Raw genomic sequence first — 56832 nt, forward strand, 5'->3', positions numbered from 1 at the left:
ATGGGCACGAATTTCGCAGAGGATGACCTCAATGCGGTCATCCGGCAACACTCGGAACTGCTTGCAAACCAGTTGCACGCACAGCGCGAGAACCTGTTCCCGCCTGACGCGCACAAGCAGATGCGCAAGTTCACCTCGGGCGAGGCTGCCGCGCTGCTGGGCGTGAATGACAGCTATTTGCGCAAATTGCATCTGGACGGCAAGGGCCCCTCGCCTGCCCTGACCAGCGGAAACCGGCGTCTCTATTCTGCGCAGGACATCCAGCAATTGCGCATTTTGCTAGAAAAAACTGCACGAAATCAAGGTGATTACCTGCCCGGCCGCCGCGATGGCGACCATATGCAGGTCATTGGCGTTATGAATTTCAAGGGCGGCTCGGCCAAGACCACCACAGCCGCCCATCTGGCGCAGCGCCTGGCCCTGAAAGGCTATCGCGTGCTGGCGATCGATCTGGACCCGCAGGCCTCGCTGACCGCACTGCACGGCGTGCAACCCGAATATGACCTGCCCGATGGCGGCACCATCTATGATGCGATTCGCTATCAGGACCCGGCACCGATTCGGGATGTGATCCGACCGACCTATCTGCCGAATCTGGATCTGATTCCCGGCAACCTCGAATTGATGGAATTCGAACATGAAACCCCGCGCGCCCTGGCACAGGGCAACGCAGGGCTTTTCTTTTTCCGCGTGCGCGAGGCATTGGCACAGGTCGATGATGATTACGATGTGGTCGTGATCGATTGCCCGCCGCAACTGGGCTTTCTGACCATGTCGGCCCTGTCGGCGGCAACCGGCGTTCTGGTGACCATCCACCCCGAGATGCTGGACGTCATGTCGATGAGCCAGTTCCTGCGGATGACGGCCGACCTGATGGATGTGATCGCCGAAAGCGGCGCGGATATGTCCCATGACTGGATGCGCTATCTGCTGACCCGCTATGAGCCGACCGATGCGCCGCAGAATCGCATCGTGGCCTTTCTGCGCACCATGTATGGCGACAAGGTCTTGAACGCGCCGATGCTGAAATCGACGGCAATATCGGATGCGGGCCTGACCAAACAGACGCTCTACGAGGTTGAACGCTCGGCCTTCACGCGATCCACCTATGATCGCGCCATTGAAAGCCTGAATGCCGTCAATGATGAAATCGCACAATTGATCCAGAAGACCTGGGGGCGCGAATGAGCGATAACCGCAAGAAACGATTGGCCGCACTGGACAGCCTGTCCCAGATCGGGACCGCGGCACCGCCGTCAATGATGGGCAGCAACCGGGCGCTGCGTTCGGCCCGCGATGCGGTCGACAGCCATCGGATCTGGGAGCTGGACCCGGAACAGATCCTGGACGACCGCAAGGCCGACCGGATGGATCACAGCGACATCGACGACCTGCGCCAATCCATCGAAACGGTAGGGCAAACCGTGCCGATTCTGGTTCGGCGCGACCCCAATGACAGCAACCGCTATCTTCTGGTCTATGGACGGCGCCGGCTGGAGGCCGTGCGCGCCTCGGATCAGGTCGGCAAGGTGCGGGCGATGATCGCCTCGATGGACGATCGCACCGCAATAAGCGCGCAAGCCTCTGAAAACACTGCAAGACGCGACCTGAGTTTCATCGAACGGGCCATGTTTGCCCAACAATTGCTGGAAAGCGGCTTCGGCACCCAGGCTGAGGTCGCCGAGGTGCTGAATGTCACGAAATCAGCGATCTCGATGTCACTTTCGGTGGCCCGCGCGGTCGGTGACGCATTGGCCCATGCCATCGGCCCCGCCCATGGCATCGGACGACCCCGTTGGGAGGCGCTGGTCAATGATCTGGCTGAAACGCAGGTCAATATTGACGAGTTGATCGATCTGGCCGTGCGGGTCCGCCAGGAAACATCGCCGGATGTTGCGGATCCTTCGGTTGCAGCGTTCGATGCAGTAACCCGACGTTTACGCAAAAAGCCGAAACCTGAAAGCGCGCCAAGGCTGCCCAGCCAGACCCTGCGTCTGGGCCAGACGGCGACAGGCAAGTTGAAACGCACCAGGGACGGCATGCGGCTGGACATCAAGACCGGTGACGAGGAATTCGCGGACTGGCTGGCACAGCAGATCGCCGCATCGGTCGAAGACCTTCACGCCCGCTGGAAGAAGCGCGGCTGAGGACGAGGCAGGCAACAACAAGGAGGCACAGGCAAGCCAAAGAAAAAGGCCCCGCAAGGCACATACCTCACGAGACCCTTTGATCGTAGCAAGTCCAAGGTAATCCTCTGAGTCGTCACCTGCAAGTCCCTTTGCGATTTGCAGGGCGGGATTTCTTTGTCTTCGTGACAAAAAATCATGACTTTTTACGCAATAACGCCTTTTGGGCGCATGGCTGACCCTGCGCAAGTGCAGGAGAGCCGTGCAGAGTTCCATGTTCCGATGCCGCGCGGCGTCGACAAATGGCAGCTGTTGCGCGAGCTTTCGGTCGCGCGCAAGGAATTTGGCCTGAGCGATCGCGACCTGACCGTGTTGCAGGCGCTGATCAGCTTCTATCCCGGAACATGTCTTGATTCACCCGAACGCATGGTGATCCATGCATCGAATGCGACCATCTGCGAGCGGCTTCACGGCATGCCCTGCTCGACCATGCGCCGCCATCTGGCGCGGCTGATCGACAGCGGACTGCTGATGCGGCGTGACAGCCCCAATGGCAAAAGATATGTCCGGCGCGGCGCCTCGGGCACACGGGCCTTCGGGATCGATCTGACCCCCCTGCCCTATCTGTTCGAGCGCATCACCCAGACGGCAGACCGGGTGCGCGCCGAGGCTGCAGAGCTGGCCATGCAGCGCGAAACCGTCAGCCTGATGCGCCGCGACCTGTTGAATGCCCTTCACAGCGAGCCCGATCTGCCCAGCAAGCTGACACGACGCCTGTGGGACATCGCCGAGATGAGTGGCAAGCTGTTGCGCCGCAAGCTGAACCTGGAACAAATCAATGAGCTGAAAGACCTGTTGACGCAAAGTCTCGACATGCTTGGGCTAAGCGAAAACCCTCTCGAAACAGTTAAATTGAGCAGCAGCGACAGCCAAAATGAGCAGCACATTCAGAATACAAAAAAAGATTACTCTGAATCTGAAAAGACGGTTGCGGCGGACAGTCCCCCTGCCCCGACACCAGCGCTCGATACAGTCCTGTCAGCATGCCATGAAGTTCAGGCAATGAGTGCAGACGAAATCCGAAACTGGAACGACCTGCACCAGGCAACAGAGCAATTATATCCCATGATGGGAATCGGGTCGCAGGTCTGGCACGAAGCCAAGCAGCGAATGGGTGCTACGGTTGCCTCAATCACGCTGGCCGCGATACTTCAACGGTTCACCAGCATTCGCTCTCCGGGGGCTTATTTGCGATCCTTGACGGCCAAGGCTGCAAATGGAAGATTCTCGGTCACGCCAATGATCCAGGCTCTTGCCAAAACAGCGCATAAGCCGAGTTCACAGCTGTGAACCTGTGTTGTGAACCGGCTTTTCGGCGGAAATCTGGGTGGAACCGGACAAATATCGCGTTATTGAAGGATCTAGCGCGCCAGAATACCCGAAAATGGATCCTTTCGTCGCGACAGGAACGCGCCCTGCCCCGATACGGCTTCCCATCACAAGACCGCTGCCATGCGTAATATGTGGCTCAACCAGATCCCGCGATTGCCGCACTCGCTATGAACGAGTGCGAAATACCTGAGGCCCTCGATAGAATGACCCGGTTACTGTGCTATTCGCTATGATCACTTCATGCTCATCCCGAAAAAGATGATGGTAGTGCGCTTCGGTCAGGGCATCCGCAGTTTCAACGCCCTCCACCTCCAGTAGCTGTCTTGCCGCGAATATCACCTCGGTTTCGTCCGATCTTTAATCTGACAAGGATGCGATGCTGCGGAGATACGATCAGATCCTCAGCGGCAAGACTTTGTCCCAGAGCCGATGCCCCGATCCGGATCGGGCAAGGTTTCGGCAGACACGTCAATATGATGGCGTCCAGAACATGCCGCCCGATTCAACGAATGGATCGCCGCGAGGTCCTGAGTGACAATCAGATCCCCCTTGTTCAGAGTTTCGATCGGCACCCGAGCCACAGAGGTCAGGATCATGCCGACATTAAATGACACGGAACGCCTCCCGTATCATTGGCCCGAATGCTCAATGTGCCGACACGGTCCCCAGTTCTATGGAAGACTCTGTATGCGAGGCTCATGTATGGCGGTGCCGCGAGGTTGATATCTTCCTGGATTTCATCCAGGCCCAGCTCCCATCAGGTCGGGATATTTTCACATGTCATCCCAATTTCTTCGTTGAAAAATCACAAATCTACCGTGATGGTGCCGCCAAAGACGGCGGCGATATTCACGGTCACAGTGTCGTTCAGGCCGACATTACTATAATACGATCCAAATGCTGTTGCTTCGCTTGCAAAGTCAGGCATATCCCTTCGAACAAGTATCGGGCGCGCATGTCCAAATGCTGTCGCCTTCGAATGATATGGAATGCATCTCCGGGTGGCGATATTTCTTGCCGCTTGCGCACTATCGCAATCGGCTGAAATTCGGGCGGATTTGCGGAAGTCCTCGCAGATTTGAGAGATTTGAGTTCGGCGTGGGGCAGGGCGCGGCGCATATATGAAATCCCCGCTTCATCCCGTGTGCTGGGAATATGCGTTGCCCCAAGCGGGTGCAGGTCTGTCTTTGCGTCCTGCGGTGCTACGTCTCAAAATATACATTTCATGCGCAGTCTTTCCATCCATCGTATAGGAAGGCGTGATGCGGATATTTTATGCCGCCGTAAGTCGGGCGAGGGCGCCTTAACGCAAAGATCGAAGATCACTCAGGCTTGCATTCAGCCCAAACATGCATGAGCTTAAGCCCGCTTCGGAAGCGCTGCGTTCCAGCAAGGCTATCATGCCGCGTCGCTGCGAATGGTGCACCCCTCTGTTCATGCGGGTCAGGATCAAGCCCCCGATGTGAGCGGTGATCCGTCGGTCCGACTTCTAAATTGGAGTGCCGTTTGCAAAGGGCAGGAATGAGCTGCGCCGAACTGACCGAGAGGAGCTTGGAAATCATGTGGTGGCGTAAGAACTGCCAAGAGTTTTGGGATGGAGCCGGGGACCTCAATCCCCTTGCTGGAGGTGCAACAGGTGGGGTTCGGCCGCTGTCCCCGGCTATTCGCTCTGTCGTAGGCGCCAATGCTGGCAGGGACGAGGGGCGCATGCGCGGGGCAGGGGAGTTGGGTGCCCTCTCCGCAGGCCAAGTGCCGCTCTCCGCAAATGACATTTCGCGCGATCCGCCATCCGACCAAAAAAGTGGTCGCGTCAGGACACATGCTGAAACGACCGTTTGTAAACGAATGCAAGCGCAGGAAACGCACCTACAATCGCGCTAATCTCCAGTTTCCATGCATCGCGCGCGATCCGAGAGGGTAGGGGGCCTCATATAAGTCCCATCAAGAATTCAATGCAGGAGCATTTGTTCTGCTATCAAATTTTAGACCGCATTAAATGATTTAAGTGCGGTTAAGACGCGTAATAAATTAAAAATACTCGCTTAGACAGCGTTGTCACATTAACTCGACCCTGTTGGAAGCGTTGGAAATTTTGCGTAGTTGCTGCGCATGAGCATGATCATCAGCTACAAGCACCACCGTTTTCCACCAGAGATTATCGCGCACGCGGTTTGGCTGTACGTCCGTTTCAATCTCTCCCTGCGCGAAGTCGAGGAAATTTTCTTGAAGTGCGGCATTGACGTTTCCTACGAAACGATCCGGCGTTGGTTGGCGAAGTTCGCCCCGCAGATCGCCCGAAACCTGCGCCGGCGGCAGGTGCCTCCGGGGGATGTCTGGCATCTCGACGACGTTGTGGTGATGATCTCGGGGCGGAAATCCTGGCTCTGGCGCGCGGTTGACCAAGAGGGGCTCGTTCTGGAGGAAATCCTGCAATCCAAGCGCGACAAGCGTGCCGCAAAGCGTCTGTTGAAAGCGCTGATCAAGCGGTTCGGCCTGCCCGAACGGGTTGTCACGGACAAGCTGCGTTCCTTCGCTGCGGCCAGACGCGAGATCGCGCCCGGACTTGAACATCGCTCCTACAAAGGCCTGAACAATCGGGCCGAGAACAGCCATTTGCCGTTTCGCTAACGCAACACGCTATCACAGAATGGAAGCCTTCGACGCCTGGACGGAGGCCGCGAACATCTGACACTCCAAGATCGGCCATCTTTTCGCGGCCGGCGAGTTAAGTTGACAGAACCCGTGAAACCGTACCACAGCGCGGGCAGGCCGCCGCAGATTTGGTCGACCGCGAGTGGAACCGGATCGTGGCCCCGGCAATCTCGACCTGAACGACCTTCAAACCGGCCGGCAAAAAATCCCGTCGTGAAAACAGTGACGCCATGGACAACCTCCTTCAGAGATTGCCCAGTTATCGTGTGAGGCTCGTCATCGCTGCACCAAATCTGAGCCAGACCCAAAATCAAACGCTGAAATGGGGTCAGTTTCGAACGCTCATTGACAATTTTCAGCCATCGCTCGATAGCTCGGGCGCATATCGACAACGGTCCAATATGCGCCCGGCTGCCAAGATCAGGCACTTGACAGTGAGACCTAATCTGCCAGTTCATTGCATGCGGGTTGCAGGGGAAGGTCCATGGCATCCTGTGCTACGATGACAGTGCCACCGTAGATTTCGGAAATTTCAGCGAGCATCTTCTCGGTGACGCCCGGCCTGTCGAAATTCGGCTGCAAGTGTGTAAGGACCAGAGTACCTACGCCTGCGCGTTTGGCCGTTTCCGCGTTATCAAGATGTGATCCGCTCATGATGCGATAGTCTTGATCGGCCTCTGTGCCCGACAGAAAATGATTCATGTGGATCAGGATATCCGCGCCCTTGGCAAACTCTATGAAGGGTTCATAAATTCCACCGTTGTCACCGGAATAGACTATCGTCACCTCCGGCGTTTCGATCCTATAGGCAATACAATCCAGAACGGGTTGAACATGACGGGCCGGGCCGACAATGACCCGCCAGCCGTCGCCTTCGATGACATCGCCCACGGTAACCTGTCTTGGTGTCAGCGACGGGCCAGGTCGTGGCAGGATTCCGCCGCGCACACGATAGACAGCCTGCGATGCGGGACTGTCGATCCTGGCATTGATGTCCCATGCGAATGCACCGTTTTCGCCAAAAAACCTGTCCAGCAACTGTGTTAGCGGGTCTGGTCCGAATATCTTCAACGGGTTCGCTCCGGGTTGCCCGTGATCCCAGCGGGTGAGGACAAGCCGGGGGAGGTCCATGATATGGTCATAGTGATAATGCGTCAGAAAGCAGTGTGTGACATCGGCTGCCTTTAGCCCCGCCTCGAGAAAGCGTTGGTGCGCTCCCGCGCCATGATCGAATACCAGCAGGTCATTTCCGACCTCAAGGGCATAACCCGACGACATGCGACGAAGCGATGGCGCGGGAGTCCCCGAGCCGAGAATGGTGAATTTCATCGTTATTGTCCTGTCAGTTTGTTTAGGATTGTGTTTGGGATGATGCGAGATCCTGCAGGATGATCGCCGTCAGCAGACACGCGCCGGCCAGCTTGGCCAAGGGCGGAGGCAGAGCCAGACCGATAGCCGCAACGATCAACAGGGCACGTTGCAGGCCGGAAACCCTCTTGCGAAACAATGCGCCGCAAAAGCCCGCATTGAAGGCGACAAGGCAGGCCATCATCCATGCAATGACTGTTAGCGTGCCGACCAGCGAACTGCCCTGTAGCAACAACTGCGGGTAGAAGACGAAATAGAACGGCATGATGAATGCCGGCAGCGCCAGCCTTGCCGAGAGGATTGCAGTACGCATGTAACCGGCATCGGCGAGCTTGGCCGCCACCAATGAGGCCAAAGCAACAGGCGGAGTAACTGCAGACAGGTTGGCCAGGAAAAAGACGAAGAGATGCGCGGCAAGGATATCGACGCCGAACTGCACCAAAGCGGGCGCGCCAAGAACCGCCACAAGTGAATAGGCGGCTGGCGTTGGCATGCCCAAGCCAAACACCAGGCAGGCGGCGGCTGCCAGCAGCAAAAGGGGAAACAGCTGGTTCGTAAGGCTCCGGCGTCGGCCGTCTGATCTCGGGATCGATCCGATGGTAAGTCCGGCCTTATGTCCGACTTTAATAACCGCCCTCAAATCGAAATTCTTTCAGCTGCCGATGGTGATCGCCGCCGGTATTGGTCAGATGATGATAAACTTCGCATTGTGGAGGAGAGCCTTATCGGCCACCGACAAGCGGCAGCCACAGCGCGGCGGCATGGCATTTGCCGGTCGCTCCCGACCACCTGGCGGCGGCAGTATCGAAACGGCGAGCTTGGGTCTTCTCGCCCTGTGTCGTTCGCGCCGGTGACCGTGGCAAAGGGAGCTCCCGCGTCGCAAGCAAATCCGGTTGATCCGTGTCCGCCTTCGGACTGTCAGGTTGAGATAGCCCTGCCGAATGGGCGCCGGCTCATCGTGCCGGTAGGTGTGGAGCCCGAAGCGCTTGCCCGGATTCTGGCAGTGGTGGATCGGCAATGATCGCGTTTCCGGCAGGCGTGAAGGTGTGGATTGCGGGCGGCGTCACCGACATGAGGCGGGGCATGAACACGCTGGCGCTGCAGGTGCAAGAAGGGCTCGGCCGCGATCCCCATGCGGGCGAGCTCTTTTGCTTCCGAGGCCGCAAGGGCGATCTGGTCAAGATCCTGTGGCATGATGGTGTGGGCATGTCGCTGTATCTGAAGCGCCTGGAGGCGGGCAAGTTCATCTGGCCGGTGAGCCGGTCCGGCGAGGCGGTGCAGATCTCTGCGGCACAGCTGGGCTATCTTCTGGAGGGGATCGACTGGCGCAATCCGCGCTGGACGCAACGTCCTGCAAAAGCTGGATAAATTGTTCCATCGGGCCTGTTTTTATTGGTGTTCCGCGGCCCCGGCTGGTAGATATTGGTCATGTCTGATGTCGTCTCCGAACTCGCCAAATTGCGCGCCGCCCTGGCCGCCGCAGAGGCCCGTGCGCAGGTTGCGGAAAGCGAGCTGGCACAGACCCGTGCAGTCATTTCCTGCGCGGAAGCGATGATCCAGGAGCTCAAGCTCGAGATCGCCAGGCTGCGCCGCGACAAATACGGCATCTCGTCAGAACGACGCGCCCGGCTGATCGATCAGTTGGAGTTGCAGCTTGAGGAATTGGAAGCGGCGGCCACCGAGGATGCCCTGGCCGCAGAACAAGCCGTTGAGAAAGCCAGCACGGTCCGGACCTTTACGCGTCGTCACCCCGCGCGCAAACCATTCCCTGATCACCTGCCGCGCGAGCGGGTTGTTGTCGAGGCACCCGCCGCGTGCGCCTGCTGTGGCTCGGACCGGATCGTCAAGATGGGTGAAGATGTCACCGAGACGCTGGAGGTGATCCCGCGTCAGTGGAAGGTGATCCAGACCGTGCGCGAGAAGTTCACTTGCCGGGCCTGCGAGAGTGAGGGCGAGTCCGCCACCGGTTCGAGGGCCGCCCGAACCAGCCAACCGCGAGAGTGTCCGATCTTCTGTGTATGAGTAAATTGGCCCATGCTTCCAAACTGAAGGAGCATGACGATAATGACGATTTCCAAGGAAGTTTTAGACGAGCTGCTTAGTGGCGTTGAGAACGCGGACGATTTGCTGGGCGATCAGGGCCTGATGAAGGAACTGAAGGTCAAGTTGATGGAGCGGATGCTGGGTGCGGAACTGACCGAGCATCTGGGCTATGTGGACCTGTCCCGCTTTTGTGCCGCTCCAAGTGCTCGTTTAAGCCACCTTCCGTTCGAAGGCGACCGGGCTTTTCCACCCCAATGCTGAATGACGGCGCCGCGGATTGTAGAAGCCATTGATGTATTCGAAGATGGCCATTTCAACCTGCCTGCGCGTTTCCCATGTCCGCCGCCAGATCAGCTCAGCTTTAATGGTTTTGAAGAACGTCTCAACGACGGCGTTGTCGTAGCAGTTGCCCTTCCCAGACATCGACACATTGAACCCATGCTGTCGCAGGATCTTCTGATAGTCATGCGAACAATATTGGGCGGATTCAACGCTCGGATCGCCAGGTCCCGGTTCATTCTATTGCTGACCGCCCAACCAATGATGCGGCGTGAGTGCAGGTCCAAGATCACAGCCAGATACAGCCAACCCTCGCGGGTCCAGACGTAGCTGATATCGCCTGCCCATTTCTGATTTGGCGCATCTGCGGTGAAGTCCCGATCCAGTAGGTTGGCCGCGAAGTTGAACTTATGGTCGCTGTCCGTGGTCACCTTGTGTTTTCGGGTTCTTACGACTGATATGCCGTTTTGACGCATCAGCCTGCCTACGCGGCGGTGCCCCACATTTAGACCGATCTCCTTCAGCTCTTCGGTCATTCGTGGCTTGCCATAACTGCCCAGACTGAGACGCGACTGTTCTTTGATGTGCGCAAGCGTGACCAGATCAGACCGCTGTCTGCGACTGGCAGGGCGGTTGCGGTATGCTCGCAAACCGCGCGGACTGACAGCCATGACCCGACACATCAGCTCAATGGAAAACGCAGCCCGGTGTTCTTCGATGAACTGAAATCTCATTGCTTTTGACCCGCGAAGAAGATTGCCGCCTTCCTGAGAAACACTTGCTGTCCCGGGGATGGACGCCAATGCAAATCCGAGGGTCCTGGCGCGCCGTTGAAGGTTTGACAGTAGGCGTTGCCGGTGTCGCTCGTCGTAACCTGTCGCCCCCTGATCCTGGCAGGTCATGCCATGGCGGATGGCGTTGTAGAACTGCACGGCTATTTTGCGCGCTGTCGCCGCGACGGCCTTCTGCTTGCCAATCCGTGCCGAGAGACGTCGATAGAACGCGCCCAATGCCGTGTCGCTTCGGCCAATCGTGACTGCTGCCAGACGCAGGAGTGCAGCGGCGCGGCTGGAGGACCGGCGTGTCCGCGAGGATAGCAACTTGCCGCCGGAGATCTTGTTGCCCGGAGCCAGACAAAGCCAGGACGTGAAGTGCTTGGCGCTCTGCCAGGCGCGCAGGTCCGTGCCGCATTCGGCAACCAGCTTCAGAGCCAGCGATGGGCCAAGACCGTGGCTTTGCGTCAGGTCTGTGCCCAACACCCCGTAAAGTGCGGCCCTAACATCGAAGGACGGTGCGTTGTGCTGCTTGCCTTTGATCCGAGCCTTGGGCAGCGGAGCCAGATCACCTTCAGCCCGAACAGTAAGCGCGGCTTGCCGCCTCCAGCCTCCGGTCGCAGGCCTCGATCTGCGCTTTGTAAAAGTCATAAAGTTCCAGTGACTGCGTCAGGGCAAATATGGGTTCTTCACGGTCATTGCCGACCAGCGCGGCCTTGATTGTGTCCATAGAGGATTTGCAGCGGATGTCGCGGAAGGCGGCGAGAACCTCAGGGTCACGCTCACCGTCGACAATCGCGCGGATGATCCGCATGCCTGTTGCGCCAGTTATGTCGGAGACGACATGATGCAATTGCAGGTTCATCTCCATCAACGCCTTCTGCATGTGCTGGATATGGGCAGCCCCATACTCGGTGAGCCGTTCCCGTTGGCGCATGTAGGCGCGCACCGGTATGGTGTCCGTATCGGGGCTCACAGCGGCCATGTGCATGGTCGAGCCGATGTCGATCGCCGCCGCATTGGGATTGACCATCTTCAAATCCGGGTGGTCGCCGGTCTTGCGCTTCGTCAAGGCATATCCTCCGTTCAAGGCGAAGGGCCTGGGCCACGCAAGTTCGTCATCTTCCTGATCAGGATCGCCGTTAAGACAGCGTCACCACTCTCAAGTGCGCATCAGCCCATGTGCCACGTTTTTTGACGGGGTCGAGCCCACCAATAAGCCAGCGGCAACTGCCCTTCGCCGCGAGCGCAACACAGGCTGTTGCTACCGCGCACAGGCGGGCTGCGGCCCGGAACGGTTTTTTGACACCTCCCTTTCCTCCTTGAAAATGCGGTTCTCGCGGCGAAGCCGGTCATTCTCTTGGGCGAGGCCTATATCCTCCTTCGACACCACATTTGTGTCTCTGTGCGCCGTAATCCATTTGTTCAGCGTCGACATGCCAACACCCAGATCGTCAGCCACCTGCTTACGCGTCAACCCGCTGGTTAATGCGATACGCACCGCATCTTGGCGGAATTCGTCCGTCCGTTTCAGTCCCATAGTCAGTCTCCTTTGGTGCAGTAAATGCTATCAAAGGAGCGGCATCAAACCGCGACAGGTCCAATCTTGCCGCCAAGCGGCAGGCCACTTGGGGAATTTCGGTTGAAACAGGTTCGATGAAATAGCCACCAACCAGGATCGCCATGGATGCGGGCCGATGGGATGTCTCCATTGGCCTGTTCTCCTCTGTCGGCCCCCACGATCCCGTCGAATTCAAAGAAGATAAGAAATTTTCAATAACGCCAAATAATTCTTGTTTAGAAAAATAATGTCAAATACTGTTCTCTGAACAAGAATGGTTGCGCTGCTGCCTGCTGCTGCAGCCCACCGGGGAGTAAGAACATGACATTACCGCTTATTTTCGCTGCCACCTGCGATATTTCCGGGAAGGTGCGCGGCAAGGCCTTTCCCGCCGATCAGCTGGAAAAACGCATGCGGCGTGGGGTGGGTTGGACGCCGACCAATGTGCAGATCACCTGTTTCGATGTGATGGGCGAAAGCCCGTTCGGGGCATTGGGCGACCTGTTGCTGGTCCCCGATCCCAAGGCCGAGGCGCGGATGACCTTTGGCGATGTGACCGAGCATTTCGTGTTGGGCGATATCGTGACGCTGGAAGGTGAGCCCTGGGATTTCTGCACCCGTTCCCTGCTGAAATCCGCGCTGGCGCGGCTGGAGCGGGTGGCCGATGTGTCGCTGCTGGCGGCATTCGAACACGAGTTCCAGTTGAGGGGGGTGCCCGCGCTGGACAATCAAGGCTTTGGCCGTGAGGGGTTCGAGCTGCAGCGCCCGATGCTGGAAGAGCTGATGGCCGGGCTGGCCGCGGCGGGGATCAAGCCGGACAGCATCATGAAGGAATATGGTGCCAATCAATACGAGGTGGTGATTGGTCCCGATCAGGGACTGCGCGCGGCTGATGCCGCCGTGATCCTGCGCGAGATGACCCGCTCGACCGCGCGGCATTTCGGCGAGGCGGCCACCTTTACCCCGATCCGCGATCCCGCCGGAGTCGGCAACGGTGTGCATGTTCACATGAGTTTTCTCGACAAGCAGGGCGCGCCGGTCACCTATGATCCCGATGGCCCCTGTGGCATGTCGCGTCTGACGTCGGCCTTTTCTGCCGGGGTGCTGAAATATCTTGACCAGATCATCGCGCTGACCGCGCCCTCGGTGATTTCCTATGAGCGGCTGACCCCGCATCGCTGGTCTGCCGCCTATAACAATCTGGGTTTCCGTGACCGTGAGGCATCCCTGCGGGTATGTCCGGTAACCGGAAAGGATCCTGCCTCGATCGCGCGCCAATTCAATATCGAATATCGCGCCAGCGATGCTGCGGCCTGTCCGCATCTGGCCTTGGCGGCCATTGTCCATGCCGGAGTGCAGGGGATCGAAGAGGACCTGCCCGCACCCGCGCCGACCGAGGAAGACCTGTCCTTGCTGTCAACCGAGGCTTTGGCCGCGCGGGGCTATATCCGCCTGCCCGAAAGCCTTGAAGCGGCTCTGGAACGGATGGAAAGCTCGGATGTCGTGCGCAGTTGGTTCCCGGCAGATTTCCTGCCGGTCTACAGGACACACAAGGCGGCTGAACTGGCCCATCTGGCCGATATGAATACTGCCGCGCGCTGCGCTGCCTATGAAAGCACCTACTGAAGCGGCACGGCCCTTGCGAGATGGCCTTCGTCAGAGGTGACAATTCCGAACATTCAGCCGCGCGCCTGAGATCGGCGCGCGTTTTTCTTTGATTGGGCAGGGTCAGCCCTGTCGCAAGGTTAGAGATCGCTCAGCGCGTTATCCAGCGCCTCGATCAGGATATCGGCCTCGGCGATGCCGAATACCATCGGCGGCTTGATCTTCAAGACGTTTTCCAGCGGCCCGTCCGTCGAGATCAGCACCGCCTGTCCGCGCAGATGGTTCACGATTTCCTCGGCCTCTTGCGTGGCAGGTTCAAGAGTTTCCCTGTCGCGGACCAGTTCGATCCCGCAGAACAGGCCCTGGCCGCGCACATCGCCGATGATCTCGTGGCGGCTGGCCAGTTCCCGCAGACCCTGCAGCAGATGTTCCCCGGTTGTCAGGGCACGAGCTTGCAGATTCTCTTGTTCGATCACATCCATGACCGCCATGCCCACGGCCATGGACACCGGATTGCCGCCGAACGAGTTGAAATACTCCATGCCGGTGCAGAATTTCTGCGCCAGCTCGCGCGTTGTTGCCACCGCGGCCAGCGGATGGCCATTGCCGATGGGTTTGCCCATGACCACGATATCGGGCACGACATTCTGAAGCTCGAAGGCCCAAAAATGCTTGCCTACCCGGCCAAATCCGCATTGCACCTCATCCGCGATGCACAGGCCGCCGCGGGCGCGGACCAGCTCATAGACCCTGGTCAGATAGCCATCGGGATAGATGACCTGTCCGCCGACGCCGGAAATGGATTCCGCGATAAAGCTTGCCGCGCCGTCACCGGTTGCAGCCTCGATCGCGTCCAGACAGTGGGCGACCTCGGCCGCATAGGCCTGTCCGGTCTCGACGGACATGCCTTTATGCGGGCCACGATAGGGGTCGGGGAAACCGGCGATCTCGACGAAATCCGGTTTGGGAAAGCCACCCTTGCGCTTGAACTTGTAGGGGCTGACATCGACCATGCCGCCGGTATTGCCGTGATAGGCCCAGTCCAGCACCACGCTGGATTTTTTGCCAATGGCGGTGCGGGCGATGCGGAAGGCCAGTTCATTCGCCTCCGAGCCGGAATTGACGAAGAACAGCGTATCCAGCCCCTCGGGCAGGGTGGCGGCCAGCCGTTCCGAGAAATCGAGGATCGGTTCGCTCAGATAGCGGGTATTGGTGTTCAGCGTGGCGGCCTGTCGGGCCAGAGCGCCGACCACATGGGGATGGCAATGTCCGACATGGGTGATGTTGTTCACCGCATCCAGATGCGCCCGCCCGGTATAGTCGATCAGCCAGGGACCGCTGCCGCGCAGGATCTTCAGCTTGTTGCGATAGGACACCGAGAGCGACGGCCCAAGACATTCTGCACGGCGTTCCAGCAGCCGTTCTGGCGGATTGGGGTCGATGGTGAAACTTTCCCCGGCCAGTCCGAGGATCAGATTGGGGTCGATGCAGATATCCTGCCAGACCTCCCACAGGCTGTCATGGCCGACCCCGAAGAAGTTGCCGGTCTGCGACAGCATGTCGGTCATGATCTGGAAATGCAGATGCGGAGACCAGCCGCCATTTTCGGACCAGTCACCGAAATGTCCGATCACCTCGCCCGCGCGGACTGTCTGGCCGGGTTCAGCGCAGCCGGTCCGGTCCTTGGCCAGATGGCCGTAGAGGGTGAAGAAGGGTGTGCCGTCGTCGGTTTCATGTTCAAGGATCAGCGTATGGCCGTAATCCAGCGGATCGGCATTATAGCTGGCAAGGCGCACCACCCCGTCCAGCGGCGCGTGAACCGCTGTGCCGGATTTGGCAAAAATGTCGATGCCAAGATGACGGTTGCGGCCTTCGGGGCTGGCGCTGTCGGCGAATTGCGCAGCGGTATAGATGTCGCGGCGCTCGCCATAGGGGCCAATGCCGTAAAAGGCCACGCATCCGGGCGTGTGGGAAGGGCGTTGCCGCTCAAACCATGCGTCAAAGGCAGGATCGGCATAGCTGGGCATGTCGGGACGGCTGCCATCGGCCTGCAACGCGATCCGGGCACTGCGGCGGATGTCGGGCTGGCAGATCGGCGCGTAACTGCCTTGCGTCAGCGCTTCGCGGATCGCCGGAGCCGTGGCGATGGCCGCAAAGCCCGCCGAACGACGGCAAAGCGCGACCATGAAGCGCGGGTCGATCCGGTCCAGCCGCTCCAGCAGGCGGAAGGCCGGGGCCTGCGAGACCAGAAGATAGTCGTTCTCGGGATATTGCCTGCTTTGGCGCGACGAGATGCAGACGCTTGCCACCAGCCGCATCCGCATGAGGTCATAGACCAGATCGGCCTCGTCTTCGGTGATCGGAAATTCGCTTGCAAAGCCCGCGACAACCGCCCGGATGGCCGTGTAGAGATCTTCCGCGTCCAGCAGCGCATAGGCCAGGGTGATGGCCAGTTCATTGACGGTGCGGCCAAAGGCCATGTCGCCAAAATCGATCAGACCGGTCACCAGATCGGGATTGGCGGGATCGGTGATGACATTGTTGTCATTGGCATCCTGATGCAGGACTGATGCCCGCAGACCCGAAAGGCGCGGTGCCACCTCTGCCTCATAGCGGGTGAACAGGGCCTCGACACGGGCGCGGTTTTCGGCGTCGGCAATATCCCCCGTCCAGTTCCGCAGTTGTGCGACGTGATCCAGCGACCAGACGAAATCGGGCCGGAAGGACGCCGGATGACCAAAGCCCTGCAGCTTGGCGGTCAGCCGCCCCATGAAGGCGCCCAGATTCTGCAGCTGCGCAGCGCTGCGGGGAGATTGGCTGAGCAAGGGTCCTTCCAGCCAGGTCACCAGCCGCACAAGGTGATCGGTGCCGTCTATCGCCACCTTTGCCATCGGTTCGCCCGACAGCGTCGGCACAAGCCGTGGCGTGCCCGAAACTCCCCTTTCGCCCAGATGCGCCAGTGCGGCATTTTGCATCTCAAGCTGGCTGGCATCCTCGTCGGGGTGAGTGATCTTGAGCACATAGCTTTGATCATGGGCGGTCAGGCGCGCGTTCTGGTCGCGTTCGGAGTTCAGCAGGGTGATCTTGCCGGTGATCCCGAACTGGCTGGCCGCAAGGGTCTGGATTTCGTTGGGCGAGAGCGAAGGCGGGGCGGTGTCAAACAATGGCATGTCGTCCTGTATTGGCTGATCTGTGGAACCGGTGGTCAAGTCGGGCAGGGTCATTCGTCCATGTCGGTGTCGTCGCTGTCCAGACGCATGGCGTCCCATGCCTCGATCCGGCGGCTGGTATTGTCCCATGTGTCTTCGGCGATCTTGGTGACCATCGCTTCCATCAGGACCAGAGCGCCGGAATAGCTGTCCCAGACCGTGCCGCTGTCGATCGGCGTGGCGATCACTTCGCTGGCATATTTCGAGACGGGAGACAGCCATTTGTCCGTCATCAGCAGTATCCGCGGTGCGGGGCCTTCGCTGGCCCGCCGCGCCAGATGGCAGAGATTGGGCTGATAACGGCGGAAATCGACGATAAACAACACGTCGCGAGATTTCATCCGCAGCAGATATTCGGGCCAGATCTCGGGGTCGGCGGGGAGGTGATAGACTTTGGCGCGCATCTGCCGCATATGGCGTGACAGATACAGCGCCAGCGCGTCACTGATGCGTCCGCCGATCACATAGATGGCGCGCTTGGGGTCGGCCAGCATCTCGGTCAGGCGTTCGAATTGTGCGGCTGTGACCGACTCGGCAGTCTCGGACACGACACGCCCCGCGCGGGTGACGAAATCTTCCAGCACATTGCCCATCAATGGCCGGTCGCTGCGATGCAGGTCCAGGGGCGAGCGTTTGCCCTCTTTCAATTCTTCGATCAGGTGCCGCTGAAAGTCCTGATAGCCGCCAAAGCCCAGCTTGGAGACAAAGCGCGAGATGGTGGGCGGCGATGTCTGGGTCTTTTCCGCAAGGGCCTGAATCGTGTCGAGCCCGGCAAAGGGATAGTCCAACAGCAAGGCTGTGCTGAGCCTGCGCTCGGCCGTCGTCAGCTCGTTCTCAATACCGGAAATGCGTTCACGTACCTGCATGTCGTCCTCCTCTTTGGGTCGAGTATAGAAGAAAAAAATCATTCAGAAAGATAAAAAATATTGACTATGGAAAAAATATATCAAACTTTATGGCCACCACGAGGGAGAGACTGACCATGATGACTTCGCCCCGCTTGCATCTTATCGTTTCGATTGCAGCGATTGCCTTTTCCGCCATTGCTGCTGTTCTGATCGCCGGTGCGTTCGGCGGGGCAAGTGAGCGGATCTTAACGGTTTTCTTCATTTCGCTGATTGGAGTTGCCGGAATTGGAATATACGCCGGAAACAGCGGCATCCTCAGTTTTGGCCATCTGGCCTTCATGGGGATAGGCGCCTATGTCTCGTCAATTCTGACGCTGCCGGCGCAATTGAAGGCCGCCACCTTGCCCAAACTGCCGGACTGGCTGGCGGCCACCCAGCTTGATCTTGTTCCCGCCACCTTGGTCGCCATTCTGCTGACTGCGGCGGTTGCGCTGCTGGTCGGATGGGCGATCGGGCGGCTGGAAGGATCGGCGGCGGTGATTGCCACGCTGGGTCTTCTGATCATCGTGCACGGGATCATCATCGGCTGGCGCGATGTGACCCGGGGCGCGCAATCCTTCTTTGGCGTGCCACGGGAGACCGGCGTCTGGACGGCGGCCATCGGCTGCGTGCTCGCGCTGGTGGTGGCGCGGCTCTATCGGGACTCGGTCTCCGGTCTGCGGCTGCGGGCCGGGCGGGAAGATCCGATTTCGGCTGGTGCCGTCGGAATCCATATTCGCCGCGAACGCCTGATCGCCTGGGTGATCAGCGCGGCAGTGATGGCCCTGGCAGGCGCGCTGCTGGCGCATTTCCTTGGGGCCTTCAGTGCCAAGAAATTCTATTTCGTCGATACCTTCCTGCTGCTGGCCATGCTGATCGTGGGCGGGATGAGCACCGTTACCGGCGCGATTACCGGCGCCGTGGTCATCACTGTGGTGACGGAATTGCTGCGACGGCTGGAAAGCGGGTTTTCCCTTGGCGGGTTCGACATGCCGCCGGTATTGGGGACCGCCCAGATCGGCATCGCGCTGATCATCCTGTTTGCGATGTTCCGCAAGCCCAATGGCCTGACCGGAACGAAGGAATGGGAAGAGCGTGTCTTCCGGGTTCCCGCCACAGTCTCGGCGGAACCGGTCGCCCCCGTTGCGCAGGACAGAACGGCACTGAGCGCGCAAAACCTGATCATGCAGTTCGGCGGGCTGCGGGCCGTGGATGATGTCTCGTTGCAGGTCGCACCAAGCGAGATCGTCGGCCTGATCGGGCCGAACGGATCGGGCAAGACCACCTGCCTGAACATGTTGTCCGGTGTGATTGCCCCAACCAGTGGCACGATCCGGCGCGGCGAGGTCGAGCTGACCGGCCTGTCCTCGCCTGATGTGGCCGAGCATGGCATCGCCCGCACATTCCAGAACATCCGCCTGTTTTCCGATCTGACCGTGCGTCAGAATGTTCTGGCGGCGGCGCTCTCCACCAAGGGCGGGCGCGATGCCGCGGCCCGGACCCATGCGGCGCTGGAGCGGCTGGGTCTGACCGGCAAGGCCATGGAGGATGCGGGCACGCTGTCCTATGGCGATCAACGCCGTGTCGAGATCGCCCGTGCCCTGGCCTGTCAGCCCTCGATCCTGTTTCTGGATGAACCCGCGGCAGGCATGAACCGCGAAGAAACGCAGGACCTGATGAACCGTCTGCGCGATCTGGCCGGGGATCTGGGTCTGGGCATCCTGCTGGTCGATCACGACCTGCATCTGATCAATCAGCTTTGCACACGCATTGCCGTCCTGAACGAAGGGCATCTGATCGCCGAAGGCAGCCCCGACGAGATCCGCAAGAATCCAGCCGTGATCGAGGCCTATCTGGGTCGCGGTAAAGAAAACTGAAAAAGACCAACCAACAAGGGAGATTAAAAATGAGAAAATTCCTGATTTCAACGGTTCTGGCGGTCGGGATTACCGGCCCTGCCATGGCCGAGACCCTGACTGTCGGGGTCGCCACCGCGCAGACCGGCGCGCTGGCACCTTTCGACGCACCGGTGATGGAAGGCGTGCATATCGCCGTAGACGAGATCAATGACGCCGGCGGGATCGATGGCAACATCATGATCGAACTGATCGAAAAGGATGTCCGCTCGGACGCAGCGCAAACCTCTATCGCGGTTCAGGAACTGGCCGACCGCAAGGTCTCGGTGCTGATCCTGCCATGCGATGCGGACCCGTCACTTGCCGCGATCGGGGTGGTCACCTCGGCGCAGATTCCGGCGGTTTCGACCTGTGCGTCCTCGCCGACCTTGCCCGAAATCGGCGGCGACTACATGTTCGCCAATTTCCCCGGCGACAATGTTCAGGCCACCGTTTCGGCAAGCTGGTCCTATGAGCAAGGGCATCGCAACGGCTACATCATCTATTCTCAGGACTCTCAATACACGACCATGCCGCTCTACTTCAAAGACGTGTTCGAGGCATTGGGCGGCCAGATGCTGGGCCATGACACCTATACGATCGGCCAGCAGGATTTCTCGGCCATTGCCACGCGGATTGCCGCGCTTGATCCGCAACCCGATGTCATCATGACCGCGGCCTATGAACCGGATTTCCCGTCGATGCTGAAGGCGCTGCGCGCGGCAGGCGTGAAAAGCCAGATCATCGGTTCGGACGGGATCGACAGCCCGACGACATTCTCGCTGGGGGACGTGGCCGAGGGGCTGGTTTTCACCACCGCCGGTCATGCCACCGAAGATAGCCCGCTGGCAGCTTTCAATGCCAAATACGAAGCGCGCTACGGCAAGCCGCCGGAAACCGTGTTCAACGCCATCGGTTACGACCTGATCAAGGTTTTCGAGGCGGCGGTGATTGCTGGCGGCTCGACCGAGGCACAGCCGCTGCGTGATGCCATGGCCAATCTGGAAGACGTGCAGGGCGCGACAAGCATGATCACCTACAAGGGCACGAATGGCATGCCCGTGCGCCAGGTCTCGCTGGTGCGGGTCAATCAGGGCGCGCGCGAACTTGTCAGCCAACCGACGCCGGATCCCGCGCTGATCCCCGCACCGCGGATGCAATAGGAAAGGATCCCAGATGCCGCTTCTGTCTGTGAACTCGCTTCAAATACGTTACGGCGCTGTCGAGGCAGTGCGCGGGATCGATTTCGAGATCAACCAAGGCGAAATCGTCGCGCTTCTCGGCGCCAATGGTGCCGGGAAGTCATCTACCCTCAATGCTCTTGTGGGACTGGTACCGGTGACAACGGGGCGGATCAGCTTCGACGGCACGGATATCACCGATTTTGTGCCCGAACGGCTGGCGCCCATGGGCATGACATTGTCGCCCGAAGGGCGGCGGGTCTTCGGAACCCTGTCGGTCGAGGAAAACCTGCGCATGGGTGCCTATGCCATCCGCAGCCGCGATGCCATTTCGGAAGCCTGGCAGCGGGTCTATGAGCTGTTTCCCATCCTGTATGAGCGGCGGCAGCAATATGCCGGCACCCTCTCGGGAGGTCAGCAGCAGATGCTGGCAGTCGGGCGGGCGCTGATGAGCAATCCACGGCTTCTGTTGCTGGACGAGCCCTCGCTGGGGCTGGCGCCAAAGATCGTGGAACAGATTTTCGACCTGATCGGCGTGCTGCGCGATCAGGGGGTCACGCTTGTCGTGGTCGAACAAAATGTCGGGATGGCGCTGGAGATCGCCGACCGCGGCTATGTGATGTCGGGTGGTCGGATCGTGTCATCCGGTTCCGCGGCGGAATTGTCGCAGGCCGGTCGGCTTCAGGCCGCCTATCTGGGAGCAGAATGAGATGGATTTGTTTTTGCAGCAAAGCGCCAATGCGCTTGCGCTCGGGGGAACATATGCGCTGCTGGCGCTTGGCTTGGCAGTGGTGTTTTCGATCATGGGTCTGATCAATTTCGCGCATGGCGAATTGATGACCATTGCCGGCTATGCGCTGATGTATTGCGGGCTGGCCGGGCTGCCCTTTGTCCTGTCGGTTCCGGTGGCAATCGCCGCCTCGATGGTGGCGGCGGTGCTGATGGAGCGGATCGCCTTTCGCCCGGTGCGCAACGGATCGGGCGCGACGATGCTGATCACCAGTTTCGCGGTGGCGATGATCCTGCAGGTGCTGTTTCAGAACCTGATCTCGCCCCGCTCGCAAGTGGTGCAGATTCCCGGTTTCCTGTCCGAGAGCGTTGTCATCGGTGGATTGGTGATCGGCGTGAACAAGATCGTCGCTATCGTGGCGACGGTGATCATGCTGCTCTTCCTTGACCGCTTCATGAATCATCAGAAGACCGGTATCGCCATGCGCGCCGCCGCCGAGGATTTCGCCGTCGCCCGGCTGATGGGAATCCGGGCCAATACCGTCATCGCCGGGGCTTTCGCCCTGTCCGGCCTTCTGGCTGGCGTGGCGGCCGTCCTCTGGGTCAGTCAGCGCGGTTCGGTCGATCCTCTGATGGGGTTCACGCCGGTTCTGAAGGCCTTTATCGCCGCCATTCTGGGTGGCCTTGGCAGCCTGCGCGGCGCGGTTGCCGGTGGTTTCGCACTTGGCTTCATCGAGGTCTATCTTGCCGCCTTCCTGCCGCCTGAACTGCAGGAATTCCGTGATCCGATCGGTCTGGGCATTGTCGTGATGGTTCTGCTGTTCCGGCCCAATGGACTTATTCCTTCCAGCGTACTCAAGGCGGTGAAAGTATGACTCTCGGCAAGATGAATGAGGCAGGTTTCAGCCTGCTGACTGGGCGCGATCCAAATCCGGTCGAGATCGTGAATGCCGACAGCCGTAGTCCCGTGGTCCTGTTTTGCGAACATGCCGGGCAGGCCATTCCCGAGCGGCTTGCGGGCCTGGGGATCTCGCGGCAGGATCTGGATGCGCATATCGGCTGGGATATCGGTGCCGAGGCGGTCGCCCGTCACATGGCGCAGATTCTGGGCGCGCCGCTGGTGATCCAGCGCTATTCCCGGCTGGTGATCGACTGCAACCGTCCGCCCCACGCCCCTGACGCGATGCCCGAGATCAGCGATGGCGTGGCGGTGCCCGCCAATCGGGAGTTGACGCCCTCTGCGCGTCAGGCACGGGTGGATGAGATCTTCACCCCGTTTCAACAGGCCGCCAACGGGCTTTTCCAGACCGCCCCCCGGCGCGCGGCGTTTTCGATCCACAGCTTCACGCCGGTTTTCGGCGGGGTCGCGCGCCCCTGGGAATTGGGCTTCCTGTTTCGCAAGGATACCCGCACCTCTGCCGCGCTGCGCGATCATGTTCAGGCCCGTCGCCCCGGCATGGCCATCGGCATGAACGAGCCTTATCAGATCGAGGAAGAATCCGACTGGTTCGTGCCCCGGCATGGCGAGGCGCGGGGTCTGCCCCACAGCTTGATCGAGATACGTAACGACCGGATCGGGCAAGAGCAGGGCCAGCGCGACTGGGCCGGGCTGCTCTCTGCCGCGATTTCCGATTTCATGAAGGATATCTGAGATGACACTGACCCGCGAAGTTCCCATCCTGCCCCTACAGGCGGCGCTTTTGTTCATCGATGTGCAGAATTTCGGTGCCGACCGCAAAGGCGCGGAATTCGCCGGCCTGTCCGAGTCCGAGCTGGAGCAGAAATATGGCTGGTATTTCGACCGGCTTGAAAACCATGTCGTGCCGAAGATGCAGCGTCTGCAGGCGGCCAGTCGCGCGGCGGGTGTCGAGGTGATGTATACCACCATCGAAAGCCTGACACTGGACGGGCGTGACCGCAGTCTGGATTACAAGATTACCGGCTTCAACGTGCCCAAGGGATCCTGGGACGGCAAGGTGATCAACGCCATCGCGCCGGTCGGGGACGAAATCCTGTTGCCGAAATCCTCGTCATCGGTCTTCGTCTCGACACATATCGACTATATCCTGCGCAATCTGGGTGTGCGGCAACTGATCATCAGCGGGCTGATCACCGATCAATGCGTCGAAAGCGCCATCCGCGATGCTTGCGATCTGGGCTATCTGGTGACGCAGGTGACCGATGCCTGCCTCACCTACAGTCAGGAACGGCACGACAACTCGCTGCGGGCGATCAAGGGCTATTGCCGTCAGGTGACGACCGATCAGCTGGTCGCCGAATTGCAGGACGTTGCCGCCGGGGTCTGACCGGCGCAACGCCCAAAACCACGCCGTGTTCCGGCGGCGCGGTTTTCCAGCAGCCGGGGGTCAGCCGGGGTGTTGCGCGGCCAGCGTCTGGCGTTCCTGCAAAAGACGGGTCAGCCAGTCGGGGTCCATTTCCGGGACCGAGGACAGCAGCAGCTCGGTATAGGGGGCATGTGGCGGTACTGTCGCAAACTTTCGACTTTCTGCGCGCGCGTGACATGTCAGCGTTGTCAGGGAGTTGGGAAAAGGCGGTTGACGTGATTGAGTTCAAGGGCGTGCATTATCCGAAGTCCGTGATCCTGCACGCGGTTTTCTTCTACCTCCGCTACGCCGTCTCTTACCGTGACTTGGAGGAGATCATGGCAGAGCGCGGGTTGAAGGGCGACCATGCCACGCTGAACCGATGGGTGGTAAAGTTTGCGCCGCTGATAGCGGCCCAGGTGCAAGCGAGGAAGCAGCCGACCGCCCGAACCTGGCGGATGGACGAGACGTACATCAAGGTGAAGGGCCGCTGGACCTGTCTCTACCGGGCCGTGGATCGCGACGGACAAACCCTTGATTTCCTGCTTTCCGAACGCCGGATCTGTCCGCTGCCCGGCGCTTCTTCAAGCGCGCGATCGGCACCAACGGCGTGCCCGACCGGATCGTGATCGATAAGAGCGGTGCCAATCTGGCCGGCCTGCAGGCGGTGAACGTCATCCTGAAATTCACCGACAACGGGCGCACCATCGAGGTGCGGCAGGTCAAAAATCTCGACAACATACTGGAACAGGACCACCGCTTCATCAAGCGGATCACCGGCCCGGTGATGGGCTTCAAGGCTTTTCACTCGGCGGCCGCCACCATCGCGGGCATCGAGACCGCCCACATGATCCGCAAAGGTCAAATCGCGACCAACGGCGCAACCGCATTCCAGAGGCGATGTTGTATAATGCAGCCCCGGGCATGATTGGACCCTTTCCCGCCTTTCTTCAGCGGACGGCTTCGATCTCGGCCCGCCCGAGGGCCGAGTAGCGGTTCATGATGGCGATACGGATCTGGATTTCGGCGGTCTGGCGGTCGGGGTCTCGTGACATGATCCGCTCGCCGAAGAGCTTCAGGCAGTTCATCAGAGCTTCGACCCGACTTCGGACGTGGTAGCCGGTCCACTTCTTCCAGAGCGTCCGGCCCAAACGCTGGGTTGCCCGCAGGATCTCGTTTCGTGCGATGGCAGCGGGACAGTCTTCTTTCCAGGCACGGCCATTGCGCCGGATTGGTATGACCGCGTCGGCACCTCGGCCGATGATCGCGCCATGGCATCGTCGTGTATCATAGGCACCGTCAGCGGTGACCGTGCCGATCGCCTCCTCCGGGGGGATCTGCGCCAGCAGGTCCGGCAGTAGTGGGCTGTCGCCTTGGCGGCTCGAGGTGAACTCGACCGCGCGTGTGAGTGCTGGACGTAATCTTCCCAAAACGGCTGGATGAAAATTCCCCAGTTTTGCGCCGATGCCGATGATCAGGGGGCATGCCCCCTGATCATCGGTCACGCATAATTCCCCTGTAGAGGCCAGTGGAAAGGCTCGCAGGTGGTGAGATTGAGGGAGATCGTGATGATCTTGGAATTGAAGCGGCAGGGGCTTGGCATCAGCGCAATCGCGCGGCAGACCGGATTCGATCGCAAGACGGTAAGGAAATACCTGGAACGGGGCCTTGAGGCCCCGGTTTATGGACCAAGGGAGCCGAGCAATCGGCTGGCAGATCGGTTCCAATTCTATCTGGTCGAGCGGCTTGAAGCGTTCCCTGGTCTATCAGCGCGCAGGTTGCATCGCGAGATCAAGGCGATGGGGTATGAAGGGGCCTATTCCACGCTGACGGAATATCTCCGTCTGATCCGGCCCGCAGTGCCGCGGCAGTTCGAACGCCGCTTCGAGACGGCTGCAGGCAAGCAGGCCCAGGTGGATTTTGCCGAGTTCCAAGTGGAGTTCATATGCGAGCCCGGCGTCATTCGAAAGGTCTGGCTGTTCAGCATGGTGCTTGGGCACAGCCGCTGGCTCTGGGGGCGGTTCTGCCCGAACCAGACGCTGGGAACGGTGATGCGCTGTCACATCGCCGCGTTCGACGCGATGGGCGGAGCCTGCACCGAGATCCTCTACGACCGGATGAAGACCGCTGTCATCGGTGAGGACGCTGCTGGGGTCGTGACCTGCAACGCATCTCTGGTGGCATTGCTGGCCCACTATGGGGCGGCGCCGCGCGCCTGCCAGCCGTATCGGGCCAAGACAAAAGGAAAGGTCGAGCGGCCGTTCCGCTATGTGCGGCAGGACTTCTTCCTCGGGCGCAGTTTCCGCGATCTGGACGATCTGAACGCGCAGTTCGAGGACTGGCGCACAAGCATCGCCGATCCTCGCGTGCATGCCACGACACAGCGGATTGTCGATGAGCATTTTACCGAGGAGAAACCGCAGCTCCTGACTTTGCCAGCGCGCCCATACGAAGCGGTTCTGACCGTCGAACGGCGGATCAGCCAGGAGGGGATGGTCGCCGTTGGCGGCAATCAATACAGCGTGCCCGACACCACACGGCGCCGGATCGTCGAGGTTCAGAACCATGCGGCCGAAGTCCGGATCTTTGAGGATGGCCAGTTGATCGCCAGCCACCCGGTGCTGGAGGGCAAGAACCAGCGCCGGGTCGATCCCGGCCATCGCAAGCCCATTCCAGCCGCACGGCGGGCCGTCCAACTCCCGTCGCCCCCTGCCGATGGCCCGGTCGTACGGCGCCCTCTGGCCTTTTATGAAGCCGTGGGCCGCCGGCTGGCCAATATATCGGAGGGCCGGCCATGACCCCGGTGACCGAACGGATCCGCCAGAGCCTTGTCAGCCTGCACATGGCCCGGGCCCTGGAGACGCTGGACCAGACCCTCAGCCGCCTCGAGAAGGGCGAGATCAGCGCCATCGAGGCGATCGACGAGTTGCTGACCGAAGAACTGAACCTCCGGGAAGGCCGCCGGATCGGTGTTGGGCTGCGCACAGCGCGCCTCACCCCGATAAAGACGCTGGAAAGCTTCGACTTCTCGTTCCAGCCATCACTGGACCGCCACCGGATCATGGCGCTGGCCCAGCTGGAGTTCATCCAGCGCGCAGAGGTGCTGCACTTCCTTGGCCCACCGGGAACAGGTAAAAGCCACCTCGCCACGGCCATCGGTGTTGCAGCTGTGAAGGCGGGGCGCAGTGTTTACCGCTGCACCTTGGCCGAGCTGATTGAGGCGCTGACCAAGGCTGAGCGAGAGGGCCGCCTGGTTGAGAAGCTGCGGTTCTACGCCCGGGCGTCTCTGCTGATTGTCGATGAAATCGGTTACCTTCCCATCACCAGCGGCGGCGCCAACCTGTTCTTCCAGCTGGTCAACGCGCGATACGAAAAAGGGGCGATGATCCTGACGTCAAACCGCGGCTTTGCCGAATGGGGTGAAGTCTTCGGGGACCCCGTGGCCGCAACCGCACTGCTGGACCGCCTGTTGCACCATGCCGTCGTGGTCCAGATCGAGGGTGCCAGCTACCGGTTGCGCCAACACGCTGACCTGATCCCCGAGCACACCCGCGCCCATGCCAGCATTGCACCGCCGCTCCCGCCGAAACGGCGCGGCCGCCCACCAAAAACGGAGGTGCCGATCATCCTCGCGGCTGATCGCCGTACCCGCGAGGTAGGGAAATTTGCGCCAGCACTTCCGGGGAAATTCTATCCAGCATTTACAGCGCGCACATCCCCGGTGCCCGCGTCCATGGCGATATGGACTTTCCTCCATTACCTTCGGCGGGATGGGCCATGCTTGCGGGCCTGCCACTCGCCATCGCCGCGAAACTTGATGCCGGTGCTGTCGACAAGCAGGTTCAGCGGCTGGCCAGATGTGCGATATGGGACCTGCACCGCGATCCGCGCCTGCCGCCGGCACAGCGTCGAATAATCCGGAACTGGCCAGTCGAGCCCCGCCATCTGGATCAGGCTTTCGACCAGCCCGACCGTCTGCCGAAGCGGAAGACCGAAGAGCACCTTCAAGGTCAGGCATGTCTGGATCGCAGCGTCCGAGAAGGTCTCGGGCCGTCCGCGCTTGCCGGTCTTGCCGCCATGCCAAACCATCTCGGGATCGAACCAGACCGACAACGAGCCGCGCTTGCGCAGCGCCGCGTTGTAGTCGGACCAGTTCGTCGTGCGGTAGCGGGTTGGGGAAGGCTTTGGCATGCCTTCGAGCTAACAGTCAGAACGCGCTCAGTGAATCCCCCTCACCGAGATGTGCAACAGCGCCCATTCCAGACCTTCGCGGAGCTAGTAGCATAATTCTGTCCGCAGATCAGGCTATGCCGACACTCGGCAAAGTCTGCGACAGACCCCCCCATTTTCAATACACTCCAACGATCAAATTTTAACGTAAATGCGCCCTGCCTCGACTTTGACAGGATAGGTCTGTAGATCTACGCAGACAGGAGCGGACAATGCCTTGCCGGTCAGGATATCAAACCGGCCCTGATGCAATGGGCACTCAATGACCATACCTGTCACAAGCCCGTCTTCGAGGTGCTGCGCTTCATGTGTGCACATGCCATCCGTTGCAAAGAACCCCCGTTCTGTATTGTAGATGGCATAGCTCTTGCCATGATAGTCCCATCGAATGAGATCTTCCTGATCTATATCGCTGGCAGCACATGCGTATACCCAATCGGTCATCTTATCTTTCCCATTCATTTTTGCATTCATTAGCCATGTGTCGGTGTCTAGCGCATGGATGCCCTGGCGATAGGCTCGAAGCCTCCGCTGGTGATCATATGAGGCGCCTGGCGGATCGTCGGCGCCTTGGTGTTGCGCCCGAGCGATCGGCGGATCACCACGCCTAGCAGTTCCAGATTGGTCCGGATCAGGCCGGGATCAGGTGCCGGAAGTTGATCTTTGACGACGTCATGCAGATCCGGCAACGAATAAAAGGGAATCTGCGGGTACAGATGATGTTCGATATGATTGTTCATGTTCATGTACAGGAAACGGTTGAGGGCCGAAGGTGCGAATGACCGCGTCGATTTCACGATAGAGGGATCATTTTCCTGCAGCTCGGCATGCTGGATCGTGGTAAAGAATTGCATCGCAGGTCCGCCCAGAACTCGCGGGATCACGAAGTAGATCAGCAACCATGTCTGACCAGCAGCGATCGCGGCGCCGACCAATACATATCCCACAAGAAACAGGCGCGCGCCCAGGATCAATCGACGTATTTCGCCCTCGGGCGTATAGCGGCGCGCTTCTGACCCGACGATACCGAATGCGTGGGCGACAATGATCTTGCCTTCATACCAGAACAGCAGCAGGCCAGATTGTTCAGACAGCCAACCGCCAAATGTCATAGGCGTGTCGAAAGGCATCTGCGCATCGTCGCCAACATGCCACGTTTTTGTGTGGTGGCTCGTATGGGCATAGCGGCGATGATAGGGCTCTCCAAAATACAGGAAGGAGCTTACCCACAACATGAGCTCATTCAGCCAGCGCGTTCGGAAGGCCGTTCCATGCGCGGTCTCATGACTTAGAGCATAGGCTGGGACTGTCAGCACAAAGGCGTAAAATCCCATGCTCAGGACGGCCCATGGCGTGCCCCATGTGAAATGGACCGCCAAGACGCCAGCCGTCATCAGCACCGCCCATTTGGCCAACCAGACGAGGCCGGGGCGGTCACTGCGTCTACCAAGAGATTTCAACTTTTTCCGGTCAACGGATATGCCCGAAGACGCTGCATTGGTCGCCACATATTCAGATGTCATTGGAATCCTCGTGCCTTTTGAAGCCGTGCGCTAGCGGCGCATTCTGACATCATCAGACCTCAGCTTTGGTCCCGAATACAATTTCGATATTTTTCAATACTCAAAAGCTGAGCTTATGGATAATCTGCTGCCATGACAGATAACACGCTCCCCCCACTAAACTGGTTACGGGCCTTTGAGGCTGCTGCGCGCCACCGTTCCTTCACTGGTGCGGCACGTGAGATGAACATATCCCAGCCTGCAGTTTCCCAGCATGTCAAAGCCTTGGAAACGCATCTGAACATGACCCTGTTCGTGCGGCATGGACGCAAGCTTGAGCTCACCGTGGCAGGCAAAAGCTATCTTCCAACGGTTCAGGAGGGACTGGAACTGCTGCATCACGGAACCCGAGAGTTGATCGGCGGTGACAGGGGTAAAGTTCTTACCTTGCAATGCAATCTGGCATTTTCGGTCTATTGGCTGGCGCCACGACTGGCCGGCCTGATATCTCAATTCCCCTGGCTAACCATCAATATCAACTCGGCCCTCTGGGATGTGGAACGGACGGCCAAATCTGCGGATGTCGAAATCCGATTTGGTCATGATCTTGAAAGAACCATCAATTGCCAGCGACTGAGCCATGACACTTGCTTTCCAGTATGCGCTCCTGCTCTTGCCGGGCATGACTGGCGCGACTACCCGCTTTTCGACTGCCTTGGAATGAAGGGAAACTGGCAAAGTTGGGCGCGACGGACTGGCCAGAAAATGCCGAAAGGCAAACGTGTCAACTCAGCCTCGACTTATGCCGTTTCTCTGAGCGCTGCTCAAAATGGCGCTGCTTTTGCCCTGGGACATGAGACTGTAACCGACACTCTTATCGCCCAAGGTAGTTTGGTGCGCGCGTCCGAAGCAGCAATCGATATGCCAGAAGCATATTATCTCATGCCAATCGCGCCTCGTGCGCAAACCCCGTCGACACGCGCTTTTACGACTTGGCTGACTGGACAATGCACAGCATTGTCAGCCGCTTCGTCAATCAAGTGATCATTGTTTGATCCCACGATTTAACAGGCTGCTGAAATAGTCCCACCTCGACAGCTGGTTGAGAACATGATTCATCCTCGTCGCGGCAATGGCGGGGGTGATGATGCGCGGGACGGACGAGACGAGCGGTTCGCTGTTCAGCTATGTGGATCTGGAGGCGCGCATCCCGGCGCGGCATCCGTTGCGGAAGATCAGGCAGGTGGTGAATGATGCGCTGGCCAGCCTGGACGCCGAGTTTGAAGCGCTGTACATCGATTTCGGCCGCCCCTCGATTGCACCTGAGCGACTGATCCGAGCCAGCCTGCTGCAGATCCTGTTCTCGGTCCGGTCCGAGCGGCAGTTGATGGAACGGCATTGCCAAGTTGATCGCGTTGTCCTTCTCGGATAGCGCGGTAGCATGACCATACCGACCTCATTGCCGCGGCTGAAGGGCTTCCGTTTCCCTCGTGAAATCATCGCCTATGCGGTGTGGGCATATCATCGGTTTGCTCTCAGCACGGGGGATGTCGAGGACCTCCTGGCGGAGCGTGGCGTCATCGTCAGTCGTGAAGCGGTTCGTCTCTGGGTGAACCGTTTCGGGTCTCAGTTCGCGGCTTGTATCCGACGCGACCGGCCCCGGCCGCATGACAAATGGCATATGGATGAAGTGGTCGTCCCGATCAACGGCGTGAAACATTGGCTGTGGCGCGCAATCGATGGCAATGGAGATGTACTCGACATTCTGATCCAGCCTCGCCGCAATGCCAAAGCCGCAAAGCGTTTCTTTGGCCGAGACTGGTTGCTGCCTATGGCGAACCGCGTGTCGTGATCACGGACAAGCTGCGCAGCTATACCAGGCCGATCAAGGCCATCGCGCCGGGCGCCGACCATCGGGCGCACAAGGGGCTCAACAACCGGATCGAAGGGTCACACCGGCCGACGCGAAAGCGGGAAAAGATGATGGGTGGGTTCAAGTCACCACGCCAGGCGCAACGATTTCTCGTCGCCCATGACCAAATCAGTACGATCTTTCGTCCCCGCCGCTATCGCCTTTCCACTCTCTCCTACCGCCATGCCAGAGCCGACGCGTTCAAGCTGTGGGAAGGTTATGCTGCCGAACTATCGGCCTGATTGCGCGGTCGAACGCTTATTCCAATCCACGTCAGATAACTTGGCAATGCCCATGCTCCCCATCCGGGTAAAGGCCGCCGAGCGCGAACTCTTGCTGATGAGCGACCTTGCCGGGCTTTCGATAGAAGGCACTTTCGTGCGCCCCGAAGGCGCGACGGGCGGCGGGCTGCTGCGATTGAAGATTGCACAGGATCGCAGCGAGGGCGTGATCGGGCTGGACAATCTGGGCTCGGACACTGTCGGTCCATTGCAGATGGCCAATGTGGTGACCTTTAACGACGCCCTGCACGGGTTCGAGACGACCACCCTGACCGGCGTCATTACACCGCAACACCCTGACCGGATGTCACTGGTCCAGATGATGCAAAGCTATCCGGTCGGATCGAGCGGGCTGAGCGCGGGCTACAGCCTTGTTTATCTGCGCCAACACCCGGACGGTGGCGCTGGCGCGCCGGATATCGACGTAACATCAGCCATGGGCACTGCGTTTCTGTCCTATCCGTTTGTGCGGACGCTGGACCGGTCGCTCTGGGGGCAGGCCGAGCTGACAATACGCAACGAGGACGTGGACTTCCGATCACCGCGCCGTCTGGACAAGGCGCTCTTCCAAGAACTGGCCACCGGGCGCTGGATCAAAGAGAAGCGGAACCTGTTGATCACCGGGCCATGCGGTGTCGGCAAAACCTGGCTGGCCTGCGCCCTGGGGCAGAGAGCCTGCCGCGACAATGCCACCGTGATCTATAAGCGCCTGCCACGCCTATTCTCGGAACTGCAGCTCGCCCACGACGACGGGCGCTTCCCGCGCATCTTTCGCCAACTCGTCAAAGCGGACCTGCTGATCCTCGACGATTGGGGGCCGGAACGTATGACCGCGCCGCAACGTCGGGACCTGATGGAAATTGTCGAAGACCGCTACGGAAACGGCGCAACGCTGGTCACAAGCCAGCTGCCGGTCGATGCGTGGCACGACATCATCGACGAACCGACTTTCGCAGACGCCATCCTCGATCGCCTGATCCACAACGCGCACAGATTGCCTCTCGAAGGCCCGTCGATGCGCAAGACCCGCGATGCCCCCGTGGCCAAAACCGTTGACGAACAAACCGACACCTGAGATGTCAGATCAAACGCTCAGCATCCCGCGCGAGCTTTGTCCGCGCACCCCGGAATGACTGTCCGCGTGCCGTTGGAATGGCTGTCCGCGAAGCCCAGAATGCGCAGGCCAGACGCGAGATCGCGTCCGGACTTGAACATCGCTCCCACAAAGGCCTGAACAATCGGGCCGAGAACAGCCATTTGCCGTTTCGAAAACGAGAGCGGTGCATGCAAGGCTTTCGCGCTCCGGGCGGGTTGCAACGGTTTGCAACATGCCAGTCTGCCGCCAGAAACCGCTTCTCAATACCTGCCCGCCGTCGTTCCGCAAACGCAACACGCTATCACAGAATGGAAGCCTTCGACGCCTGGAAGGAGGCCGCGAACATCTGACGCTCCAAGACCGGCCATCTCTTCGCGGCCGGCGAGTTAAGTTGACAAAACCTCTGGCAGGCATGAAGGACAGCAAGATCATCGTCGCCATCAACAAGGACGAAGAAGCACCAATCTTCCAGGTTGCGGATTACGGCCTTGTCGCGGATCTGTTCGATGCCTTGCCCGAACTGACAGGGATACTGTAGCCGGGGTAATTTCATTTGTGGTCAGCCTGTGTTTTGCAGACCGCGTTGCCCGAATAGCGCTCGGGGGCGTTGATGATGTGAACGCCCCCGAGCACAGGTCAGCGTCAACAACCTGACCAAGCCGCCTACATTGATGGTCCTACCCGTCACCTCGGTCGCCGAACGTTGCAACTCCGGGTGCGCAGGGGGGAACTACTGGGCGGTAGGGCTGATCCAGACCTGCATAGGCGGGGCCGAATGCGGCTAATCCTTTTGGCGAGGTGAACGGCACCGGCGCGGGCAGGATGACGATCGCCACATTCTGACCGGCGTGGTAATTGGGGTTGGTGACGGGTTCCCCGGTATCGGTGTCGATCATGCAGATCATGTCCGGTATCGTCGCATGTACCGTGCTGTTGAGCCAGCCGATCATGTTTTCGTTCTTGAGCCAGATCCGATAGCTGTCTCCTGCGAAATCTCCGCGGCCGCTGATCGAGATATTGCCAATGGTAAAGCCGTCTTCGGTCTTCCAGTTGCTGTCGTCGACCACGCCTCGAAAGGCCACAATCCCCGATCCCTGTTTCGCAATGGCTGCGGCGGCATCGACTCCGTCGGCGCGGGCCTTTCGCCAGGTCTGGCCCATCTGCAATGCCATGCTGATCGCGCCCGGGATCACCGCGTCGCGGATCTCGCGAATTTCAAGCGCGTGATCAATGGCGGCAATATCGTTCCGGCTGACCATGGACAGGGCGCGCACGATATGTTCGGCGCGTGCATCATCGATGACATTTTCGCAGATGATGGTTTCTCCAAAGGCATTGGCCATCACGATCGGCGCAGCGGGCAGGCCTTCGATATAATAGGTGGAATGGGTAATCTCCGGCACGGCACGGCCGGCAGGATCGGCATCGATAATAAAGGCGTCGGACATGGCGGCGGCATAAAAGGCGACCGCGGTGTTCGAGCCTCCAAGTTCGCAAGAAATCGTGCCGTAGAACGGGCGGCCCAGATACTCTTGAAAGCGCCGATAGGCCACCAGAATCGAGGGTTCGGTGATACGGGGCAGCCGTTCATAGAATTTTTCCTGATCCGCTGGCAGGGCCGAGATCGCCCCCAGCATATAAGGGGTGCAGACCAGCGCGTCCCGCGGTGCCTCGTCCAGCGCAACCATCTTGAATTCCTTGCCCTTGGACAGGGCGTCATCGATCAGCCTGAAGCCTTCGGTCAACTCGCCGCCGCCGCCGGTTCCAAGAATTGTGGCACCATACAGAATATCTTGCAGATCTTGGCGCGAAAGTATTTTCATGGTCAGTCCTTTAGTTGGCATATCACGCGATCAGTTGCGTGGTGCCCCGAGAAGCTTGAGAAGATCGGTAATCATTGACAGCACCAGCAGCACGGCGACGGTCAGCAAGGCAAAGGCCATCGCGGCCGAGGCCACCACGGGCGTGTAGCCGTAGCGCACATTGTTGAAGATGCGGATCGGCAGGGTTTCGACAGCGAAGCCCGACACCATATAGGAAATCAGATATTCATTGACGCTGATGATCGCGACAAGCGCATAGCCGGTGACGATATAGGGCAGCACCAGTGGAAAGATCACCTTTCTGAAGGTCTGCCACGGCGTCGCGCCCATGGTGCGCGATGCTTCGACGACATCGTCCGACAGGGTTGCGAAACCGCGTGAGATGATGACCAACGGAAGCGTGACGAAGAATACCCCATGCGAGATGATCGTCGCCTCGATCCGGCCATACATGCCGATCTCGGCCCAGAAGACGCTAGCTCCCATCGCGATGATGATCGGCGGCAGCATGAACGGCCCGATTCCCAGGGCAAAGACCAGCCGTCCAAACCCGGACTTCAGTCGCCACAGCACATAGTTCGCCGCCAGCGCGATGCTGACCGAGACCAGCGCCGCCACTACCGCGATCGCCAGTGAATTCCGGATCGGCATCAGCCAGTCCTTGTCGGTGAACAGGACCGTGTACCACTGCAGCGACAGTTCGGTCGGCGGAAAGGAAATGTTGCTGTTGGCGTTGATGGACACGCCTGCGACGATCAGGAAGGGCAGGATAAGCCCCGCAGCGATCAGCGCAACGAACAGCCGTTTGAGAAAGCTATTCATGACCGGTGCTCCTTGCGAGAGGCGAGCATCAGCAAACCGATGATCAGCAGTGTGAACAGAAGCATGATGACCGACAGAGCCGAGCCAAGCGGCATGTTTGCATCCCCGACCGCCTTGTCGGTGATGATAACCGTCATGTTCCAGTCCTGTGGCCGACCAAGCATGGTGGGCATGACGAAAACGCCCAGAAAATAGACAAACATGGTGACGACTGCGCCGATGATGGCGCCGCGGTAATTGGGCAGGACGACCCTGGTCAGGACGCGTGGCGGAGAAGTCCCAAGGGTCAGTGCCGCCTCTTCAATACTGCGATCACGTTGCGCCAATTGCGGATAGAACATCAGCGCCACAAGCGAAAATCCCAGCGTCACGAAGCCGATGATCATCGCGCCAAAGCTGGGCGAGAGCGAATGCGGGTCCTGCCACAGGCCGATCCAGCCCATGAATTTCGGGATGCCCGAGCTTTCGGACAGCAGGATCAGCCAGGCAAAGCCCAGGATCACCTCGCTCAGGCACATCAATGACAACAGCAGGATGATCCAGAACAGCTGCCAGCGCCGTTTCATATCGGTGATAATATATATTGCGGGAAAGGCCAGCAGGACCACGATCACCGCTCCCAGAGCCGAGGACCACACCGACCGCATGGAGATGGTGTAGTAGAAGGACGAAAAGAACTTGGCGTAATTGTCCCAGACGAAGGCCACATCGTAGAAGCCGAGAGGGTCTCGCTTGTAAAAGCTGACCACGATCATGAAGGCAAGTGGGCCGAGGAAAAACAGGCTCATCATCCCCAGAGGGAAAAGCCCGATCAGATGTGCGGGGCTGAGACGTTTCATGACGGGATGATCCAAGCATGGTCCAGATCGAAATGGATTTCGGCTTTTTCGCCCACCGCGAATTCCGGTGGCCTGTCCGATACCATCGTGTGAATGAACTTGCGGTCTCCGACGCTCAGTTCGGTTTCAATGGAAGCGCCAAGCAGACGCACGAAATCGACGGTTCCGACCAGCCCGTTGCTGTCTGCCCCGGCCGGTCGGAGGGACAGGTATTCGGGGCGCACCGCGACAGTGTGTCTGCCCTCCAGCGTCGCCATTGCCCCGCGTGCCGTCCCCAGCGGTAAATCGTCCAGCATGACCGTGCCGCCAGCGGAAAAGCGTGGGGTGAATATATTGTTGGTGCCCATGAAATCAGCGACAAAGCGGGTCTGTGGGCGTGAATAGATCTCGGTCGGAGTGCCTGCCTGCTCGATCCGGCCCTCGTTCAGAATGACGATGCGGTCGGCAATGGACATCGCCTCGTTCTGGTCATGGGTCACGAATATCGTCGTCACGCCCAGCTTGCGTTGCAGCTTTTTCACCTCGATTTGCAGATGTTCGCGCAACCCGGCATCAAGCGCACTGAAGGGTTCATCCATCAGGAACAGGGCCGGCTGAATAGCCAGCGCCCGCGCAATGGCAACCCGTTGGCGCTGGCCGCCTGAAAGGGCCGAAACCGGGCGATCGGACAGACCGGACAAACCGACGACATCCAGAAGCTCTGTCGCCCTGGCCATGCGTTCGGCCTTACCCACGCCGCGCAGCTCAAGACCATAGGCGATGTTCTGGCCGACATTCAGGTGTGGAAATAGCGCAAGGCTTTGAAAAACCATCCCGACATTGCGTTTGTGACAGTCCACCCGAGTCAGGTCGGTCCCGTCCAGCAACATCTCACCCGATGTTGGTGTTTCAAGCCCGGCGATAATGCGAAGTAGCGTGGTCTTGCCGCAGCCGGATCCGCCCAAAAGACAGATGAATTCAGCCGAGCCGATTTCCAGATTCACATCCCTGAGCGCCTGAAAGGTTCCGAAGTTTTTCTCGATATTCTTGAGCGATAGCGTTGCCATGGGGAATTTCTTTGCTGAAACTGAGGTCGGCGCGCAGCTGGGCCGACCTCCAAATATTACCTGGAGATCATCTCGAGATAGGCATCGGTCAGCCAGTCTCTCTCACGCAGGTGAATATGCGTCTGCATGCGGATCGGGGTGCCCGTGCTTGCGACGGCTGCGAATTCCTCATCCGACAGATCCATCGTCTCGCGTCGTGCGACCGGGGCAATGCCCAGATTGCGCGCCAGTTCGGCCTGCACGTCGGGACGTATCATATAGTTGATGAACTGTTCGGCGGCCCCGACATGTTCGGAATCCCGCGGGACGATCCAATAGGCTTCGCCCAGAATGCCGCCTTCCTTGGGAAAGGTCGAAGCGACGGGCAGACCGTCCTTGGCCGACAGCGTGGTCACGTCATGGTAGTAAAGCCCGCCGGTCAGCTCACCGGCCTCAAGTCCTTGCTGGAACTGGCCTTCATCGCGATACCACAGCTGCACCTGAGGTTTCAGTTCGGCGATCTTCGCGATGATCTGCTCAAGCCCCTCCCGGGTCTCCATGATGTCGTAACCGCCAAAGAAGGTCAGGGCGGTGGCCTCCATCAGGCCGGAATTCGAATTCGAGGTGATACCCAGCTTGCCATCCCAGTCGCGGTTCCACAGATCGGCCCAGCTTGTCGGTGCCTCGGGAAAAGCATCGGTATTAGTGACAAATGTCGTGTACCAGGTCAGCGCACCGATGCCATACAAGCCGCCTTCGTCACCGGACATGGCAAAGCCGTCGATCAATGTCGCGGTATTGGGGATATTGGCACCGTCCAGCTCAGCCCAAAGACCGATATCCTTGCCACGGATCAGAACTTCCTCTGCCACAAGAGAGACATCGGCAGGTGCGGTCTTGGCCCTTGCGGCATTGGTCAACTGGGTCAGCCATGCCTGATCGGCTGGTTGCGCGATCGAACGGACCGTGATGCCGCTTTCCTCGGTAAAGCCCGGATAAATCACCTCCCGCAGCGTTTCCTCGAAAAAACCACCCCATGCGCTGACGGTGATTTCCTCGGCGCAGGCGGCATGGCCGGTACCCAGAACAAGCGCTGTCGTCAGCGCGATATGTATAATTGAATTAGGCATTCGTTCCCCGCGAATATGGTTTCGGATCTCTCAGAACCGGTCGGGGAAGTCGAAAAATGCATGCTTGATCTGGCAGGGAAGCTAGACAGAGCCTGCGACAAAGACAACCCCTTTGCGCGTTTTCTTCGTTTCCAGTTCAGGAATTTCATGTAAAAATGATATTTATCAGGATGATAGCGGCGATGGAAGGGGAGTCCCCATGAAGCTTTCGGATATTGATCTGCGACTTTTACGGGTCTTCAAGGCCGTTGCCGAATCCGGCGGTTTTGTCAAAGCGCAGGCCGTTTTGGGGATCAGCCAGCCGGCGATCAGCTCCCATATCGCCAATCTGGAACGGCGGCTGAATGTGCGGCTGTGCCATCGCGGACCAAAGGGGTTTTCGCTGACATTTCAAGGACAGCAGGTGCTGGATGAAACCAATCGGATGCTCGATCACCTCGATTCTTTTGCCGACCGGTTGAATGAAATCGGCGGCAAGACCCAGCGATTGATCCGCATCGGGGTTGTGGACAGTCTGGTAACGGATCCCGCGAATCCGCTGGCCGCTGCGGTCAGGCGCGTCTGCGCCCGAGGCAAGACGACCGTGAGGATCGGCGTCTACGATTATCTTGATTGCTTGACGGAGCTGCGGGCGGGTCGGCTCGATATGGCAATTGTCGGGGTTGGAACAGATGGAAGATTTCCCGAAGATATTGAAATGAAATATATTTACGATGAATTCAGCGGCTTGTTCTGCACCCCCGACCACCCTTGTGGCAACGAAAGCGATCCAGAGAAGCTGACCGATCTGCTGATGAAGGCCGAGATTTCAGCCCATAGCTTTATCACCAACCCGATGGGTGGCGGGCTGGACATGCAGCTGCTGGACGAAGCCGCCGATATTTCGCAGGGAAATGTCGAATCGACTGTCTATCTGACGCTTGCCGGAACACATGTCGGCCTGATTCCAAAACACTATGTAAATCAATGGGTTGATTCGGGAGATCTGGTTGCCGTCGCCCCCAGTACCTATCAAGTTGTATCGCGCTTCAATGCCGTGCGCATGAAATCGGCGGCTCTCAGTGACAGCGCCCAACAGTTGTGGGACGAACTTGGGCACGGCACTCCCGCGTGACGCGTACAGCATATGGCCGCTCTTATGCAAACATCAGAACTTCAAAATATGCATACCTGAATATCCGCCGTAGCTTGGTCCTGCTTTGATCGGCTTCGGGGAAACTCGGAAAAATGCATGATTTACCTAGTGCGGAATCCATTGATTTTCAATGGGTTTCGATGACATGATCGGCTCCCTCTTCATGGAGATGTGGGGATTAACTTCTGGCGACTTGCCGGGTTCTGTCGCAAACTTTGCCGAGTGTCGGCATAGCCTGATCTGCGGACAGAGTTATGCTACTAGCTCCGCGAAGGTCTGGAATGCGGTTGCGCCGTTGGTCGCGATTTGACCTTTGCGGATCATATGGGCGGTCTTGATGTCTGCGATGGTGGCGGCCGCCGAGTGAAAAGCCTTGAAGCCCATCATCGGGCCGGTGATCCGCTTGATGAAGCGGTGGTCTTGTTCCAGTATGTTGTCGAGATATTTGACCTGCCGCACCTCGATGGTGCGCCCGTTGTCGGTGAATTTCAGAATTACATTCACCGCCTGTAGGCCGGCCAGGTTGGCACCGCTCTTATCGATCACAATCCGGTCGGGCACGCCGTTGGTGCCGATCGCTCGCTTGAAGAAGCGCCGGGCAGCGGACAGATCCCGGCGTTCGGAAAGCAGGAAATCAAGGGTTTGTCCGTCGCGATCCACGGCCCGGTAAAGACAGGTCCAGCGGCCCTTCACCTTGATGTACATCTCGTCCATCCGCCAAGATGGGGCGGTCGGCCGCTTCCTCGCTTGCGCCAGGGATGCGATCAGCGGCGCAAACTTTACCACCCATCGGTTCAGCGTGGCATGGTCGACCTTCACCCCGCGCTCTGCCATGATCTCCTCCAAGTCACGGTAAGAGACGGCGTCGCGGAGGTAGAAGAAAACCGCGTGCAGGATCACGGACTACGGATAATGCACGCCCTTGAACTCAGCCACGTCAACCGCCTTTCGCCAACTCCCTGACAACGCTGACATATCACGCGCGCGCAGAAAGTCGAAAGTTTGCGACAGTACCACATGACATCCGCAGAATTTCGCGAGCTCCGCGCTGCCGCCTTGGATAAATGGCGTTATCTCGAGTTGTTGTAAGTGTCTCATCGCATTGGCCTACTCAACACGAAATGTCCGCAGCGAGTTGGGCGATGTGCATAGCAAGTTTGGGTCCCTCTAAATATGGAACCGTTGAAGCCGACCGCTGCCTCGCCTGGCTCGGGGTCATGCCGAAATGGCTACGAAACGCCCGAAGAAACTGGTTGCTGCTGGAAAAGCCGTAATCATAAGCAATGGCGGTTATCGAAAGCTTGTGATGCCGACACAGGTCGTGAAGGGCATGTTTCAGCCGTTCTTCGCGAACAACACGTCCGACTCCACCACGGCCCGGAAACATGCGGTAGATCTGGCTGCGAGACATGCAGAAGTGATCAGCCAGCATGTTCGGCCCCAGGTCGGGATCCCGCAGGTTGTGGCGAATGAAATTCAGGATTTCGCGGCGCAGACCCGCATGTCCCGCACCGTTTCTGTCTTCGTTATCCAATGGCTGCTTTGCGACATTGGCGACCAGCATATTCATCATCGTGTCGTCGAGAGCGATGGCGTCCTGCTCCGGCAGGTCCGGCATGATGTCGAAAAGCCCGTGCAGAACGCTCGTGACAAGGCGCGTACCGGGCTCTCCCGCGCGCAGAACCCGGCCGTGGATCGAGCGCCCACCTGTTGCCGCGTCCATCCGCTCGCGTGGCATGTAAACCATCAGGCTGGTGCCCGCCGTATGCCGGCTGCGATGCGGCCGCGCAAAGTCAAAGACCCCGATATCGCCAGGGGCAAGATGCATATCGGTTCCATCGCAATCACTGACAAGACTGCCTTCGAGGAAAAGCTCCAGTTGATAGCCGTCCATCCCTCCTTGGGCGATGCGCAGAGAATCGCGCAGGTTCACGCGCGCGTCGAACCATCGCTTTCCGATCATGAACGACCCCATCAGGCGCGAATCGAGCCGACCTTCAATCACCTGATCGTCGTTCAGCGGCGACACATCATAAAGTGGGGAGCTCAATGATCGCCAGAACTCGGTTCGATGGCATTTTTCCAGCATGCCTGCCGAAACGGAGATCATCCCGGATACAGGATTCATCGGGGATTGCTCATGTAAAGTTTCTTTTGGTCAAGCAGTTGCTTTCTATCTTTTCAAGAAAACCAGCCGCAATTCACTGTAGTCAGCAGGCGCAAGACTGCCACTGAATGTTGTGTATTTGCAACATAAGTTAACCCGGCCGTTTTGGGACGCCAGGCCGAAACTTTTGGGATGCAGGGCCGAGCATGAGTTTTCCCGACCCTGTAAGTGCGCGGCATGTGACGCAGTAGTTCATCTGTTCTCTGCGTTCTTCGGAAGCCTCACGTCACCTAGCCCAAAAGAGTAGATAATGCCGACCATTGAACAAACCGTCTATGTTAGCAAAGAAATGCTGGGCTATATCGGCAATCAGCCCACCAATCCCCCGGGGATCAATCCCGGTGATGAGGGGTTCGGTCTGTACGCGCCAGATGTGACGGATCTGAATACATATCTGGGGACAGAAACCGAGTATTACCGCCTGAACGGTTGGCAGCTGAACGGTGCAGATCAGTTTGCCAATGGTCAGTTCTGGTCCCTGGATGCCTATACCGGGGATGGAGATCCGCGTGAAGATGACGATCCGAGCCACTGGACCGAAATCTACGCCCAATTGACGCCCAAGAACGACCTGGTGAACGGCCTGGGTATCGGTGACAATTACATTGTTCTCGAGATTGGCGGTGAGCATATCATGCTGGATTTCGACGGAACGTTCAGTGATGTCCCGACCGATGTTGTCTATGAGCCCAACCGCGATCCCGGCGGCGAGGGGGCGCCGACTTTTGATGAGGGTGAAGATGCATTTGACGGTGCTGTCTGTTTTGCTGCGGGCACCCTGATTGAAACAGGCAACAGCCCCATGCGGGTCGAGGATCTGCGCGTCGGTCAGATTGTGCTGACGAAGGATCATGGCCCACAGCCGATCCGCTGGATCAGCAGCCAGACACTGAGCCCGGCCGTCCTTGCGCGCCATGAAAACCTGCGCCCTGTCCGCATCAAGGCTGGCGCCTTGGGGGCGGGAACCCCATCTTCGGATCTGGTCGTTTCTCCACAGCACCGGATCCTTGTGCGGTCGAAAATCGCGAACAGAATGTTCGGCGCTTCAGAGATTCTGGTTGCCGCGAAACAGCTTCTGGAGCTGGACGGTGTCGAGATCGCTGCCGATCTGGAAGAAGTGCGGTATTTCCACATCCTCTTTGACCGGCATGAGATCGTGCTCTCCAACGGTGCGGAGAGTGAAGCCTTCTACACCGGGCCTCAGGCTCTGAAATCGGTAGACGCGGCTGCACGGGCCGAGATTTTTAGAATCTTCCCGGAACTGAAAGATCGTGACTATCGACCTGAACCTGCACGAACTCTTGTCTCAGGTCGCGTGGCACGGAACATGGTGAAGCGGCACATCAAGAACGACATGGAACTGGTCGCAGCCTAACCGAGCAACCTGTCCGAAAATCGTCTGGCCTCGGTCGCAAACCTTAAAATAAAATTGACCGAGGCCAGCCGAACGCTGGCGGATCGTTTTCGCGAATTCCTGCCTGAAATCTCTGGCCCATGCCCACACCGTCTGACGGGGCATGATGATGCGCTCGGCCAGCAGATCTTCGACCATGCGCAGGCTCAGGGGAAACCGGAAATACAGCCCGACGGCATGAGCAATCATGTCAGACGGGAAACGGTCGCGACGATGGAGGCGGGCATTGGTCATGCAACCGTGTCGGGATCGTCAAGCTATTGCTCTTTCCAGGGCGGCTGGGTCGCTCCGGGCGATGATCAGTCAGATTTCCGCACCGCGCCTGAATGGCCACCGCGTTCGGGCGCTGGGACGACTGCGCGAACAGCATGACCGCGTGAAAGGCGGTAGCGCACAGCCACCTTCGACGCCGGGCAACAAATTGACGATCCCGACCGAGGCGATCAGCCCTTGCTCATGGCTGCGATGATTTGTCGGGCGCGAAGCCGGACGGGCTCGTCGATCATGGCCCCGTCAAGGGCGACCGCCCCGTCACCCGAGTCCAGCACCCGCCTTGCCCAGTCAACTGCCCAGGCCGATGGCGCGAAACACAGAAGTACCTCGGGCACCTGTCGGGGATGAATGCAGAGTTTGCCGGTCATGCCAAGCGCGCATGCATGTTCGGCATCAGTACGCGCTTCGGAGCAGTCGTCCAGCCGGGCTGTTACACCGTCAATCGGTCCGGCCCTGCCTGCCAGTCGAGACGCCAGAACCAGTTCACTTCGCGCTGGCAGCAGGATCTTGCGGCGATGTTCACAGCCCAGATCGGCACAGAAATCTATCGAACCAAAGACCAGGCGCTGCACCCCTGCATGTGCCGCGATATTTCTGGCTTGAGCAAGGCCGCGTGCGGTTTCGATCAGCGGAAAAAGTGGCATCTTTCGCGCGCCCGCCCGCGATAGCGTCGCGCCCACCATGGGGTCTTCGGCTTTTGGCAGGATGATTCCGGCGAACGGAAAGGTGCTGATGGCGGCCATATCGTCTTCATGCCATGGCGTGCCACAGGCATTGACCCTTACCAGCACCGGCTTTTGGGTGAAATCGCAACGCAATTGGGAACGGGCCTTGTCCTTCTGCTCGGGGCCGACTGCATCCTCCAGATCAAGGATCACGGCATCGGTCTGGCTTGCGGCAGCCTTGGCGAAGCGCTCGGGCCGGTTGGCTGGCACGAAGAGTGGCGCACGGATCAGGTCAAGAGCTACCATTCCGCGCGCGCCTGCATGGCGATGGGACCGTCGGGGCTGGCTGTCCACAGATCCAGCCCGCCGTCGACCTTGTGCGCATTCATCAGCAATGCGCCGCCACCGAAAACCGGCGAATGGCTGCGGAACCGGAACCGGCGCAGCGCCGGACCCTGAAGGTCTTGTGCATATTGTGCCAGCAACATTGCCTGCAATGGTCCGTGGACCACCAGACCGGGATAGCCCTCTTCGCCGGTGGCATAGGGGACATCATAATGAATACGGTGGCTGTTGAATGTCAGCGCGGAATAGCGGAACAAGCGCTCCGCCGACATGCTGATGCTGGATTGTTCGCTGCCTTCAGGAGCCGCCGGCAGCGATGATGATGCGCCTGGGCGGGATGGTGAAATATCGCGATAGACGATGTCCTGGCGTTCACTTATCAGCTCGCGACCGGCGCTGCTGAAGCGATGGGTGATGGTAACGAAGCACAGTCTGCCCGAACGCCCATGCTTGAGCGTCACGTCATCAATAACAGAGTTCCGGGTGATGACGTCCCCGACTTTCGCGTCTGACTTGAATGCCAGTTCGCCCCCTGCCCACATCCGCCGAGGCAGTGGGATCGGGGGCAGAAAACCGCCACGCGGTGGATGGCCGTCCGGGCCAAGCGCGGCGGTCGGGGCGGGGAACTGACAGAGGCAATGATGGACAAGCAGCGGTGCGATGGCACCGTTCTCTGTTGGCCCTTCACGGTCGAGGGTCGCGAGGAGCCGCTGGACAATCATCGGGGTCAGCAACTCGGATTGCTGCTCTTCGCGCCCGATCCAGCTGCGCAGATGGTCGAGGTCGAGTTCAGGTGTCGTGACCATGGTCAGCACTCCAGCGGGTTCAGCGCGGGAACGGGCCCGTATTGGCGCAGCTCATCATCCCAGATCGGCGCAGGGGCCGGGTAGGAAACCGCTCCGTTCGGCGTTTCGACGGTGATGCGGCGCAGATGCGGGTGGGTGGCCAATCCCGCCATGTCATTGACAAGCGCCACGGCAACATCGGCGCGCAGCAGCGTCGCGACAGCTTCATCCCCGGTCATCCCTGCAAAGGCTGCGGCAACCAGTGCATCGGTTTCATCGCGATTGGCGACCCGTGTGACGTTGCTGCAAAAGCGCGGGTCATCGGCGAGATCGGCATTGCCAAGAAACACCGTGCAGAGTTTTCGCCACTCACGGTCGCTCTGCACCGACAGCAGCACCTGCGTCCCGTCGTCTGCGCTGAAAACGCCGTAGGGTGCGATCGAGGGATGCGCCAGCCCGGCGCGTCTGGGGCTTTTGCCGCCTTCGTGACAGAGGAGGGGAACGGTCAGCCAGTCGGCCATCACGTCGAACATCGAGATCGAGATATTCGCCCCCGTGCCGGTCTTGCCACGGCGGATCAGCGCCTCGAGAATGGCCGATTGAGCGGTCGCGCCGGTGGCGATATCGACCAGTGAGATGCCCACCCGTGCAGGTTCGGATGGTCCGCCGGTAATCGAGCAGAGGCCCGATTCCGCCTGCACCAGAAGATCATAAGCCTTGCGGTCGGCCATTGGTCCGCCTTCACCATAGCCCGAGATCGAACAGGTGACCAATCTGGGAAAATCCTGCGCAAGGCGGTCGAAACCAAAGCCCAGTCGGGCCAATGCACCTCGTTTGAGATTCTGGATCAGCACGTCGGATGTTTCAAGCAATCGGGCAAGCTCTTCGCGTCCTGCCGATGAGGCCAGATTGACCGTACGCGATGTCTTGCCCCGGTTAAGCCAGACGAAATAGCTGGACTGACCATTCGCCACGTCATCATAGCCGCGCGCGAAATCGCCTTCGGGACGTTCGATCTTGATCACCTCAGCACCGGCGTCAGCAAGACGCGAAGTGCAGAAGGGCGCCGCGACCGCCTGTTCGATGGCGACGACCCTGATACCTTCAAGTGGGCGCATCAGAAACTCCGCGGCAGGCCAAGCACATGCTCGGCGACATAGGACAGGATTAGATTGGTCGAGATCGGCGCCACCTGATAAAGCCGCGTTTCGCGGAATTTGCGCTCGACGTCATATTCACTGGCGAAGCCAAAGCCGCCATGAAACTGGATACAGGCATTGGCCGCCTCCCAGCTGGCCTTGGCAGCCAGATATTTGGCCATGTTGGCCTCGGCGCCGCAGGGCTGGCCCGCGTCATAAAGCCGGCAGGCCTTTTGGCGCATCAGATTGGCGGCCTCGACTTCGATGAAAGCTTCGGCGATGGGGAACTGCACCCCCTGGTTCTGCCCGATGGCACGCCCGAAAACCTTGCGTTCGCTGACATAGTTCACGACGCGATCAGTGAACCAGTAGCCATCGCCGATACATTCGGCCGCGATCAGGGTGCGTTCAGCGTTCAGGCCGGTCAGGATATATTTGAACCCCTTGCCCTCTTCGCCGATCAGGTTCTCTTCGGGGATTTCGAGATTGTCGAAAAACAACTCATTGGTCTCGTGGTTCACCATGTTCGGGATCGGGCGCACTTCCATTCCCGATTTCATGGCCTCCTTGATGTCGACAAGAAAGATCGACAGACCTTCGGATTTCTTGCTGACCTCTGACAGCGGCGTGGTGCGGGCCAGCAGGATCATCAGATCGGAATGCTGGACGCGGCTGATCCAGACCTTCTGGCCGTTCACCACATAGCGGTCACCCTTTCTGACCGCCGTGGTCTTGAGCTGGGTGGTATCGGTGCCTGTGGTGGGTTCGGTCACGGCCATGGATTGCAGGCGCAACTCGCCCGAGGCCAGCTTGGGAAGGATGCGCTGCCGCTGCTCTTGCGAACCGTGACGCACCAGCGTGTTCATATTGTACATCTGCCCGTGACAGGCTCCCGAATTGCCACCCGCGCGGTTGATCTCTTCCATGATCACGGCCGCCTCGGTGAGGCCAAGGCCCGACCCGCCATATTCCTCGGGAATCAACGCGGCCATCCATCCAGCCTGTGTCAGCGCAGTGACGAATTCTTCGGGATAGGCGCGGGCCTCGTCGATCTTGCGATGGTATTCGTCAGGGAAATCGGCGCAGAGCGCACGCACCGCGTCCCGGATGTCCTGATAATCGTCGCCGATGTGATCGTACACTTGTACCTCCTCCAAGGTGTCGAGACGCGGGTCTCTGCCGTTTTTCCGATCATCGAGCCCTGCAACCCATAAATCAAATATCTGAATGGACTGACAGAAATGCCGAAATGGCATGAATTTGCGCAGAACGAGAAAAGGCGGCCCGGATCGCACCGGGCCGCCCTGATCGTGGTAGAGTACCTGAAGGTAGCGGCGCGTCCGGTCCTGTCAGACCGGATCCCAGCAAAAGACATCCGCAGAGACATCAAGCGGAACATAGCTGCCGCGCAGTGCCGGGATGGCATGGTTTCGCACCGAGTCGAGATCCCAGCCTTCGCCACGATGCACCGACCGGGTTGGTCGGGGCTGCGAGACCAGGAAGATCTCGTTGTTGCGCACCGCAAAGATCTGGCCGGTCGTGTCCGCGCCGTCATCCGATGCAAGATAGAGCGCCAGAGGTGCGATCTTTTCTGGCGACATTTCCTTCATCCTGTTGACCCGTTCTTCCTGTTCCGGGCTGTCGACCTTGATTGAAGAGGTCATGCGGCTCCAGGCAAAGGGCGCGATGCAATTCGAGCGGATATTCCAGCGGCTCAGATCCAGCGCCAGAGATTTGGACAGGGCGGTGATTCCCAGCTTGGCGGCCGAGTAATTGGCCTGCGCCAGATTTCCGATCAGCCCGGAAGTCGAGGTCATGTGGATCAGGCTGCCTGACCCCTGTTCCCGCATGACATCGGCGGCGGCGCGGCTGACATTGAACGTGCCGTAAAGATGCACCTTCACCACGGCATCAAAGTTTTCGTAGGTCATCTTGTGGAAAAAGCAGTCACGCAGAATGCCCGCATTATTGACCACTGCGTCCAGCCTGCCGAACGCATCAGTGGCCTGTTTCACCATTGCCTGCGCACCTGACGGGTCGGTGACATCATCGCCATTGGCGACGGCCCGTCCGCCTGTCCTTTCGATCTCGGCAACTGTTTCCTGCGCAGCTGCACTGGATTCACGCTGGCCGTCCAGTGACGCGCCAATATCATTGACGACCACGGCTGCACCGGCACGGGCGGCCTCCATTGCAATGGCGCGGCCAATGCCGCCACCAGCGCCGGTCACAAGCATGACCTTCCCTTCAAGGGCTTTCATTTCAGACATGTCTCCTCCGTCTTGTCTTGGGAATTTGTTTCAGTTCTCGACGGGGCGACCGAAGACGCAGCGTTCGACCTGGGCCGCCGCACCGGCCAACGCCGCAGCGATATCGGCAAGTCTCTCTTTCGACTGCTGTCCCGAAATGGTGATGCTGCTCATGCCCAGCCGGGGCATGCCATTGGCGTCGCGAACCAGGGACGCCACGATATCAAGGCCCCGATACAACTGGCTGAGATCATAGGCGGTACGCGTCTTGCGGGCCTGAAGAACATCCTGCCAATAGCTGTCGAAACGCGGGGCATCCTGCCAGCGCACAGTGTCGAATCCTTTGCGGGTCTGCGCCTCGCTCAGTTCCAGAGTCGCCGCATAGCAGCGGCCGATTGCGCCTGAAAACGCAGGCAGGCGGCTGTTCTGGGCCAGCACCGCATGAACAATATTGGGGGCGGTGAAGCGGTCGGTCAGAACGATGCGTGCATTGCGCGTGAACTGCCAGAGGGCGATCATCGTCTCATGCTCGCGCGCGATGGCCGTCAGGGTCGGGCGGATCACATCGGCGGGGTTGGCGCCAAGCAGCGGCACCGCGAATTCCATCAACCCCATCCCGATCCGATAGGTCTTGGCCTCGGGATCGAAGCTGAGCAGCCCCTCATGGCTCAGGGTTCGCAGGATATTGAAAGCCGAAGACACATTCATCCCTGTCTCCCGTGCGATCTGGGTGGCGCCCATCGGGCGCCCCAGCATGGCAAGCATGCGCAGGATGCGTACGGCATTCTGAACGGCGGGTACAAGTTTCTGTCCGGGATCTTCGGTCATTTCATTCCTCATGTAGAATATGATTTACTATACAGAATGGCGCTGCTAAAGCAAGACTATACTGGAGTTCTGCGGAGGGAGGCAGGAACGATGCCAACAGGTGTGGATATTGATGTTTTCGAACAGCTTGTGGAGACGGTGGAGAGATTCGCCCGTGAACGGCTGATCCCTGCAGAGCGTCGCGTCGAGGAGGAGGACGCCATTCCCGAAGAGATCGTTGCCGAGATGAAGGATATGGGACTTTTCGGGCTTTCAACGCCCGAGGAATACGGCGGCATCGGCGTGAATGTGTCACAGGAAGCGCGGCTGATCGAGACATTGTGCTATGCCTCGCTGACCTTCCGGTCGTTGATCGGCACCAATGTCGGCATCGGTTCGCAGGGTATCGTGATGGATGGCACCGAAGAGCAGAAACGGCGCTGGTTGCCCGGTATCGCAAGCGGCGACATCATCGCCTCTTTCGCGTTGACCGAGCCTGACACTGGTTCGGATGCCGGTGGGGTTCGCACCTCGGCGCGTCGCGATGGAAGCGATTTTGTCATCAATGGCACCAAGCGCTTCATCACCAATGCCGTGCGCGCTGGCGTCTTTACGGTCTTTGCCCGCACCGATCCGCAGAAGGACGGCGCGGATGGGGTTTCGGCCTTTATCGTGCCGGCAGATACGCCGGGAATTACCGTAGCCAGACCGGATCGCAAGATGGGCCAGCGGGGAACAAAGACCTCGGATGTCATCTTCGAGAATGTGCGGGTGCCTGAAAGCGCCATCCTGGGTGGCCGCGAGCGGCTTCATCAGGGTTTCAGAACCGCGATGAAGGTGCTTGACCGTGGTCGGATCCATGTCGGCGCAATGGCCGTGGGTCAGAGCCAGCGGATGCTTGATATTGCCACGGATTACGCGCTTGAACGCAAACAGTTCGGAAAGCCGATCGGGGAACATCAGCTGGTGCAGGGGATGCTGGCCGACAGTCAGGCGGAACTTCAGGCAGCCCGCGCACTTGTTCGCGCGACGGCCGAAACATTCGACCGCGAAGGCAAGGCAATCCTCGAAGCATCCTGCACGAAATATTTCTGTACCGAGGCTGCCGGGCGGATCGCCGATCGGGCGCTGCAGATCCATGGTGGCGCGGGCTATATGGCGGAATACGATATCGAGCGGCTCTATCGCGACATCCGCTTGCTGCGCATTTATGAAGGAACAAGCCAAATCCAGCAGCTGGTGATTGCGCGACGCACGCTGATGCAGCGGGCAGGCTGACCGATGGCCTCGCATCGAACCCGCAGCCTTGCGGAAATGCCGCCCCAGTCGAAATTCTCGGCCCTGTTGGGGATCGAGATCGTCACCTGCACGCCGGAAGAGGTCGTCTGCACGATGACGGTGACCGAGGACATGTCAAATCGCAACGGCGTTCTGCATGGCGGCGCCTTGATGACCCTGTCGGATACTGCTGCTGGCACCGCGACTTTCATCAGCAGTCCGGCAGAGATTTCCAACACCACCGTAGAGGCAAAAACCAATTTCATCCGCCCGGTCAGACTGGGCGACACGGTGACCGCACGCTGCGAGCCGCTTCATGTCGGGCGCGCAACATCGGTGTTGCAGGTCACCATGACGCGGGGCGACGGAAAGGTCGTGGGCGTCACGACCCAGACCCACATGTTTCTGGGCTGGAACAAATGACAAAGCACGAAAGGGGAGGAGCGATGACCGATATGGAGAGGCAGGAGGCCGGACCACAGGCCATCTATGAGGCCTATCTTGCGCAAGGCCGGTTCATGATCCAGCGCGCCGAAAGCACCGGAGAATATGTGTTCTGGCCGCGCGTGGTCGCACCCTCCGGGGCGACGGACCTGCACTGGGTCGAGGCCAAGGGTACGGGAACGATTTATGCAATTACGGTGAACCGGGCCCGCGACCGGTCCTGGAATGTGGCGCTGGTCCAGCTGGATGAAGGCGTGCGCATGATGTCGACGCTGCCGGAGGAAGAGACGGGAGAGATCGGGGCGCGCGTGAAGGCGCGGATTGAGACAACTGAGGAAGGTCCGCGCGTGGTCTTTGATCTGGTCAAGGAGGGCGCAGCATGAGCGATCGGAGTCTTCGTGGTAAATCGGCCATTGTCGGAATGGCGACGGCCGGGGTTGGAGAGGCACCTGGTTTTTCGGCGATGGAGTTGCTGGGGCAGGCTGCGGCCGCTGCGGTCGCCAATGCCGGGCTGAAGATGCAGGATATTGATGGCGTCTTCGCTGCGACCAGCAGCCACGCCTTCCCGACCATGAGCGTCGTCGAATATCTGGGGCTGCGGCCGAGATTCTTTGATGGGACCAATGTCGGTGGATCAAGCTTCGAGATGCATCTGCTGCAGGCGACGCTGGCGTTGGAAGCCGGGCTCTGCGACGCTGCGCTGGTCTGCTATGGCTCGAACCAGCGCACTGCGGGCGGACGGCTGGTCTCGATGAGCGAGCCCCAGTGGCATGAAACCCCCTACAAACCCCGTCATCCGATTACCGCATATGCGTTGGCGACCAGCAGACATATGGCGCAATACGGCACCACACGGGAACAACTGGCCGATGTGGCACTTGCCGCGCGCGGCTGGGCCAATCTCAACCCCGAGGCCTTTGCCCGCGGGCCATTGACCAAGGACGAGGTTCTGTCTGCGCGGATGATTTCGGATCCGCTGACCAAGGCCGATTGCTGCCTTGTGACCGACGGCGCTGCTGCCTGCGTGCTGGTGCGGGCCGATCGCGCCAAGGATCTGCCGGGCAAGCCGGTCTATTTCCTTGGTGCGGGTGGCGCGAATTACCACCGCTCGATCGTGGCGATGCCCGATCTGACCACCACTGCCGCCGCCGATAGCGGACCACGCGCCATGCAGATGGCCGGGGTGAGCCAGTCGGATCTGGATCTGGTGATGGTCTATGACGCCTTTACCATCAACACGATCCTGTTTCTGGAGGATCTGGGCTTCTGTCCGAAGGGTGAAGGTGGACGTTTCGTCGAGGATGGGCGCATCGCACCAGGCGGCGAGCTCGCGGTCAATACCAATGGCGGCGGGCTGTCCTGCGTGCATCCGGGCATGTACGGGCTGTTTCTTATCGCCGAGGCCGTAGCTCAGATCCGTGGCGAAGCTGGCGAACGGCAGATCGAAGACTGCAATCTGGCGCTTTGTCACGGGAATGGTGGCACCTTGTCCAGCCAATGCACGGCAATTCTTGGATCCGAGGCGGTGATATGACGGATCTTCTGCATATTGACGGACTGATCGCCCCGCGCTCGGTGGCGGTAATCGGTGCGTCCGAAGATGTGACGCGGATTGGCGGTCGCCCCATCGCGGCGATGCTGCGGGCGGGCTATGCCGGGCATATCCTTCCGGTCAACCCCAAGCGCGACACGGTTCAGGGGTTGCCATGTTTTGCCAGCGTGGACGATCTGCCAATGATACCCGATGCTGCGCTGATCGCGGTACCCGCCAAGCTGGTCCCCGAAACCATCGAGGCGCTTGGCCAAAAAGGATGCAAGGCCGCGACGCTTTTCTCTGCCGGCTTTGCCGAGGTTGGCGAGGCGGGCGAGACCGCTCAGCGGCAGCTGGTGACGCTGGCACGCCGCCACGGAATGCGGATTCTGGGACCGAACACACTAGGGGTCTACAATGTCGATATCGGATACTACGGAACCTTTTCCTCGTCTCTTGATACCGGATATCCAAGACCCGGCAATATCGGCATCGCCAGCCAATCCGGGGCCTTCGGCGCCCATCTTGGTGCGCTGGCGCGTGACCGCGGGCTGGGCTGTTCGGTTCTGATCACCACTGGCAACGAAGCCGATATCACGGTGGCCGAGGCGATCCGCTGGATGGCCGAAAGCGACGGGACCGACGTGATCTGCACCTATATGGAGGCGATCAATGACGCGCCCGCGCTGCTTGCTGCGCTTGATGTTGCGCGCGCCAAGGGCAAGCCGGTATTGGCGATCAAGTCGGGCCGCTCGGCTGTCGGGGCACGGGCGGCCGCGTCCCATACGGCCTCGCTGACCGGCGATGCGATGGTGGCGGATGCGGTGCTGTCCGAACATGGGGTGGTCATCCTGCGTGACCCCGAGACGATGATGGATATCGCCTATGCCGCATCGAAGATGATTTTCCCGACGCGGCATTCGCTTGGCATCGTGACGGTCAGCGGTGGTGCGGGGATCGTCGCCAGCGACGAGGCCGAACGCGTCGGCCTGCCGATGCCTGCCATGCCTGACAAGGCGCAGGCCGCTCTGAGGCAGGCGCTTCCCTATGCCTCGCCGGTCAATCCGCTGGATTGCACGGCTCAGGCGCTGAACGACCCTTCGCTTCTGGAACTGTTCACCCGCAGCGGGCTGGAGGAGGGCGGCTATGGTGCGGTTTTGTGCTTTCTGACCTATGTGGCTGGAAGCAAGGCCATGACGGAGGTGATCCTTGAAACCATGGCACCATTGCGGGCGGCATATCCTGACCGAATCATCGCCTTCTGCGCCCTGGGTGCGCCGGAGGTTCTGGCGCGCTATGATGATGCAGGCATTCTTGTGTTCAACGATCCCTGCCGTGCCGTGCGGGCGCTGGACGCCGTTCTGCGTCATGGGGCGGATCAGGCGCATGGGGCAACATTTCTCCAGCCCGAGGCAAGGCCGGTGACGCTGCCCCAGGGAACGCCGGATGAAGCGCAGGCCAAGGCGCTGCTGGCAAAAGCCGGAATTGCTGCAGCGCCCGAACTGGCCGTGACATCGGCCGAGGCCGCAGTTCTGGCCGCCGAGGCGTTTGGCTATCCTGTCGTCATGAAAATCCTGTCGCCCGACATTCTGCACAAATCGGATATCGGGGCCGTCAAGCTGAATATTGCGAATGCCTGTGCCGTGCGCGAAGCTTATGACACCATCCTGTCAGCGGCACAGGCCCATGCGCTGGATGCGGCCGTGACCGGAGTTCTGGTCGCCAAACAGCTGTCGGGTGGCATCGAATGCCTGATGGGGATTCATCGCGATCCGACCTTTGGGCCGGTGGCGGTGTTCGGTCTGGGCGGGATATTTGTCGAGGTGCTGAACGACGTTTCCTTGCGGGCCTGCCCCTTCGGTCCCGAGGTCGCACGCGAGATGATCCTCTCGATCCGCAGCGCCGCGATCCTGAGGGGCGCGCGCGGACAGACTCCGGCAGATATCGACGCCCTGGCGCAAATGCTGTCGCGGCTGTCGGTCTTTGCGGCCGGGGCGGGTGAGCGGCTGGTGTCGATCGATCTCAACCCGGTGCTGGCGATGCCAAAGGGGCAGGGCGCCTTTGCCTTGGATGCGGTCATCGAACTGGACAGGCAGGAGGTCGCAGAACATGCCCATTGAATATGATCGTCTGATGAATTTCGACATTCCCGAAATGCGGCAAAGCTATGGTCCGGCCGAAGTCGCGCATTTCGGGCTGAGCATCGGCATCGGGCAGGATCCGCTTGACATGCGCCAACTTGCCTATGTGGGTGGGCTTGAGGATGACCGCCGCGCCATGCCGGCCATGGCCAATATTCTGGGCCATCCGGGTTTCTGGCTCGGGCGTCCTGAAACCGGGGTGGATGCGCTCAAACTGGTTCATGGCGAACAGGGAATGACGATCCACCGCACACTTCCCGCCGAGGGGACAGTGATTGCCAAGACCCGTGTGACGGGGCTTGTCGACAAGGGCGAGGGGCGCGGCGCCCTGCTTTATTCCGAAAAGGAGATACGTGACGCCGATACGGGTGGGCTGTTTGCAACCTGCCGTGGAACGACTTTTCTGCGTGGCGACGGCGGGTTTGGCGGGCCGGAGGGGCCGGTGCGGAAACCGCACAATCTGCCCGAAACAGAGCCGGATCATGTCTTTGATACGCCGACGCGCCCCGAACAGGCGCTGTATTACCGGTGGAATGCGGATCCGAACCCGCTGCATCTTGATCCACGTGTTGCTGCGAGGGCGGGATTTGAACGTCCTATCCTGCACGGGCTTTGCAGCTTTGGATGCGCGGCCCATGCCCTTCTGGCGGTGATCTGCGATTATGACGCCGACCGTTTCGGGGCGATGGATGCGCGGTTTACCGCCTTCGTCTATCCCGGCGAAACGCTGCGCACGGAGATCTGGAATGACGGGTCATTCCGCACCCGTGTGCTGGAGCGGGACAAGGTCGCGATCGGCAACGGGCTGTTCAAAATGAGGGAGGTACTATGAGCATCGACACTCAGAAGGGCGATGACGGGGTTCTTGTCATCACGCTGAACGAGCCGGACCGGCGCAACCCCGTCGGCCATGCAACGCGCCAGAACCTTCTTGCGGTGCTGGCCGAGGCGGGGGCGGATGACAGCGTGCGGGCCGTTGTTCTGACAGGGGCCGGCGGGCATTTCTCGGCCGGGGGCGATATTCGCGATCAGGGCGAGCGCAGTCTGGCGGCCCATCGTGCGCGCTTCGCGGTGATCAGCGATCTTGTATCGCGGATGGCGCGCTTTCCAAAACCGCTCGTTGCCGCTGTCGAGGGCTGGGCCGCAGGCGGAGGATTTTCGCTGGCGATGGCCTGCCCGACGGTCGTCGCCTCGCGCGATGCTCGTTTCGTGGCCAGCTTTACCAAGATCGCGCTCATGCCGGATCTGGGATTGCTCAGCACGCTGCCTGCACGGGTCGGCCCGGCGCGCGCGCGGCGGCTGATCCTGACCAATCGCGTCGTCGGCGCGCCCGAGGCGCATGAGCTTGGTATCGTCGATGAACTTGCGGATGTGGGTGGTGCACTCGACACCGCTGTAGCCCTTGTGCTGGAAGAGGCCGAGGGTCCGGCCATGGCAAGGCAGTTCATTGTCGATTGGTTCGCCCGCGACCTTTCGCCCGCGCTGGAATATGAGCAGGCGGTTCAACCCATGCTTATCAATAGTGCTGATGCAGCCGAAGGGAGGGCAGCCTTCGCCGAAAAGAGGCCGCCACAGTTTCGCGGATGCTGAATGGCCGGGGATGACGTGTCCCTGTCGATGACGCTTCGCCGTGCCGCCATTGCATTTGTCATGGCGGTCTCGCTGCTGTTGGTCTTCGTCGAGTCACGAGTTCTGACATGCCTGGCGGTGATCGCGCTGATCATGTTTCTGTTTCTGGCCCGCCGGCAGCTGAAGGCCGTTAACCGGGTGCCGTT

46 protein-coding genes and 17 pseudogenes (1 of these 63 only partly in view) are annotated in these 56832 nt (G+C 59.7%); 34 read left to right on the forward strand and 29 right to left on the reverse strand.

Annotated features, from left to right (window positions below; all coding sequences use genetic code 11):
* From repA to repC, 3 genes are all read left to right on the forward strand, one after another.
* Nucleotides 1-1188 (forward strand): plasmid partitioning protein RepA, encoded by a 1188-nt coding sequence (gene repA, locus JHW44_RS13625; RefSeq protein WP_089346023.1) that lies wholly within the window; start codon nucleotides 1-3, stop codon nucleotides 1186-1188.
* A complete protein-coding gene (repB, locus tag JHW44_RS13630; protein WP_089346024.1) occupies nucleotides 1185-2147 on the forward strand; it encodes a plasmid partitioning protein RepB in 963 nt (320 codons plus the stop codon). Before repA ends, repB begins: the two co-directional genes overlap by 4 nt.
* Nucleotides 2148-2324: 177 nt before the next feature.
* Nucleotides 2325-3476, forward strand: a complete 1152-nt coding sequence (repC, locus tag JHW44_RS13635; RefSeq protein ID WP_272850324.1) for a plasmid replication protein RepC — start codon at nucleotides 2325-2327, stop codon at nucleotides 3474-3476.
* A 207-nt stretch (nucleotides 3477-3683) separates the two neighbouring features.
* On the opposite strand, the gene JHW44_RS20465 is transcribed toward repC, so the two are convergent.
* Together JHW44_RS20465 and JHW44_RS20470 are read right to left on the reverse strand one after the other, a co-directional pair.
* The gene (locus tag JHW44_RS20465) at nucleotides 3684-3857 is read right to left on the reverse strand and encodes a Hint domain-containing protein (protein ID WP_089346026.1); all 174 of its coding nucleotides are present in this window, start codon (nucleotides 3855-3857) and stop codon (nucleotides 3684-3686) included.
* On the reverse strand, nucleotides 3814-4020 hold the full coding sequence (locus JHW44_RS20470; protein WP_143811508.1) for a Hint domain-containing protein: 207 nt from the start codon (nucleotides 4018-4020) through the stop codon (nucleotides 3814-3816). Before JHW44_RS20470 ends, JHW44_RS20465 begins: the two co-directional genes overlap by 44 nt.
* A 1607-nt stretch (nucleotides 4021-5627) precedes the next feature.
* Between JHW44_RS20470 and JHW44_RS13640 the strand changes: the two are divergent.
* Nucleotides 5628-6143, forward strand: a pseudogene (locus tag JHW44_RS13640) (IS6 family transposase); the annotation flags it as partial.
* A 468-nt stretch (nucleotides 6144-6611) separates the two neighbouring features.
* Here JHW44_RS13640 and JHW44_RS13645 read toward each other — a convergent pair.
* Together JHW44_RS13645 and JHW44_RS13650 are read right to left on the reverse strand one after the other, a co-directional pair.
* Nucleotides 6612-7499 (reverse strand): MBL fold metallo-hydrolase, encoded by an 888-nt coding sequence (locus tag JHW44_RS13645; RefSeq protein WP_089346029.1) that lies wholly within the window; start codon nucleotides 7497-7499, stop codon nucleotides 6612-6614.
* Nucleotides 7500-7521: 22 nt separating this feature from the next.
* On the reverse strand, nucleotides 7522-8073 hold the full coding sequence (locus JHW44_RS13650) for a TRAP transporter large permease subunit (protein WP_179217807.1): 552 nt from the start codon (nucleotides 8071-8073) through the stop codon (nucleotides 7522-7524).
* Between the two features lie 78 nt (nucleotides 8074-8151).
* Here JHW44_RS13650 and tnpA point away from each other — a divergent pair, with 78 nt between their 5' ends.
* The 4 genes and pseudogenes from tnpA to JHW44_RS20475 all read left to right on the forward strand — a co-directional run.
* On the forward strand, nucleotides 8152-8559 hold the full coding sequence (tnpA, locus tag JHW44_RS13655) for an IS66-like element accessory protein TnpA (protein ID WP_089346031.1): 408 nt from the start codon (nucleotides 8152-8154) through the stop codon (nucleotides 8557-8559).
* A complete protein-coding gene (tnpB, locus tag JHW44_RS13660) occupies nucleotides 8556-8906 on the forward strand; it encodes an IS66 family insertion sequence element accessory protein TnpB (protein WP_039133247.1) in 351 nt (116 codons plus the stop codon). Before tnpA ends, tnpB begins: the two co-directional genes overlap by 4 nt.
* A gap of 60 nt (nucleotides 8907-8966) precedes the next feature.
* Nucleotides 8967-9482 (forward strand): annotated as a pseudogene (locus JHW44_RS13665) (transposase domain-containing protein); the annotation flags it as partial.
* A gap of 120 nt (nucleotides 9483-9602) precedes the next feature.
* A pseudogene (locus tag JHW44_RS20475) lies at nucleotides 9603-9752 on the forward strand (IS256 family transposase); the annotation flags it as partial.
* 39 nt (nucleotides 9753-9791) lie between these two features.
* On the opposite strand, the pseudogene JHW44_RS13675 reads toward JHW44_RS20475, so the two are convergent.
* From JHW44_RS13675 to JHW44_RS13690, 4 genes and pseudogenes are all read right to left on the reverse strand, one after another.
* Nucleotides 9792-10762 (reverse strand): annotated as a pseudogene (locus JHW44_RS13675) (IS3 family transposase).
* Nucleotides 10763-10915: 153 nt separating this feature from the next.
* A pseudogene (locus JHW44_RS13680) lies at nucleotides 10916-11284 on the reverse strand (transposase); the annotation flags it as partial.
* The gene (locus tag JHW44_RS13685; RefSeq protein WP_179217805.1) at nucleotides 11208-11705 is read right to left on the reverse strand and encodes a hypothetical protein; all 498 of its coding nucleotides are present in this window, start codon (nucleotides 11703-11705) and stop codon (nucleotides 11208-11210) included. The pseudogene JHW44_RS13680 and the gene JHW44_RS13685, both read right to left, overlap by 77 nt.
* A 228-nt stretch (nucleotides 11706-11933) precedes the next feature.
* A pseudogene (locus JHW44_RS13690) lies at nucleotides 11934-12173 on the reverse strand (transposase); the annotation flags it as partial.
* A 342-nt stretch (nucleotides 12174-12515) separates the two neighbouring features.
* On the opposite strand from JHW44_RS13690, the gene JHW44_RS13695 reads away from it, so the two are divergent.
* Nucleotides 12516-13820 carry a glutamine synthetase family protein gene (locus JHW44_RS13695; protein WP_089346033.1) on the forward strand — a complete coding sequence of 435 codons (1305 nt, stop codon included), beginning with the start codon at nucleotides 12516-12518 and terminating at the stop codon, nucleotides 13818-13820.
* A gap of 119 nt (nucleotides 13821-13939) precedes the next feature.
* On the opposite strand, the gene JHW44_RS13700 is transcribed toward JHW44_RS13695, so the two are convergent.
* Complete coding sequence (locus JHW44_RS13700) at nucleotides 13940-16969, reverse strand: aminotransferase class III-fold pyridoxal phosphate-dependent enzyme (RefSeq protein WP_179217808.1); 3030 nt, start codon at nucleotides 16967-16969, stop codon at nucleotides 13940-13942.
* 50 nt (nucleotides 16970-17019) lie between these two features.
* Complete coding sequence (locus JHW44_RS13705) at nucleotides 17020-17874, reverse strand: MurR/RpiR family transcriptional regulator (RefSeq protein ID WP_089346035.1); 855 nt, start codon at nucleotides 17872-17874, stop codon at nucleotides 17020-17022.
* A 119-nt stretch (nucleotides 17875-17993) separates the two neighbouring features.
* Here JHW44_RS13705 and JHW44_RS13710 point away from each other — a divergent pair, with 119 nt between their 5' ends.
* Genes JHW44_RS13710 through JHW44_RS13735 form a run of 6 tightly spaced genes read left to right on the forward strand, consistent with a single transcriptional unit; the run spans nucleotide 17994 to nucleotide 24006 of the window.
* Nucleotides 17994-19772 carry a branched-chain amino acid ABC transporter ATP-binding protein/permease gene (locus tag JHW44_RS13710; protein ID WP_272850334.1) on the forward strand — a complete coding sequence of 593 codons (1779 nt, stop codon included), beginning with the start codon at nucleotides 17994-17996 and terminating at the stop codon, nucleotides 19770-19772.
* Nucleotides 19773-19801: 29 nt separating this feature from the next.
* Nucleotides 19802-20953: an ABC transporter substrate-binding protein gene (locus JHW44_RS13715; protein WP_089346037.1), complete on the forward strand. Its 1152-nt coding sequence runs from the start codon at nucleotides 19802-19804 to the stop codon at nucleotides 20951-20953.
* A 13-nt stretch (nucleotides 20954-20966) separates the two neighbouring features.
* Nucleotides 20967-21680, forward strand: a complete 714-nt coding sequence (locus JHW44_RS13720; RefSeq protein ID WP_089346038.1) for an ABC transporter ATP-binding protein — start codon at nucleotides 20967-20969, stop codon at nucleotides 21678-21680.
* 1 nt (nucleotide 21681) lies between these two features.
* A complete protein-coding gene (locus JHW44_RS13725) occupies nucleotides 21682-22575 on the forward strand; it encodes a branched-chain amino acid ABC transporter permease (RefSeq protein ID WP_089346039.1) in 894 nt (297 codons plus the stop codon).
* The gene (locus JHW44_RS13730; RefSeq protein WP_089346040.1) at nucleotides 22572-23351 is read left to right on the forward strand and encodes an N-formylglutamate amidohydrolase; all 780 of its coding nucleotides are present in this window, start codon (nucleotides 22572-22574) and stop codon (nucleotides 23349-23351) included. Before JHW44_RS13725 ends, JHW44_RS13730 begins: the two co-directional genes overlap by 4 nt.
* 1 nt (nucleotide 23352) lies before the next feature.
* Nucleotides 23353-24006: a cysteine hydrolase family protein gene (locus JHW44_RS13735; RefSeq protein ID WP_089346041.1), complete on the forward strand. Its 654-nt coding sequence runs from the start codon at nucleotides 23353-23355 to the stop codon at nucleotides 24004-24006.
* A 60-nt stretch (nucleotides 24007-24066) separates the two neighbouring features.
* Here the strand turns inward: JHW44_RS13735 and JHW44_RS20530 are convergent.
* A pseudogene (locus JHW44_RS20530) lies at nucleotides 24067-24183 on the reverse strand (ABC transporter ATP-binding protein); the annotation flags it as partial.
* Nucleotides 24184-24260: 77 nt separating this feature from the next.
* Here JHW44_RS20530 and JHW44_RS13740 point away from each other — a divergent pair.
* A pseudogene (locus JHW44_RS13740) lies at nucleotides 24261-24952 on the forward strand (IS6 family transposase).
* A 22-nt stretch (nucleotides 24953-24974) separates the two neighbouring features.
* On the opposite strand, the pseudogene JHW44_RS13745 reads toward JHW44_RS13740, so the two are convergent.
* Nucleotides 24975-25427, reverse strand: a pseudogene (locus JHW44_RS13745) (IS5 family transposase); the annotation flags it as partial.
* Nucleotides 25428-25568: 141 nt separating this feature from the next.
* Here JHW44_RS13745 and istA point away from each other — a divergent pair.
* Together istA and istB (JHW44_RS13755) are read left to right on the forward strand one after the other, a co-directional pair.
* Nucleotides 25569-26822, forward strand: a complete 1254-nt coding sequence (gene istA, locus JHW44_RS13750; protein WP_089346206.1) for an IS21 family transposase — start codon at nucleotides 25569-25571, stop codon at nucleotides 26820-26822.
* A pseudogene (istB, locus tag JHW44_RS13755) lies at nucleotides 26819-27640 on the forward strand (IS21-like element helper ATPase IstB); the annotation flags it as partial. The gene istA and the pseudogene istB (JHW44_RS13755), both read left to right, overlap by 4 nt.
* A 143-nt stretch (nucleotides 27641-27783) precedes the next feature.
* On the opposite strand, the pseudogene JHW44_RS13760 reads toward istB (JHW44_RS13755), so the two are convergent.
* From JHW44_RS13760 to JHW44_RS13770, 3 genes and pseudogenes are all read right to left on the reverse strand, one after another.
* Nucleotides 27784-28215: pseudogene (locus tag JHW44_RS13760) on the reverse strand (IS5 family transposase); the annotation flags it as partial.
* Nucleotides 28216-28389: 174 nt separating this feature from the next.
* Nucleotides 28390-28698, reverse strand: a complete 309-nt coding sequence (locus JHW44_RS13765; RefSeq protein ID WP_089345950.1) for a MocE family 2Fe-2S type ferredoxin — start codon at nucleotides 28696-28698, stop codon at nucleotides 28390-28392.
* A gap of 47 nt (nucleotides 28699-28745) precedes the next feature.
* Complete coding sequence (locus JHW44_RS13770) at nucleotides 28746-29777, reverse strand: fatty acid desaturase (protein WP_089345908.1); 1032 nt, start codon at nucleotides 29775-29777, stop codon at nucleotides 28746-28748.
* 132 nt (nucleotides 29778-29909) lie between these two features.
* On the opposite strand from JHW44_RS13770, the gene JHW44_RS13775 reads away from it, so the two are divergent.
* The 6 genes and pseudogenes from JHW44_RS13775 to JHW44_RS13800 form a co-directional block, all read left to right on the forward strand.
* Nucleotides 29910-30800: a LysR family transcriptional regulator gene (locus JHW44_RS13775; protein WP_089345909.1), complete on the forward strand. Its 891-nt coding sequence runs from the start codon at nucleotides 29910-29912 to the stop codon at nucleotides 30798-30800.
* A gap of 103 nt (nucleotides 30801-30903) precedes the next feature.
* Nucleotides 30904-31152: pseudogene (locus JHW44_RS13780) on the forward strand (transposase); the annotation flags it as partial.
* Between the two features lie 114 nt (nucleotides 31153-31266).
* Nucleotides 31267-31910, forward strand: a pseudogene (locus JHW44_RS13785) (IS6 family transposase).
* A gap of 559 nt (nucleotides 31911-32469) precedes the next feature.
* A pseudogene (istB, locus tag JHW44_RS13790) lies at nucleotides 32470-33024 on the forward strand (IS21-like element helper ATPase IstB); the annotation flags it as partial.
* Between the two features lie 107 nt (nucleotides 33025-33131).
* Nucleotides 33132-33395, forward strand: a pseudogene (locus JHW44_RS13795) (IS6 family transposase); the annotation flags it as partial.
* Nucleotides 33396-33448: 53 nt separating this feature from the next.
* A pseudogene (locus JHW44_RS13800) lies at nucleotides 33449-33583 on the forward strand (electron transfer flavoprotein subunit alpha/FixB family protein); the annotation flags it as partial.
* A gap of 139 nt (nucleotides 33584-33722) precedes the next feature.
* Here the strand turns inward: JHW44_RS13800 and JHW44_RS13805 are convergent.
* From JHW44_RS13805 to JHW44_RS13825, 5 genes are read right to left on the reverse strand one after another with little or no spacing between them, the layout of a single operon-like run.
* Nucleotides 33723-34868 (reverse strand): DUF917 domain-containing protein, encoded by a 1146-nt coding sequence (locus JHW44_RS13805; RefSeq protein WP_089345910.1) that lies wholly within the window; start codon nucleotides 34866-34868, stop codon nucleotides 33723-33725.
* Between the two features lie 30 nt (nucleotides 34869-34898).
* Complete coding sequence (locus JHW44_RS13810) at nucleotides 34899-35690, reverse strand: ABC transporter permease (protein ID WP_089345911.1); 792 nt, start codon at nucleotides 35688-35690, stop codon at nucleotides 34899-34901.
* Nucleotides 35687-36529 carry an ABC transporter permease gene (locus JHW44_RS13815; RefSeq protein ID WP_089345912.1) on the reverse strand — a complete coding sequence of 281 codons (843 nt, stop codon included), beginning with the start codon at nucleotides 36527-36529 and terminating at the stop codon, nucleotides 35687-35689. The genes JHW44_RS13810 and JHW44_RS13815 overlap by 4 nt, the downstream gene beginning before the upstream one ends.
* Nucleotides 36526-37575 carry an ABC transporter ATP-binding protein gene (locus JHW44_RS13820; RefSeq protein ID WP_089345913.1) on the reverse strand — a complete coding sequence of 350 codons (1050 nt, stop codon included), beginning with the start codon at nucleotides 37573-37575 and terminating at the stop codon, nucleotides 36526-36528. The genes JHW44_RS13815 and JHW44_RS13820 overlap by 4 nt, the downstream gene beginning before the upstream one ends.
* Nucleotides 37576-37631: 56 nt before the next feature.
* Nucleotides 37632-38684: an ABC transporter substrate-binding protein gene (locus JHW44_RS13825; RefSeq protein WP_089345914.1), complete on the reverse strand. Its 1053-nt coding sequence runs from the start codon at nucleotides 38682-38684 to the stop codon at nucleotides 37632-37634.
* 199 nt (nucleotides 38685-38883) lie between these two features.
* Here JHW44_RS13825 and JHW44_RS13830 point away from each other — a divergent pair, with 199 nt between their 5' ends.
* Complete coding sequence (locus JHW44_RS13830; RefSeq protein ID WP_089345915.1) at nucleotides 38884-39798, forward strand: LysR family transcriptional regulator; 915 nt, start codon at nucleotides 38884-38886, stop codon at nucleotides 39796-39798.
* Between the two features lie 273 nt (nucleotides 39799-40071).
* Here JHW44_RS13830 and JHW44_RS13835 read toward each other — a convergent pair whose 3' ends face one another.
* Both JHW44_RS13835 and JHW44_RS13840 read right to left on the reverse strand, forming a co-directional pair.
* Nucleotides 40072-40719, reverse strand: coding sequence for an IS6 family transposase (locus JHW44_RS13835; RefSeq protein ID WP_143811501.1), 648 nt, complete (start codon nucleotides 40717-40719; stop codon nucleotides 40072-40074).
* Nucleotides 40720-40930: 211 nt separating this feature from the next.
* Entirely contained in the window at nucleotides 40931-41947 is a 1017-nt protein-coding gene (locus JHW44_RS13840; RefSeq protein ID WP_089345916.1) for a helix-turn-helix domain-containing protein, read from the reverse strand.
* Between the two features lie 289 nt (nucleotides 41948-42236).
* Here JHW44_RS13840 and JHW44_RS13845 point away from each other — a divergent pair, with 289 nt between their 5' ends.
* Nucleotides 42237-43361, forward strand: a complete 1125-nt coding sequence (locus JHW44_RS13845; RefSeq protein ID WP_245847434.1) for a Hint domain-containing protein — start codon at nucleotides 42237-42239, stop codon at nucleotides 43359-43361.
* A 63-nt stretch (nucleotides 43362-43424) separates the two neighbouring features.
* On the opposite strand, the pseudogene JHW44_RS20480 reads toward JHW44_RS13845, so the two are convergent.
* The 7 genes and pseudogenes from JHW44_RS20480 to JHW44_RS13880 form a co-directional block, all read right to left on the reverse strand.
* Nucleotides 43425-43634, reverse strand: a pseudogene (locus JHW44_RS20480) (IS6 family transposase); the annotation flags it as partial.
* A 209-nt stretch (nucleotides 43635-43843) separates the two neighbouring features.
* Entirely contained in the window at nucleotides 43844-44644 is an 801-nt protein-coding gene (locus tag JHW44_RS13855; RefSeq protein WP_089345918.1) for an HpcH/HpaI aldolase/citrate lyase family protein, read from the reverse strand.
* Nucleotides 44638-45489, reverse strand: a complete 852-nt coding sequence (locus JHW44_RS13860) for an HTD2 family dehydratase (protein ID WP_089345919.1) — start codon at nucleotides 45487-45489, stop codon at nucleotides 44638-44640. The genes JHW44_RS13855 and JHW44_RS13860 overlap by 7 nt, the downstream gene beginning before the upstream one ends.
* Before the next feature lie 2 nt (nucleotides 45490-45491).
* The gene (locus tag JHW44_RS13865) at nucleotides 45492-46586 is read right to left on the reverse strand and encodes a CaiB/BaiF CoA transferase family protein (RefSeq protein ID WP_089345920.1); all 1095 of its coding nucleotides are present in this window, start codon (nucleotides 46584-46586) and stop codon (nucleotides 45492-45494) included.
* The gene (locus JHW44_RS13870) at nucleotides 46586-47749 is read right to left on the reverse strand and encodes an acyl-CoA dehydrogenase family protein (protein WP_089345921.1); all 1164 of its coding nucleotides are present in this window, start codon (nucleotides 47747-47749) and stop codon (nucleotides 46586-46588) included. Before JHW44_RS13870 ends, JHW44_RS13865 begins: the two co-directional genes overlap by 1 nt.
* Nucleotides 47750-47956: 207 nt before the next feature.
* Nucleotides 47957-48877, reverse strand: a complete 921-nt coding sequence (locus JHW44_RS13875; protein WP_089345922.1) for an SDR family NAD(P)-dependent oxidoreductase — start codon at nucleotides 48875-48877, stop codon at nucleotides 47957-47959.
* 30 nt (nucleotides 48878-48907) lie between these two features.
* Nucleotides 48908-49684 carry an IclR family transcriptional regulator gene (locus tag JHW44_RS13880; protein ID WP_179217797.1) on the reverse strand — a complete coding sequence of 259 codons (777 nt, stop codon included), beginning with the start codon at nucleotides 49682-49684 and terminating at the stop codon, nucleotides 48908-48910.
* A 90-nt stretch (nucleotides 49685-49774) separates the two neighbouring features.
* On the opposite strand from JHW44_RS13880, the gene JHW44_RS13885 reads away from it, so the two are divergent.
* The 8 genes in view from JHW44_RS13885 to JHW44_RS13920 are tightly spaced (at most 23 nt apart) and all read left to right on the forward strand, a layout consistent with a single transcriptional unit that may run on beyond the window.
* Nucleotides 49775-50941: an acyl-CoA dehydrogenase family protein gene (locus JHW44_RS13885; protein ID WP_089345924.1), complete on the forward strand. Its 1167-nt coding sequence runs from the start codon at nucleotides 49775-49777 to the stop codon at nucleotides 50939-50941.
* Between the two features lie 3 nt (nucleotides 50942-50944).
* Complete coding sequence (locus tag JHW44_RS13890) at nucleotides 50945-51364, forward strand: PaaI family thioesterase (protein ID WP_089345925.1); 420 nt, start codon at nucleotides 50945-50947, stop codon at nucleotides 51362-51364.
* 23 nt (nucleotides 51365-51387) lie between these two features.
* On the forward strand, nucleotides 51388-51768 hold the full coding sequence (locus JHW44_RS13895) for a Zn-ribbon domain-containing OB-fold protein (protein ID WP_089345926.1): 381 nt from the start codon (nucleotides 51388-51390) through the stop codon (nucleotides 51766-51768).
* Nucleotides 51765-52919 carry a thiolase gene (locus tag JHW44_RS13900; protein ID WP_089345927.1) on the forward strand — a complete coding sequence of 385 codons (1155 nt, stop codon included), beginning with the start codon at nucleotides 51765-51767 and terminating at the stop codon, nucleotides 52917-52919. Before JHW44_RS13895 ends, JHW44_RS13900 begins: the two co-directional genes overlap by 4 nt.
* On the forward strand, nucleotides 52916-55036 hold the full coding sequence (locus JHW44_RS13905; protein WP_089345928.1) for an acetate--CoA ligase family protein: 2121 nt from the start codon (nucleotides 52916-52918) through the stop codon (nucleotides 55034-55036). The genes JHW44_RS13900 and JHW44_RS13905 overlap by 4 nt, the downstream gene beginning before the upstream one ends.
* The gene (locus tag JHW44_RS13910) at nucleotides 55026-55889 is read left to right on the forward strand and encodes a MaoC/PaaZ C-terminal domain-containing protein (RefSeq protein WP_089345929.1); all 864 of its coding nucleotides are present in this window, start codon (nucleotides 55026-55028) and stop codon (nucleotides 55887-55889) included. The genes JHW44_RS13905 and JHW44_RS13910 overlap by 11 nt, the downstream gene beginning before the upstream one ends.
* The gene (locus JHW44_RS13915) at nucleotides 55886-56647 is read left to right on the forward strand and encodes an enoyl-CoA hydratase/isomerase family protein (protein WP_089345930.1); all 762 of its coding nucleotides are present in this window, start codon (nucleotides 55886-55888) and stop codon (nucleotides 56645-56647) included. The genes JHW44_RS13910 and JHW44_RS13915 overlap by 4 nt, the downstream gene beginning before the upstream one ends.
* Nucleotides 56648-56832, forward strand: partial view of a hypothetical protein gene (locus JHW44_RS13920; RefSeq protein ID WP_089345931.1) — the 5' portion only. 1240 nt of this gene lie beyond the right edge of the window; only the first 185 of its 1425 coding nucleotides appear in the window; the start codon lies at nucleotides 56648-56650; the stop codon falls past the right edge of the window.

The sequence above is a fragment of the Paracoccus seriniphilus genome (assembly GCF_028553745.1).
In the GTDB taxonomy this organism is placed as follows: domain Bacteria; phylum Pseudomonadota; class Alphaproteobacteria; order Rhodobacterales; family Rhodobacteraceae; genus Paracoccus; species Paracoccus seriniphilus.

Excerpts from the sequence above, each read along its gene's own strand:
- repA (WP_089346023.1), top strand. The coding sequence starts at position 1 with ATGGGCACGAATTTCGCAGAGGATGACCTCAATGCGGTCATCCGGCAA.
- repB (WP_089346024.1), top strand. The coding sequence starts at position 1,185 with ATGAGCGATAACCGCAAGAAACGATTGGCCGCACTGGACAGCCTGTCC.
- repC (WP_272850324.1), top strand. The coding sequence starts at position 2,325 with ATGACTTTTTACGCAATAACGCCTTTTGGGCGCATGGCTGACCCTGCG.
- JHW44_RS13645 (WP_089346029.1), bottom strand. The coding sequence starts at position 7,499 with ATGAAATTCACCATTCTCGGCTCGGGGACTCCCGCGCCATCGCTTCGT.
- tnpA (WP_089346031.1), top strand. The coding sequence starts at position 8,152 with ATGTCCGACTTTAATAACCGCCCTCAAATCGAAATTCTTTCAGCTGCC.
- tnpB (WP_039133247.1), top strand. The coding sequence starts at position 8,556 with ATGATCGCGTTTCCGGCAGGCGTGAAGGTGTGGATTGCGGGCGGCGTC.
- JHW44_RS13695 (WP_089346033.1), top strand. The coding sequence starts at position 12,516 with ATGACATTACCGCTTATTTTCGCTGCCACCTGCGATATTTCCGGGAAG.
- JHW44_RS13700 (WP_179217808.1), bottom strand. The coding sequence starts at position 16,969 with ATGCCATTGTTTGACACCGCCCCGCCTTCGCTCTCGCCCAACGAAATC.
- JHW44_RS13705 (WP_089346035.1), bottom strand. The coding sequence starts at position 17,874 with ATGCAGGTACGTGAACGCATTTCCGGTATTGAGAACGAGCTGACGACG.
- JHW44_RS13710 (WP_272850334.1), top strand. The coding sequence starts at position 17,994 with ATGACTTCGCCCCGCTTGCATCTTATCGTTTCGATTGCAGCGATTGCC.
- JHW44_RS13715 (WP_089346037.1), top strand. The coding sequence starts at position 19,802 with ATGAGAAAATTCCTGATTTCAACGGTTCTGGCGGTCGGGATTACCGGC.
- JHW44_RS13720 (WP_089346038.1), top strand. The coding sequence starts at position 20,967 with ATGCCGCTTCTGTCTGTGAACTCGCTTCAAATACGTTACGGCGCTGTC.
- JHW44_RS13725 (WP_089346039.1), top strand. The coding sequence starts at position 21,682 with ATGGATTTGTTTTTGCAGCAAAGCGCCAATGCGCTTGCGCTCGGGGGA.
- JHW44_RS13730 (WP_089346040.1), top strand. The coding sequence starts at position 22,572 with ATGACTCTCGGCAAGATGAATGAGGCAGGTTTCAGCCTGCTGACTGGG.
- JHW44_RS13735 (WP_089346041.1), top strand. The coding sequence starts at position 23,353 with ATGACACTGACCCGCGAAGTTCCCATCCTGCCCCTACAGGCGGCGCTT.
- JHW44_RS13765 (WP_089345950.1), bottom strand. The coding sequence starts at position 28,698 with ATGACCGATTGGGTATACGCATGTGCTGCCAGCGATATAGATCAGGAA.
- JHW44_RS13770 (WP_089345908.1), bottom strand. The coding sequence starts at position 29,777 with ATGACATCTGAATATGTGGCGACCAATGCAGCGTCTTCGGGCATATCC.
- JHW44_RS13775 (WP_089345909.1), top strand. The coding sequence starts at position 29,910 with ATGACAGATAACACGCTCCCCCCACTAAACTGGTTACGGGCCTTTGAG.
- JHW44_RS13805 (WP_089345910.1), bottom strand. The coding sequence starts at position 34,868 with ATGAAAATACTTTCGCGCCAAGATCTGCAAGATATTCTGTATGGTGCC.
- JHW44_RS13810 (WP_089345911.1), bottom strand. The coding sequence starts at position 35,690 with ATGAATAGCTTTCTCAAACGGCTGTTCGTTGCGCTGATCGCTGCGGGG.
- JHW44_RS13815 (WP_089345912.1), bottom strand. The coding sequence starts at position 36,529 with ATGAAACGTCTCAGCCCCGCACATCTGATCGGGCTTTTCCCTCTGGGG.
- JHW44_RS13820 (WP_089345913.1), bottom strand. The coding sequence starts at position 37,575 with ATGGCAACGCTATCGCTCAAGAATATCGAGAAAAACTTCGGAACCTTT.
- JHW44_RS13825 (WP_089345914.1), bottom strand. The coding sequence starts at position 38,684 with ATGCCTAATTCAATTATACATATCGCGCTGACGACAGCGCTTGTTCTG.
- JHW44_RS13830 (WP_089345915.1), top strand. The coding sequence starts at position 38,884 with ATGAAGCTTTCGGATATTGATCTGCGACTTTTACGGGTCTTCAAGGCC.
- JHW44_RS13840 (WP_089345916.1), bottom strand. The coding sequence starts at position 41,947 with ATGAATCCTGTATCCGGGATGATCTCCGTTTCGGCAGGCATGCTGGAA.
- JHW44_RS13845 (WP_245847434.1), top strand. The coding sequence starts at position 42,237 with ATGCCGACCATTGAACAAACCGTCTATGTTAGCAAAGAAATGCTGGGC.
- JHW44_RS13855 (WP_089345918.1), bottom strand. The coding sequence starts at position 44,644 with ATGGTAGCTCTTGACCTGATCCGTGCGCCACTCTTCGTGCCAGCCAAC.
- JHW44_RS13860 (WP_089345919.1), bottom strand. The coding sequence starts at position 45,489 with ATGGTCACGACACCTGAACTCGACCTCGACCATCTGCGCAGCTGGATC.
- JHW44_RS13865 (WP_089345920.1), bottom strand. The coding sequence starts at position 46,586 with ATGCGCCCACTTGAAGGTATCAGGGTCGTCGCCATCGAACAGGCGGTC.
- JHW44_RS13875 (WP_089345922.1), bottom strand. The coding sequence starts at position 48,877 with ATGTCTGAAATGAAAGCCCTTGAAGGGAAGGTCATGCTTGTGACCGGC.
- JHW44_RS13880 (WP_179217797.1), bottom strand. The coding sequence starts at position 49,684 with ATGACCGAAGATCCCGGACAGAAACTTGTACCCGCCGTTCAGAATGCC.
- JHW44_RS13885 (WP_089345924.1), top strand. The coding sequence starts at position 49,775 with ATGCCAACAGGTGTGGATATTGATGTTTTCGAACAGCTTGTGGAGACG.
- JHW44_RS13890 (WP_089345925.1), top strand. The coding sequence starts at position 50,945 with ATGGCCTCGCATCGAACCCGCAGCCTTGCGGAAATGCCGCCCCAGTCG.
- JHW44_RS13895 (WP_089345926.1), top strand. The coding sequence starts at position 51,388 with ATGACCGATATGGAGAGGCAGGAGGCCGGACCACAGGCCATCTATGAG.
- JHW44_RS13900 (WP_089345927.1), top strand. The coding sequence starts at position 51,765 with ATGAGCGATCGGAGTCTTCGTGGTAAATCGGCCATTGTCGGAATGGCG.
- JHW44_RS13905 (WP_089345928.1), top strand. The coding sequence starts at position 52,916 with ATGACGGATCTTCTGCATATTGACGGACTGATCGCCCCGCGCTCGGTG.
- JHW44_RS13910 (WP_089345929.1), top strand. The coding sequence starts at position 55,026 with ATGCCCATTGAATATGATCGTCTGATGAATTTCGACATTCCCGAAATG.
- JHW44_RS13915 (WP_089345930.1), top strand. The coding sequence starts at position 55,886 with ATGAGCATCGACACTCAGAAGGGCGATGACGGGGTTCTTGTCATCACG.